Source organism: Thiothrix lacustris DSM 21227 (genome assembly GCF_000621325.1).
Classification (GTDB): domain Bacteria; phylum Pseudomonadota; class Gammaproteobacteria; order Thiotrichales; family Thiotrichaceae; genus Thiothrix; species Thiothrix lacustris.
Genome location: NZ_JHYQ01000032.1, coordinates 1 through 43,309, shown reverse-complemented (window position 1 = coordinate 43,309; position 43,309 = coordinate 1). Strand labels below are relative to the sequence as shown.

At 52.0% G+C, this 43,309-nt stretch carries 41 protein-coding genes; 24 read left to right on the top strand and 17 right to left on the bottom strand.

The features are described 5' to 3' along the window. The first annotated feature begins 7 nt into the window (after window positions 1–7). Window positions 8–145: a transposase gene (locus tag Q394_RS23125; protein WP_084260302.1), complete on the top strand. Its 138-nt coding sequence runs from the start codon at window positions 8–10 to the stop codon at window positions 143–145. A gap of 176 nt (window positions 146–321) precedes the next feature. Here Q394_RS23125 and Q394_RS20610 read toward each other — a convergent pair whose 3' ends face one another. From Q394_RS20610 to Q394_RS0114735, 14 genes are all read right to left on the bottom strand, one after another. Next, window positions 322–1,599: a hypothetical protein gene (locus Q394_RS20610; RefSeq protein ID WP_051543478.1), complete on the bottom strand. Its 1,278-nt coding sequence runs from the start codon at window positions 1,597–1,599 to the stop codon at window positions 322–324. A 13-nt stretch (window positions 1,600–1,612) separates the two neighbouring features. Then, entirely contained in the window at window positions 1,613–1,933 is a 321-nt protein-coding gene (locus tag Q394_RS0114795) for a hypothetical protein (protein WP_028489944.1), read from the bottom strand. Next, window positions 1,930–3,207 carry a replication protein gene (locus Q394_RS0114790; protein ID WP_028489943.1) on the bottom strand — a complete coding sequence of 426 codons (1,278 nt, stop codon included), beginning with the start codon at window positions 3,205–3,207 and terminating at the stop codon, window positions 1,930–1,932. Before Q394_RS0114790 ends, Q394_RS0114795 begins: the two co-directional genes overlap by 4 nt. Continuing rightward, on the bottom strand, window positions 3,204–3,578 hold the full coding sequence (locus Q394_RS22620) for a hypothetical protein (protein WP_028489942.1): 375 nt from the start codon (window positions 3,576–3,578) through the stop codon (window positions 3,204–3,206). The genes Q394_RS0114790 and Q394_RS22620 overlap by 4 nt, the downstream gene beginning before the upstream one ends. A 401-nt stretch (window positions 3,579–3,979) precedes the next feature. After that, on the bottom strand, window positions 3,980–4,441 hold the full coding sequence (locus Q394_RS0114780; RefSeq protein WP_028489941.1) for a hypothetical protein: 462 nt from the start codon (window positions 4,439–4,441) through the stop codon (window positions 3,980–3,982). Window positions 4,442–4,540: 99 nt separating this feature from the next. Further along, the gene (locus Q394_RS0114775) at window positions 4,541–5,233 is read right to left on the bottom strand and encodes an SPOR domain-containing protein (protein ID WP_028489940.1); all 693 of its coding nucleotides are present in this window, start codon (window positions 5,231–5,233) and stop codon (window positions 4,541–4,543) included. A gap of 15 nt (window positions 5,234–5,248) precedes the next feature. Then, window positions 5,249–5,899 carry a hypothetical protein gene (locus Q394_RS0114770; protein ID WP_028489939.1) on the bottom strand — a complete coding sequence of 217 codons (651 nt, stop codon included), beginning with the start codon at window positions 5,897–5,899 and terminating at the stop codon, window positions 5,249–5,251. A 540-nt stretch (window positions 5,900–6,439) separates the two neighbouring features. Continuing rightward, window positions 6,440–11,863 carry a methylation-associated defense system ATP-binding protein MAD8 gene (gene mads8, locus Q394_RS0114765; protein ID WP_028489938.1) on the bottom strand — a complete coding sequence of 1,808 codons (5,424 nt, stop codon included), beginning with the start codon at window positions 11,861–11,863 and terminating at the stop codon, window positions 6,440–6,442. Next, complete coding sequence (mads7, locus tag Q394_RS0114760; RefSeq protein ID WP_028489937.1) at window positions 11,860–13,485, bottom strand: methylation-associated defense system protein MAD7; 1,626 nt, start codon at window positions 13,483–13,485, stop codon at window positions 11,860–11,862. The genes mads8 and mads7 overlap by 4 nt, the downstream gene beginning before the upstream one ends. Beyond that, window positions 13,482–17,591 (bottom strand): methylation-associated defense system protein kinase MAD6, encoded by a 4,110-nt coding sequence (mads6, locus tag Q394_RS0114755; RefSeq protein WP_028489936.1) that lies wholly within the window; start codon window positions 17,589–17,591, stop codon window positions 13,482–13,484. Before mads6 ends, mads7 begins: the two co-directional genes overlap by 4 nt. Window positions 17,592–17,650: 59 nt before the next feature. After that, window positions 17,651–19,054: a methylation-associated defense system restriction endonuclease subunit S MAD5 gene (gene mads5 / locus Q394_RS0114750; protein ID WP_028489935.1), complete on the bottom strand. Its 1,404-nt coding sequence runs from the start codon at window positions 19,052–19,054 to the stop codon at window positions 17,651–17,653. Beyond that, window positions 19,051–21,075, bottom strand: a complete 2,025-nt coding sequence (gene mads2 / locus Q394_RS0114745; RefSeq protein WP_028489934.1) for a methylation-associated defense system DNA methyltransferase MAD2 — start codon at window positions 21,073–21,075, stop codon at window positions 19,051–19,053. The genes mads5 and mads2 overlap by 4 nt, the downstream gene beginning before the upstream one ends. A gap of 212 nt (window positions 21,076–21,287) precedes the next feature. Further along, complete coding sequence (locus Q394_RS21650; RefSeq protein WP_051543477.1) at window positions 21,288–22,067, bottom strand: ImmA/IrrE family metallo-endopeptidase; 780 nt, start codon at window positions 22,065–22,067, stop codon at window positions 21,288–21,290. Further along, window positions 22,064–22,363, bottom strand: a complete 300-nt coding sequence (locus Q394_RS0114735) for a helix-turn-helix domain-containing protein (RefSeq protein ID WP_028489933.1) — start codon at window positions 22,361–22,363, stop codon at window positions 22,064–22,066. Before Q394_RS0114735 ends, Q394_RS21650 begins: the two co-directional genes overlap by 4 nt. Before the next feature lie 436 nt (window positions 22,364–22,799). On the opposite strand from Q394_RS0114735, the gene Q394_RS20600 reads away from it, so the two are divergent. The 5 genes from Q394_RS20600 (at window position 22,800) to Q394_RS0114695 (ending at window position 26,840) form a co-directional block, all read left to right on the top strand. Further along, on the top strand, window positions 22,800–24,032 hold the full coding sequence (locus Q394_RS20600) for a nucleotidyltransferase domain-containing protein (protein ID WP_051543476.1): 1,233 nt from the start codon (window positions 22,800–22,802) through the stop codon (window positions 24,030–24,032). Then, window positions 24,029–24,532, top strand: a complete 504-nt coding sequence (locus tag Q394_RS22615) for a type II CBASS E2 protein (protein WP_169735906.1) — start codon at window positions 24,029–24,031, stop codon at window positions 24,530–24,532. The genes Q394_RS20600 and Q394_RS22615 overlap by 4 nt, the downstream gene beginning before the upstream one ends. Next, window positions 24,513–25,613 carry an SAVED domain-containing protein gene (locus Q394_RS0114715; protein ID WP_169735905.1) on the top strand — a complete coding sequence of 367 codons (1,101 nt, stop codon included), beginning with the start codon at window positions 24,513–24,515 and terminating at the stop codon, window positions 25,611–25,613. The genes Q394_RS22615 and Q394_RS0114715 overlap by 20 nt, the downstream gene beginning before the upstream one ends. A 545-nt stretch (window positions 25,614–26,158) precedes the next feature. Beyond that, window positions 26,159–26,509: a hypothetical protein gene (locus Q394_RS0114700; protein WP_028489930.1), complete on the top strand. Its 351-nt coding sequence runs from the start codon at window positions 26,159–26,161 to the stop codon at window positions 26,507–26,509. A gap of 16 nt (window positions 26,510–26,525) precedes the next feature. Continuing rightward, complete coding sequence (locus Q394_RS0114695; protein ID WP_028489929.1) at window positions 26,526–26,840, top strand: helix-turn-helix domain-containing protein; 315 nt, start codon at window positions 26,526–26,528, stop codon at window positions 26,838–26,840. A 67-nt stretch (window positions 26,841–26,907) separates the two neighbouring features. Here the strand turns inward: Q394_RS0114695 and Q394_RS0114690 are convergent, their stop codons facing one another. Further along, window positions 26,908–27,198 (bottom strand): hypothetical protein, encoded by a 291-nt coding sequence (locus Q394_RS0114690; protein ID WP_028489928.1) that lies wholly within the window; start codon window positions 27,196–27,198, stop codon window positions 26,908–26,910. Window positions 27,199–27,335: 137 nt separating this feature from the next. Here Q394_RS0114690 and Q394_RS0114680 point away from each other — a divergent pair, with 137 nt between their 5' ends. The 6 genes from Q394_RS0114680 to Q394_RS22505 all read left to right on the top strand — a co-directional run bounded on the left by Q394_RS0114680 (window position 27,336) and on the right by Q394_RS22505 (window position 30,424). After that, entirely contained in the window at window positions 27,336–27,917 is a 582-nt protein-coding gene (locus Q394_RS0114680; protein WP_028489927.1) for a 3'-5' exonuclease, read from the top strand. Window positions 27,918–28,006: 89 nt separating this feature from the next. Next, complete coding sequence (locus Q394_RS20595; RefSeq protein WP_038141682.1) at window positions 28,007–28,369, top strand: hypothetical protein; 363 nt, start codon at window positions 28,007–28,009, stop codon at window positions 28,367–28,369. Beyond that, window positions 28,350–28,559 (top strand): type II toxin-antitoxin system RelE/ParE family toxin, encoded by a 210-nt coding sequence (locus Q394_RS22765; protein WP_211248824.1) that lies wholly within the window; start codon window positions 28,350–28,352, stop codon window positions 28,557–28,559. Before Q394_RS20595 ends, Q394_RS22765 begins: the two co-directional genes overlap by 20 nt. A gap of 28 nt (window positions 28,560–28,587) precedes the next feature. Continuing rightward, window positions 28,588–28,911 carry a helix-turn-helix domain-containing protein gene (locus tag Q394_RS0114670; RefSeq protein ID WP_028489926.1) on the top strand — a complete coding sequence of 108 codons (324 nt, stop codon included), beginning with the start codon at window positions 28,588–28,590 and terminating at the stop codon, window positions 28,909–28,911. Further along, window positions 28,912–30,162, top strand: a complete 1,251-nt coding sequence (locus Q394_RS0114665) for a type II toxin-antitoxin system HipA family toxin (protein ID WP_028489925.1) — start codon at window positions 28,912–28,914, stop codon at window positions 30,160–30,162. A 79-nt stretch (window positions 30,163–30,241) separates the two neighbouring features. Next, window positions 30,242–30,424 (top strand): hypothetical protein, encoded by a 183-nt coding sequence (locus tag Q394_RS22505; protein WP_156946888.1) that lies wholly within the window; start codon window positions 30,242–30,244, stop codon window positions 30,422–30,424. Here the strand turns inward: Q394_RS22505 and radC are convergent. Continuing rightward, window positions 30,398–31,066 (bottom strand): RadC family protein, encoded by a 669-nt coding sequence (gene radC, locus Q394_RS0114660; protein ID WP_245606799.1) that lies wholly within the window; start codon window positions 31,064–31,066, stop codon window positions 30,398–30,400. The two genes, Q394_RS22505 and radC, sit on opposite strands and share 27 nt — an antisense overlap. A gap of 462 nt (window positions 31,067–31,528) precedes the next feature. On the opposite strand from radC, the gene Q394_RS0114655 reads away from it, so the two are divergent. From Q394_RS0114655 to Q394_RS21640, 11 genes are all read left to right on the top strand, one after another. After that, the gene (locus Q394_RS0114655; RefSeq protein WP_028489923.1) at window positions 31,529–32,581 is read left to right on the top strand and encodes a Fic family protein; all 1,053 of its coding nucleotides are present in this window, start codon (window positions 31,529–31,531) and stop codon (window positions 32,579–32,581) included. A gap of 366 nt (window positions 32,582–32,947) precedes the next feature. Next, on the top strand, window positions 32,948–33,283 hold the full coding sequence (locus Q394_RS0114650) for a TrbC/VirB2 family type IV secretion system protein (RefSeq protein ID WP_028489922.1): 336 nt from the start codon (window positions 32,948–32,950) through the stop codon (window positions 33,281–33,283). After that, window positions 33,280–33,552, top strand: a complete 273-nt coding sequence (locus tag Q394_RS0114645) for a VirB3 family type IV secretion system protein (protein WP_028489921.1) — start codon at window positions 33,280–33,282, stop codon at window positions 33,550–33,552. Before Q394_RS0114650 ends, Q394_RS0114645 begins: the two co-directional genes overlap by 4 nt. 5 nt (window positions 33,553–33,557) lie before the next feature. Continuing rightward, window positions 33,558–36,083, top strand: coding sequence for a conjugal transfer protein TrbE (gene trbE, locus Q394_RS0114640; protein WP_245606800.1), 2,526 nt, complete (start codon window positions 33,558–33,560; stop codon window positions 36,081–36,083). Then, complete coding sequence (locus Q394_RS0114635) at window positions 36,080–36,814, top strand: hypothetical protein (RefSeq protein WP_028489919.1); 735 nt, start codon at window positions 36,080–36,082, stop codon at window positions 36,812–36,814. The genes trbE and Q394_RS0114635 overlap by 4 nt, the downstream gene beginning before the upstream one ends. 12 nt (window positions 36,815–36,826) lie before the next feature. Further along, window positions 36,827–38,047, top strand: a complete 1,221-nt coding sequence (trbL, locus tag Q394_RS0114630; RefSeq protein WP_028489918.1) for a P-type conjugative transfer protein TrbL — start codon at window positions 36,827–36,829, stop codon at window positions 38,045–38,047. A 62-nt stretch (window positions 38,048–38,109) separates the two neighbouring features. Then, window positions 38,110–38,802 (top strand): conjugal transfer protein TrbF, encoded by a 693-nt coding sequence (trbF, locus tag Q394_RS0114625; RefSeq protein WP_028489917.1) that lies wholly within the window; start codon window positions 38,110–38,112, stop codon window positions 38,800–38,802. A 54-nt stretch (window positions 38,803–38,856) separates the two neighbouring features. Further along, window positions 38,857–39,891 (top strand): P-type conjugative transfer protein TrbG, encoded by a 1,035-nt coding sequence (gene trbG, locus Q394_RS0114620; RefSeq protein WP_051543475.1) that lies wholly within the window; start codon window positions 38,857–38,859, stop codon window positions 39,889–39,891. A 9-nt stretch (window positions 39,892–39,900) separates the two neighbouring features. After that, the gene (locus tag Q394_RS21645) at window positions 39,901–41,199 is read left to right on the top strand and encodes a TraB/TrbI/VirB10 family type IV secretion system protein (protein WP_051543474.1); all 1,299 of its coding nucleotides are present in this window, start codon (window positions 39,901–39,903) and stop codon (window positions 41,197–41,199) included. Window positions 41,200–41,212: 13 nt separating this feature from the next. Next, window positions 41,213–41,587, top strand: a complete 375-nt coding sequence (locus tag Q394_RS0114610) for a hypothetical protein (RefSeq protein WP_028489915.1) — start codon at window positions 41,213–41,215, stop codon at window positions 41,585–41,587. A gap of 2 nt (window positions 41,588–41,589) precedes the next feature. Then, window positions 41,590–42,249 carry a lytic transglycosylase domain-containing protein gene (locus tag Q394_RS21640; protein ID WP_051543473.1) on the top strand — a complete coding sequence of 220 codons (660 nt, stop codon included), beginning with the start codon at window positions 41,590–41,592 and terminating at the stop codon, window positions 42,247–42,249. A 286-nt stretch (window positions 42,250–42,535) separates the two neighbouring features. Here the strand turns inward: Q394_RS21640 and Q394_RS22500 are convergent, their stop codons facing one another. Further along, entirely contained in the window at window positions 42,536–43,042 is a 507-nt protein-coding gene (locus Q394_RS22500; RefSeq protein WP_156946887.1) for a hypothetical protein, read from the bottom strand. A gap of 31 nt (window positions 43,043–43,073) precedes the next feature. Between Q394_RS22500 and Q394_RS0114600 the strand changes: the two genes are divergently transcribed. Next, the coding region (locus Q394_RS0114600) for a transposase (RefSeq protein WP_028489914.1) at window positions 43,074–43,309 on the top strand (236 nt) is incomplete at its 3' end.

Here is a 43,309-nt window from a genome sequence, read left to right as displayed (position 1 = left end):
CGAACCCGTGTTTGGGAACTTGCGCGGCAACAAACGCCTGCACCGCTTCACCTTGCGCAGCAAAGCCAAAGTGGACGGGCAATGGAAACTGTTTTGCCTGATGCACAACCTCGAAAAGCTGGCACATTACGGGTATGTCGCATGAAGGGGGAAATGATGCTGCCAAACACGCAAAAATGCACCGTATTGAGCGTATCAGGTGGCATTCAGGGCGTTATGGGGAAGCAGGAAGTCGGCAACGCTGAAAAAAACGCCCGGTCGTTTGGGATGTTCAAAAAAATGACTGCCCGATCTGGATGGGATGATCAGATTCGGGTTTTTCTACACCCTCGTTATCTGTTTTGCACCTGCCGTACCGGGGTGTGGCGTACCTGTACGCTGACCACCCTGATCCCGGTTCTTCACCTTACCCGTAAGGCTGGACAGGCTGGAAGCACCGGGGGTAAGAGGGTTAACAGGCGGGGCAAAACCGGGCATAGGGAAGGTAGGGCTAGTGGTGGAGTAATCCATGCGCAGCCAGTCCCGTGCAAAATGGTCAGCAGGGATCATGCCGGGTAGGGGACGCACACCTGCACCACTTGCCGTCCCCGCACCCGTGCCAGACACTGCCGTTTGCCCTGTACCACCCGTACCTGCGGCAACAGGTAGGGTAGGTGAGGCCAAGGCAGATGAGGGTAGGGCAGGTAAAGAGGGGGCTGGTTCAAACGGGGAACCATCGGCATTCAGCCCCAGCAATTGCAGTGCCTTGCGATGGTTGCCGACATACGTGCCAATGAAATGGAAGATGTACTCAAACGTACCAATCACCACCACCGAGAACAAGAAAGATGCCACGATGCCTTCCACACTGAACATATGTTTCAGCAAACGGATCATGCCGTAATGCTTGTCCTCGTCATATTCCAACGCCTTGGCTTGGGCAATGGCAGTGGACAGGGCAGAGGCGTTACTGGTCTGGTAAGCCGCCACCTGCTCACGCGCTGCGGCTACCCTCCCTTGGGCTTCTGCCAGACGGCTTCCGATGGTGCGGGTACTGTATTCACTACAGGTATGGCATCGGGCTTTCTTTTGCTGCTCGGCTTCCCAGCGATGCACTTCCCCTTGGGCAGATGCCAATGCCTGTTGGGCAGGGGAGGGTGCTGCCGCTTTGTCGGTCAGTTTGCCGATACTGCCCAGTGCCGTCTGGAACACGGGTGAGTTCTCGGAACGGTGGCGCACGGTGGCATCTTCGCGTTCCATGGATTGCGATACCTCGGAAAACAACCCGAAGAACACCACAATGCAGACAGCCACCAGCGCAGCAGGTCCCTTGTAGCCACTGGCATACAGCAGCCCTTGCCCGAATGTCACCACCAAGGTGATGCCCAAACCCAGCCACGCATTAGCCCATTGCTCACCCGTCCAGACGGATGGGGTCAGGTCGCCGCCGACAAAATACTTCACCACAAACATGGCAGAAGCGAGAAAGGCCGCAACCCCAGCCAGCCATAACAGCCAGTTGGCTTTGGTCAGGTCATCCACCAGTTGGCGGACAGATTTCATGTCTTTCAGTTCTTCCGGCTTACCGCGTAAGGTATCCAGTTTTTCCAATGTAATCATTACAAACTCCTTGTTACATCCATGTACCCAACAGGAACAGCACCGCACTAAACCACAACAGATGCCCGTCAGCCCAGGCACGAATGGCGTAATACACACCACCCAGAATCACCAGACCAATCAGCACGTAGGAGAAGTGCAGGGCAAACCCGGCAAGGTTCAGGCTCTGCCACACACCGGGCAAAGCCACCAACAACAGCCAGACCAAACCATCCCAAAGCCCCAGCACGAAACGCAGCACGGCACGTACCGGGATGGGAGATTGACCGCCCTGATCCATGACAGCCCCATTCACCATGAGGGCAGGGGAGGGCATTGCACTTGTCTCAGTCATGCGCTTACACTCCGTACTCCCCCGTAGCCCGACGGGGGTTCTTTGTGCCTGTCCCGTTTCCACTGCGGGGCTGGCATATCACTCGCGGCTGCCGCACCAACTGCCTCCACTGTTGTCCGGTGTGGTAGCCGCATCTTCACCCCTAGTTGGGAAGCCACCACGTCCACAGGAAGCCCCTGCAAATCGGCAAGCTGCTGTATCCATGCCAATTCCCCGGCACGTTCAAACACCGATGTTGGAACCTGTACGGCACGTTCACGCGAGCGTTTTTCGCGCCATGCCTGTGCCTCTGCAACCACAAGTTCCCCGTTGTGGGCTGAACGCACCAACACCCGCAGGTAAGCCAAGGGCTTACGTACCTTCCCGGCCTCCAGCCCCATCGCCAGCACATCCAGCACGGATTGGGCCGTCTGCACCGCAAGGCCACACAACAACCCCGCCATATCCTGACGCATTCCCGCATCCAGACCCGCAGGCCACTCCAGTTCCCCCGCCAAAGCAGGCAATCCGGCACACCCGGAATCTGTAGCAGATGAACGGCAAGAGGAAATAGACGGGCGGCTCAACCCGGAATCTGTAGCAGATACCCCAACACCTGCCCCAAACAACGCATCTTCATCCACACCCATACCACCCACTGAAGGAGGGCTTGGGTGTGAGGGCAGGGCAGGTTTACTGTTGTTATGGTTGCTTTGTGTATGGTTACTTAGTGATATGTCCTGTTTTGGGACGGTTTCCGGCCTAAATTGGGACGCAGGCACGCCCAAATCAGGCTGAACAGCCACCAACCGGGCGGAGGACGGGGCAGGGCAGGGGGATGAAAGTTTTTCATGTAAAACTTCCCTGCTTCCCCCATCCCCCACGCCGGAATCTGTAGCAGATACGGATACCGTAACAAATCCCTGAGATACCTCCCCGGAATTTGTAGCAGATTGCTGCACTGCATAGCCGGAATCTGTAGCATGAACAGGGGTAGGGGAGGGATAAGCAGAAAAACCACCGACAAGTTTTTCATGTAAAACTGCAAACCCCAGTACCTCCCCAAACTTCCCCGGCGCACTGACCAGCAGCCCCTTATCTACCAGCTCCTGCTTGGCCTGCCAGATATGGTTGCGCTGTATGCCTGTCAACTGTGCCAGCCGCCCGGATGACAGATCATCAGATACCTTGCGGTAGCCCAAAGTCTGGCGCAGTACAGCAGCAAACACTGCCCATTGGCGTTTGCCCAGATCGGCAGCAAGGGCGGCATCCAGAATAGTGACTAATGAATTCATGCACACACCCCCTCCAGCCGTTGACCGGAACGCACAAAGGTATGCAGGCGGATAAACTTCGCCACTTCCCAAACAGGGTAACGCACCGACCTTCCCGTTTTCTGGAATGGCAACACTGGGCAATTGGGACGCAACTCCGCAGACACACAACGCCATTGCTCCAACGTGCCTTCGGACACATCCAGCACAACAGCCGTTTGACGTGGGGTAAGGGTAGGGGGGAGGGTATTGAGGCAAAAGCCCAGTTCACGGGCAATCTGCACATACACGGCAATTTGTTCAGCCGTGAGGCCGGGCCATTCCAACAAGGCGGAATGCGGCAACTGCCCCATGCCTGACGGCAGGGCATAGACAGGCAGCGTTTCTGACATACGCAGCTCTCCTTAAGTTTTTAGGTTTAGGTAACAAGAATACCGGGTGAACCTATCGCTCTTAAGGACGCGACGCGCTTATTTCCGCCATTGGCGGTCTTGTATGCCACGCACACCCGGAAAGCCGGATTGTGGACATAAAAAAACCGCTCAAGAAAGCGGCGGATTGTCCGCCTTAAGATGGGATAGGTGTCCCGTTCAGTTGTTATCAACGAGTGTAGGCGAGGGGAGGGGAGATGGCAAGGGGCTGGGAGTTTTACATGTAAAACCGTGATGGAATTTGGCGATGCTACTTCTTGAATAATACGACGCTCTTAACTTATATCACCAACATATAGAGTCCATTTCAAGATAGAAAGGACTCTCATAAAATTAGCGTTTAAGACTAAGCATTCAAAGACTCAGTATTGAACATTGACATCACCAGATGAATTAATTGCTGGGCTTTTCTCCCCTTGCGTTTGCTGTTGCACATTGGCTGGGGGAGATTCATGTATAGAAGAGGGAGCAACCTGTTTTTGTTGGGATAATGGGCTGTTTCCATAATTAAGGTTAACATCACCAGATGCATTGATTGCCGGGCTTCTACCACCAGAAGTACTTTGAGTCACTTCAGAATGAGGATTCTTGGCGGAAATATCAGCTTGGATTTGTAGGTAGCTATTTACAAAGCCTAGAATTACTACCAATACGCCCAAGATGAGCATAAAATTCAACCCTTTATGAAACAACCCCACCGTTGCCTTACCACTTAACTTCTCGGTCTTGAATCCCTTTATCAGTCCGGCTATCATGAACAAAGTAAAGCCAACCAGTACCAGCGGGTTCCTTAGATGCTCAACCCAAGGTGTCACATTATCCATTCTCAACTCCACATTTTGAACAAAATACGATCAACAAAGAAATAATGATAGGAAGTAGGCTATCTGTAAAAAAATAAGACTTCACAGATGCCGAGTATGCTAATTCACCCATGGAACCACGTAGCTTTTCTTAAACATGTCGTAATTCTTTATGACATTTCTAGCTTTAGTGGCTGCATCTTTTGTCTCATATGGTCCGACAACTACCTTATAGTAAGAGTCAAGCCCCCTGCGATCGCCAGTATAGTAAGCGATTGAATAGCTAGCATTGTAGAATCCTTTTTCAGCCAAAAGACTTTGAATTTGTACTGCCTTATCAATGCTCTCGGTAGCAAAAACCTGCACGAAATGGTTCCGAGTTCCTTGGATCACAAAAATATCCTTGGCCGAGAACTGCGCAGAATAGTTACCCACATTAACCTCTGAGCGGTTGGCAATAAGTTTGATACTGATGACCTCATGTTCAAGATCACTGGGGATGTACATCTCTGCATCTACTGGGGCATAGATAGACCATCCATCACACTCAACCAAAAATCTGATTTTATCTCCCTCTAACAAGCCTTTGTTCGTCAAGTCAATAGTAAAGTCACCATTATTAGCTATATCTTCCTGTCGAATCTCAATATCAGTATTGTGGATGGAAATTTTCCTGATATTTGTTGCAGGAATTTCTTCACCGTTCTCGGTAATTAGAACCGCATTCCCCCTCAACAACTCAGCAGAGCAAATAGGAGAAAAAAGAACAAGCGACAGAAAACCAAGAGCAATTGTTTTTTTAAAAATTTTCATATACTTATGTTACCTTTATTCAAACTCAATTGTTTTGTCTTTGTTCCAAAGCTGGATTACTCCCGTGTCGTACAATGTTCGTTGCCCATCCTCGTATACGGCTTTGTAGTGAACCTTCTCACCAACATATCCTTCTGGAAATCCTTCATCCACACGACGAAACTGGAAATTTCCTTTTCCATTAATCTGGGCTTTCTCAGTTGCCCATCTCTCTAATAATTGAATATTCACCTTTGGCAGACCATTGCCCAATGATTCAAGAGATAATTTACTTTCTCCTAGAACAACAATACGTCCCCCGATGTACTTATCGGGTGGAGGAGTCGGGTCTCTTGGTGGAACTTGCCGATTACCCGTATAAATACCGCAATTAATAACTACACTTCCGGCAGTGTTGACTGTTGGACTGCAATCTCCTGATGTGGCTTGACTCACACCACCCGCTGCTACTGGAGTTGCATTGCTCTCAACCTGCTGATAGCTCTCGATGAATGCAAACACCATGATCAGAAGACTTAGTACAAAGCAAAAAATTATGCCCCAGCTCATAAGACGTTCAGTAGCATTACTACTAAGTTTCGATAGATTGAACAGCTTGATCAAGCCAGCTAACAATAGCAGAGCAACACTAGCTAGCACTAATGGCTTGCTTAGGTGTTCAAACATAGAGACTAAACTTTCCATTAGTTAATTGTAGGCAGCAGGTAGGGTATACGAATACTAACAACCGAAGCATTAGATTTGTAGCTCCACTGATCAGAAAGTTCACAGAATGTCACTGATTGGTCTGTAAGGGACAAGGTAGAACGAAAGAACCTGAAGAACACACGAAAAGTTTCACATGTAAAACTTCTTCTTTTGTAACTACCAGTCCATGATTCTGGGAGGGTTGTCGGGATCGGTAGTGTAGGAGTGCATAGTTGGGGAGCTGACTCGTCAACGGGATGTGTCGACTATAGCAGCAATCGCTGGAGCAGGTGAACATGGCTTAGGGATGTGCAGGGCTTGTCCCCGCTTGCGGGGATGCAGCGCAAGCGAAACCCGGAGCAGCCCGACCCGCAGGGGAAGCCCCTGAGTCCAGCTCTCTTGGGGCGTTGCCCCAAACCCCAAGGTATTTGTACCAGGATGATGGGGCAGGGGAGTTTTTCATGTGAAACCTATGTACTCACAGCGTATTCAGGTGATGTTTCACAAGGAGCTTAGATTTCAACCAATCGCAGTGAGTGTATCCCCGCCATGTTTAGTCACACGTGGCCTACACTGCACTTTCAACGCCTCTTTTGAGAAAGCATTATCCGATGCCTTACTCGACCAGATATAGGCTTCACCCGGTTGCAGGTTTGCCAGCTTTTCCGGCGTCAAGCTATCCAGTGCCGTGTTGGCTTTCTGGATGTGTTTCAACCAAGCAGGGGAGTTAAACTTGTGCAAAATAATTTGTGATGATAACTCGATGAGTTCAACGGGAACCGAAGGAGGATCCTGACTGGCAATCATGACACTGGTGCCTTTGTGGCGCATTTCACGGACTGTCTCAACCAAACCTTTTACCAAATCCGGGCTGTCAATGTACTTGTGGCATTCGTCAAAGACAATCAGCTTGTTGAATGTTTCACCTTGATACTTGGCTTCGGCGAATAATTGCAATAACACCACAAACAGGCCAAGTGCTTCATCCTTTTCCAAAAATTCGTCACGAAGATCAACGATGATCATTCTACCGGGCTGAATCAAGTTACTGATGCTGCTATCGTCATCAATATATTGTTCAGCAAAATCAAGTCGCATATTGGCGAGATCTTTCATTGCGTCAGTCAAGCGGGAGCTTGCAATACCTTGCCGAATGTTTTCCAGCGTCAGATTGTTACGGCTCTGGCGCATGATATTGCCAATTTGTCTGATATAAGCGGCCTGATTGCCAACAGCCCCCATCAAAAACTTCCAGTGGCTGGCTTGTAGTTCCGCTGAACAAAACTGCAATGGATAAACATTAATCCCAGGGTATTCGCTTTGGCGTTCATCCAGTTTGTCGATGGGTGTCAGTAGCACCACATCATTTAAAGCTTGCGGTTCAGCACCGTAAACGGATTTCAATTTGGCAAGCTGTTTGGCATCATCATTGGGCGCGATCATGGAGGTAAACTCAGGCTTATAGTCCTGTGTGGCACTGTAATGAAAAATGACGGAAGCCAGTTCTTTCTGCAAAGCACTAATGCCGGGAATGGACATGGTTGCCATCTCGACCACCGTTCCCAAGGTATAGCTCTTGCCACCACCCTGTACCCCAAACAGGCTGATCGTGTGGGTATGATTCAAATCCAGGGCAACTTTACGTCCTGCGACTTCACCAATCAATCCATATTGGGCGGAATCACCTGTCACACCCAGCACAATGTCGTGTGGCACAGCGTTAACCGTAACCAAAGTCTTATCTTGCGCGGTTTCCCCTCTGATGGTCGGAGTCGGTATGATTTCCTCTTGAACGGCTGTTGGTTCCAGCACCTTTTCAAGCGTTACTGATGGTGTTGGGTCGGAAATATTGGCGACAACGGGTTCAGGTTCAGGCAATGGATCTACCGTATGTTGCTGGGGCGCAACCCAAGCCTGCCGAACAATACTATCCCATGACACGGTACGGTCACGTTGTTTGGCAAGGAAGCTGGCATCACCCAGTTTAGGCAGTGTGAGGTTTGCCATGCTCAGACTGTTTTCTGTCACCTCACTATCTGCTTTTTCCTGTGTTAGTTCCGCATCCAATAATTCATCAATGTATTGTCGTCCAATCCGGTGATATTCAATGCCCGCCTCATTTTCAACATCGCGTCCGTTCTGCCCAAAGTCAAAAATCAAAGCACTGCGGGAGACCGTTAAACGATAGCCACTTTCCAGAGTACGCAACAGGTATTTGGCCTCATCAAACACATCCGGCTCCAGCAGCCCAAAACGGTTGGCGCGTTTGAGATAATGCTCCAGCAAGACACAAAGCTTTTGGGTGCGGATCAAGCGGTCAGGACGATCAGGTGTAGTACGATGTGGGTCAAAATGGTTCTGTAAGACCCTCTCGGATTGTGAAATCTGTGCTGCAATGGATTCTTTCAGTGTCCCGTAAGCAGCAAGGCTTCCTACCTCGGTATAACACTTCACTTCAACCAGATTACAACGTAAGGTTTTATTCGACGCATCAAAATCAAACAAAGCCAGGTCGGTACGCTTAAGACTCATGGCATCCCCCATTTCATCGGCTGTTTGACTCAGCTCCTGATACAGTTCCAGATGCGCATCCAGCGGCACGATAATCTGATTATGGAATACACCTTGATAGTCCAGATAAAGCTTTGCCAAAGCCAAGCCAAGTGCTTCTTTCTGGGATGTCTGACTGGATACCAACTTCAACGCCAACCGGCCTGAAAGTGCCCGTAACGCATTCAGTATGCGGGTAGCGCGTTGAGGCGATGTTGCAATGTGTTGGTGCGCCAGTGTATCACCCAATAACGCCTCAATTTCCGTTGTTGAGCGAGAGGTAATCACGAACTGATGACCGTTATTAGCCGCCATTTCAGGGCTATGGTCAATCAGGTAATCCGGGCGGTTATCCTGATTGTCATGGTCAAAGAATTCAATGCCCAGATTCCGGTCAATGGTAAACACCCAGTCACTGATTTCATGTAACTGGTTTAATAAGGCTCGTTCTTCAGCATCCAGCGCCAGACGCACAACGGGAACCTGCTCATTGGCAAAGTATCCGGTCGCAATGGCGGCACTCATGGATGCCATCATTTGCGGCAATTGTGAAAGCATTTCGGTCAACTCACCACCGTACAATGGCTTGGCATGACCATGACGGGTGTAACGCTCCCACGCCACCAACCCGTTATCATCGCGGTAATCAACACAATAATCCTGATAAAGCCCGTGTACAGGTGCGATACGCTCATCGGCTGCCTGAGTAATGACCGCGATTTCTTCTGCCGGGAATACATCAAACAACAAACTGAGATGAGCCGGAAATTTATCAGAACCCTGTTGAAAGTCATCCACGGCACGTACAGCCAGGCTCAGTTTGGCCCGCAAATGGCTGTCATTGGAGCGATTGAAAGCAACAGAATCGGTGGCCGCCTGTTCATTATCACGATCCAGCAACGCCAATAAATCGGCTCCCACCTCTACCATGTAGGGATCGACCACAAATAAGCGTATTTCATAACGCAAATGCCGCAAATCTGCTTTTTTCTGCAAGGCCAGCAGCATGTCCCTAATCACCGTCGCCCGACCTGCATTGAATACATTCAGGGTAAGTGTCTGAATATAGGGGTGTTTAAGCAAATAACGCTCAACCTTGCTGGCCAGATACTGACCACTTTGCAGCTTCTGTTGAGTGTTCGTAGACAAACCCAATGCAGTTGTTACCGTATCAATGAGTGCTTGCGGCTCTCTCTCTTGCGAGGCTCCATACAATGTCCAATAGGCATGGATATTATCCAGCGCTATCAATAACTGTCCTGCATCGTCAGGGATCACATAGGGGAAGTTGATCAAGCTCAACTCATTGAACAAGCCATTACGTAAACCGGGAATCAGTGTCCGGGAGGCACTTTCCGCCTGTTTCAGCCAAGCATCTCCAACTTGCACCCACCCGGTATTCCATAACACCCGTAATGGATGGGTTGGCCCCAACACGATACCCTGCCGTACCGAACCACCCGCCTCGCGGATGTGCAGGGTCAGACTGTCCAGACGCAGTAGTGCCTTGAGTTTTTGTAAATAAGCCGGTTCATGGGCGTTTTCTGCAAACTGGTAGACCACCGAGAGATAGCGAGTATAAGTGTCGGCGTATACTTTAGCTTCGAGGGTACTACCCAGAAAGTCATGCGCCACCGAAATCAGCGCGGCCTCTCCCTGGCCAACCCGCCCTAAATAAGCCTGACGGGCAGCAGCAAATGCTGCGAACGTGTCATGATCCTGCAAAGGCCATTCGTCATTTTCAGGTAGTGGACTACTCTCTGCTTCACCCAGCCTGATGTCCAGTCGCCAGGTCAGACTAGCCATAGGGTCTGCAATAATGCGCCGTTCAAAATCCCGCAAGATTTCAGAAACACTCACTTGCACGCCGCCCCATTGTTTAAACTGGATGGTTAATGCGGTTTCCTGTCTACCATTGCCCTCACTCCATTCCAGTGACTTGATTTCTGGCTGAACCAGTTGACCGGACTCCAGTAAGTTAGCCAATTGCAGCTTTAGGCGGGCATGACCCAGCGACTCCTCTTTGGGTAAACGGCTTTGAACAGGCTCAACATCGACCTCATTTGCTGGAATAACATAAAACAGCTCACTCTCATTGGGCCGATTGCCCACTTCATCTTCATGTGAGGTTCCCCATGGCAATATATTGCCTTCGGTATCGACCAAGGGAAGCAACTCATCGCCTGCATCAAATGCCTGTACACGTACATAATGCCAGCCTTCCTGCCAGTCCATTCCTGTCAATTTATTGAAATTGATCGTGACGGAGCTACGCTTACTGGCCTTTGCTACCTTGAGTAACCCGATAAAGTCGCCTTGGCGGGTAAATACCTGCGCCTTGAACGTTGCCAACCCCCTCACATCCTGGGGATTGGGATCAAGAGAAAACGAGACACCGAAATTTTTCAAGCCACCCTGACCAACCGTTAACACCTTTTGCCCTATCAATGGTTGATAAAGGGGATTGGTTTCATTTTCTGGAATGGTTGGCAAACCGATGTCGGTGACGGTGATGCATACACTATCCGCAGCATCCTGCTGATCCCGGAAGCACCATTTGTCAAAACTCAAGTCCCAGTTATTGCTATCCAGAACAATGTTTCTCACCCATGGCTCAGTGCGTAGCGTGCCCTGTTCATTCAGGTAGTTGGCCAGACGCTTTTTGAAGTTTTCACCTTCAAGCTGTAAGTCATAAACAGTCGCAACTGCTGAACGTTCAGAGGTGGCAATCAGGTCTACCATGCGGGTATTACTGGCCAAGCGCCGGGCGACATCGGCTTCTTGTTGGTGCAGGCCGAAATCGGGTATCAAGCCCAGTTCATAGAGACCTGCTCCTAAAATACTGGCATCGCAATCATGCTGACTAATCAGTAGCAAATACCGGCACCATTGATAGTCTGACAGAACTTTGCCTGCCTGACCTGTCAGCAAATAGTGTATTTCCTGCAATTGCCCATGAAGTTTTGCGGGCATGGCTGCCTGTAATTGACTCGCTGCTAATTGATAAGTATCGGTTACATCGACCTGCTCAAAGGTAGCAACACCAAAAGAATCCTCGGAAGATGTCTTTAGTTGGTTCGGCACGAACACCAATAAGGGAGGGCGTAAATGCCCCTGTTCATCAGGATTGCGGTATTCAACCAGTTTGGTGCTGGAAACATGGATGCCGTCCGTATGGGGCTGTTGCCCACCCAGTACATATACCTGACTATCAGGCACCTGTTGGCGCAGTTGCAGGCACAAGGCATCCATCAACGCCTCATCCAGATCAGCTACCCGCATACAGTGACCCGCGCCACGTGACTCCAGCAAACTTTTCAGCACAGGCAGCAGCGCATTCAGCAGCACTTTTTGCAAATCGGCTTGGCGTACAGCTTGAATACCTTTAATCATGCGCCCACTGCCTCCTCAATGACATAGCGTGGTGAAACCGTTTGCGTAATGTAGGCATCCGATAAATCATGGTAAAAACCGATTTCCCGCAAGCGCTTTTTAAAGCCCAAAGTATTGTCCCGCAACGCCTTGCGGGTATTGATGGTTTCATCCGCGATGTCATCATCTTCTGGCAAGCGATCAATATGTAAGCCGTAACGTGCTTGCAGCCAATCAAGCAACTCATCAATGCGTAATTGTGTCGTATGAAAACCTTGTACACCGCCGGGCTGCAATACCGCCAATTGCAACAGGACTTCCAACAAACGGCTATCCAGCACGAAGCGGCGGGGTGCTTGAGTGCCTTGTGGTTGAGTTAACAAGGCACCCGGTTTGTTTTTCAGCATCAAGCTATCCAGATTCTTGACGGCTCCCGAACGGATGGTGTTCCCCTGTACATACAACAGAATTTCGTTATAGGTGGAAAACTCGTCCAGACCCAGGCTGGCAAGCGCCTGGATTTCCGGGGGAATACTCTCCTGATCTTTCGCTGCCGAGACAGAACCATCCAGCAAGGCACTATTGCGTTGACCGAAAAACAATTGCCGCTCCTGCTGCAAGGGTGACTCCAGCAGGCGCAGCAATGCTGTCACTGGCATTTTTTTGACTGACAGTGAACCGGAAAGCCTGCCCTTTTTAGATAAGTATTCGGCGAACTCTTCCAGCTTCTTTACCGCAAAATATGACTTGATGAATTCAGGCAAACGACGGAAATGCAGACGTGCGCTGGCTTCAGCTAACTGCCCGGTCATGGCATTTTGCCCCTGAGTGACATCAACAAACAGACCGATTCGGCACTTGGCTTCATCATCTGCCTGATGCCCCTTGCTTTTCACCAAAGCAGGCAGCAATTTGATGATCCGAAGCTGGTAAAGTGCCAGATGAAACGCCAACAGGGTTTTGATGTAATCCACCATCACCGTGCGGGGGATGTAATGCTTGTAAACCAGTAAACGAATAATGTCGTCGGCCAGTATATTGGCAGCAGCCAGACACAACGGCTCAACCCGGTCTTGTAAGTCGCCTGTTTCTGCGGCATCCGAAGACACTTGGTCGGATAAGCGTAATAGTGCTTGCGTCTCAACATCGACCTCAATCTGACCATCATACTTACCGGTATTAGGATCTACCCCAGCAAAAAAGAACTGTTTTAGTTGTTCGATGGCTGAATGGCCTTTGTCAGCGTAATAAAGCAGTTCATAAATCTGTTGGGAGACACCATAGTCACGGCAATGCTTGGGGTTACGGAAAAGGTAGGTATTGCCATGCAAAGGGCGTGGGGAGGCCACCACCTCATTCGCCTTGCCCCGATTGACCATATCGACCAGATGCGTTTCCACCCAACGCTTCACCGTATCCTGATGCTGGGCAAAATGCTGGAATTGTTGCTGATTTTTGGGGTCAGTAAATTCCTCAACATACATCTCAACCGCCATGGGCTTGGCCTTCAGACGGCTGCCCGCACCACTGTGCTTCAGGCGGGCAAACAGATTAGTCAGCACCCGATCCATTTCAATCAGCTTGAAATCCATGTAGCTAACCTTGTTGGTGCGGAAAGCTTTATCTTTGGCGCTTAATTTCATACAGACACCTCTTCCGACGTAGCCAGCGACAAACTGCCAGCCTCACTGCGGCTGATTTTCTGATAGCGTCGCCCATCGGTGGTCAACAGCACTTCCTGATAAGGTGCAGAAGCGAGTACATGTTTGAATACGGTCAAGCTCAGGTAGTAACCCTGTAATTCTTCCACGCCCGGCACATAGCCCTCATACAAACGCTGCAACATCTCGAACAAATCCAGATCGAGCGAGAGGGTCGCCTGCATCCCACCATGCCCTGTATATTCGAGTACTAGGCTGGAGGGTTCATGTTCGACGTAAGTGGCCTGCATCGCTGCATCCAGCACTTTCATACTGAACACATCAGCGGGAAACAGACGGAAACTACGGATGGTTCCCTTGTCAACACGCCTCACCTGCATAGCCAACTGACCCTGAAAACGATCCGGGTCGTATAAACCCTCACCCCGGTTCATGGCATGAATCATGCGCTGTTTGGCCTGATCCAGATCAGTCGTACCACGCAACAGGCTGAGTAAGTCTTTTGCCGAACGATAAACCGACAAATCCTGCCGCTGTTCCTCACCACGCGCTTCAAACCACGCTTTACGGCGCAGCATTCCGACAAAATGCTGATGCTCACGGTAACGTTCCGCACGGTTGCTCAGACGTGTATCGCTGGGCAGGGCGGTGTGCCGCCGATTCAGCAACTCCTCGTCATAGGTTCCACGGTTTTCAAACGACAACCAGTCAACTGCACGGATACCGAGAAAATCCAGACCCCTATCCAGTCTGGCACTACTGCCAAACGCCACATCCACATCCTGTAGCAGGTGCAACAGACGATCCTGATTGTCATCCTTGCCGCGCCAGGCATTGAAGTAATAGCCTTGCAGGATTTTGCCGGTATCACCACGCTGGTAGAGATCACGAATCTCCGCACAACTGTATTCACCCACTAACATGTAGGCGAGTGCAGAGCGCAGGTCACGCAGGGTGATATGTAGTTGGTTACGCAGATGCGCCAGTTCATACAGGTGCTTTAGGCGTTGAACGACCTTGTTACCCACCTGTTGATCCTGAAAAGTGGCGACATTAAAGCGCACGTAACATTTGTCGCGAATCCCGCAATGGTCACAACCTTGCCACACCTTATGGTCGACCATGCGCAGTAACAAACGCTCAAAAATGGATTCGCCTGCCTCACCTGTCAGCACATTGCGCAGATTCAGGTTAACCACCGCTACCTGCAACTGTACCTTTCCCTGCTGTAGCCCTTGTTCAATCACTTGCTGCAAACAAGCGAAGTCAGCCCGATGTGCTGACAGGAAGTCCACCAAACGCCCTTCATTGATGGCAATCAGGCGGGTTTCGTGTTGCGGCCATTGGCTGGCATCCACCCCGGTATAGGGTTGCAGGAAATCCAGTAACACCTGTTCATTGGTTTTGCCGCCTTCATCCTGACTGCCATCGTAATTGCTGACAAACCGCTGCCCATCCAGCTCAAAGTGACAACCGTTACCTTCGGGATTCAGGCGGACTTTGACACCCCGGCTTTGTACTTCCGCCTCCAGTTGTTGCAGGAACGCTGTTTTACCGTCGCCTGCATTGCCGGTAATGATCACCAGCCGCAAGGCTCCCGCCAATACGGTCGGCATCAGTTGGGTATCCAGACGGGTATCGACGTAAATCAGGCGGGCATAATCATCCAGCCCACGAGTACCACTATTGGAATGACGGCTCTGGCTGTACAGGGTCAGCAGATAATCATGGAAAGCTGACTGACCTGGCAAACTGCCATCTGCCAACGGCGGCAGGTGGAATTGCGAGGTGCTTTCATCAGCCTTGGGCAAGGGTTTGCGCAACTGGCTAATCTTGTTGAGTGCCGCCAGCAGCATATCGGCACTTGCAAAGCGGTCTGCCCGTTTCGGTGCAATCAACTTCAGCAAGACTGCGCTCACGCTGTCATGCAAATCCACACAGCAGGCAAATTCATTCGGATTGCGGGCAGTCTGATTAGGCGGCGGCACTTGCGCATTTGCCCATGGGTATTCGCCGGTAATCGCTCGGTAGAGGGTAATACCTAGCGCATACAGATCACGGTCGATCAAATCAGTGGTCTGTGGCGGGTTGATCACATCCAGATCGGGGGGCAGGTATTTTTGTGAACCGCCGCCATGTGACAGGTCTTGCGCCTCCACCGAGACATTGAAGTCGATGATCTTGACCTTGCCGTTTTGCCAGATCAGGTTTTGCGGCTTAATGTCGCAGTGGTAGACATTGTTCTCATGCAGGTGCTCCAAGCCTTCCGCCACCTGCTTACCCATTTGCCAGACTTCATGCAGCGTCAGGGAGTTGGCTTGCATCAGTTCGCTGACATCGTGCCCTTCCAGATACTCGAAAACGATATAAGGCGGGCCATCATTGGGCAGCACGCTGGCATCAAACACCCGCACCACATAGGGGTGTTCGGGCAGTTTCAACAGGGTGCGGTATTCCTGTTTGAGCCGCTCCAGTACCGACTCACGATCCTGCAAGATCAGTTTGATGGCGCGGGGAACATCCCCCAATGTGTCGATGGCCTTATAAACAATGCCAAACCCGCCCGGCTTGCCCAAGGGCTTTTGCACCATGAACTTGCCCGCCAGCAGGAAACCGCTGGGCAGACGCTGGTAATTGATGTCAGGTGGTCGCACGTCAACCTTGGGTGCTTTCACCATGGCTACGGCAGCCTGCTGCGGTTGCCACAAGGCATCAAAGGCGACACGTGCCGCATTGGCACTGAGGCGTTGCAACACATCCGTCAGTTTGAGTTGATCCAGCCAGGTATCGAACCCGGCGGGCAACTGGCTATTGAACTGGCTGACCGGCTTGGCAAACTGACCGGAGCGTTCAATGGCTTGGGTGGCACTGACAAACGCTTCCTGCCCCGTAAACAGCTCATAAATGACCAGTGCAAAACTGTACACATCCGAGGTCGGGCTGGCAGCGTTGTCATCTGCCCATAATTCCGGGGCTTTGTAACGGCTTTCGAGACGTTGCTGGATTTGGTCGGCAATGGTGGTGGTTTGTTCTTTGCCAATTTTGGCGTAATCGAAATCGGTCAGGCGTGGTTGCCCATCCAGCCCCATCAGGATGTTTTGTGGGTTGAGGTTGCGGTGTACCACTTCATGTTGGTGGCAATGGGCGAGTGCACCGAGGATGTCGCGTACTACCCGTTTTTTCTGATCCAGTGTCAGTGCAAGTTTGGGGTCATGGATGTGGTTTGCCAGCGTTTCGCTGGGGATGTCTTCAGTGATCAGGATGAATTGATCCGCCGTTTCGGTGGTGAAGAAATCCTTGGCGTTGACGATGGCGCTGTGGGCAGGCAGTTTGTACAGGGCGCGGTAGGCGTTTTGTAACAGGCGAACCTGTTTTTCGCGTTGTTCTTGTGCTTGATAGGGGTCAGCTTGATAGGCGCGTACCCGCACGGTTCCGGCCTTTAGCCCCAGTGCCGGGTTGAAGCCCCGGTATTCCTTGAAGCTTTCCTTGACTTGCAGGGTTTCCGCCATTTCCCAGTTACCGAGGCGCAAGCCGTGTTGCGGTTTTTTGACCGACTCACCCAGTGCTTCGGAAATGATTTTGTAATAACGCAGTACATTGGTGGTGAAACGCTGCGGGATGCGGCTGGCATCGGTGAAAAAGCGGGTACTGTCTTTGAGATGGATCACTTGCCCGCGTTCGCGGTTATCAGGGTCGTGGAAGTCGCAGTCTTCGACCGAGAGCAGCACAGCAGCATCGACGTAGATATTTTTCAGGTCATGGTTGCGGGGGTTCTGGCGGGTAATCTGACCAGAGAGGGCTTTGGCGTTGCCGCGCAGTTTGGGCAGGGGGGATTTGTAGGGTGCGCGGTTGGCGGGCTGCCAGTCGTTACCGTTGACATCGACGCGCCCATGTACGCCTTTGACATCGACCACATACAGGGCGTGCGGGGTGATGATGCACACGTCCACCTCGAAGGGTTCGCCGAATTGCTCGACCTCGAAGTTATGCACGACGTAATAATCGTCGGGCAGGTGGTTGCGTAGCCAAGCGATGGCTTTGCGTTCTTCCTCGTTGGCGGGTTGCCCGATGGCGATGACCTGAGCCATGCGTTGTCCTCCTATTGCCCCTGAATCCTGTGCGCCAACCCCGACGGCTGGCTCCGCCCTTAATGCTTCACTTGCGCCGCCTGCTCAATCGCCTGCTCCACTAAACCAATAGCTTTCAATTCGTTTCTGCTTGCTAAATCTTTGGCGACATAAGCGTCCCGGACTAAATCTTCAACCTTATCTTTTTGGGTATCAGAAATAATTGGCACAGGAAACTCACTAAGCAGCCCGGTATGAATATCTTGTTGTTTACTCCCTACACTCATTGAGCGTAAACATCTGAACACCATTTCAGATCTCAAAAAGGCAAACAAATAAGCACCAGAGATATTTGGATCACTTGGAGCAACCCGTAGAAAATGCTCAGAGAATCCATATGTCAACCAATCACCTGTTGCTAGAATGGGGCGACAAAATACCTCTTTCTCCCCCAAAGTTCCTTGTGAGGCTATTAGAATAGTTTCATCAGATACTTCGATTTCATCTTTTGCATATTGAGGCGCAATCCATCGTCCTATTGGAAAAGACCAGAATGCTTGTTTTTGTCCAAGCAATAATATTCCATGTTCTGAATCTGCATCGACCCGTTTAAATCGCCCGCCTCTAGACAATAGTCCAGTAGAGCAAATGTCACCTAAAGTTCTATGTCTAGTTAACTTTATTTTATCAACAAACCCCAAATAGCGGCTGTTAAAATTCAATGCACGAAGGCTTCTTTGGCTTGTCAATTTTGTGGTAAAACCCAAATCCGCTCCTTGAGCGTGCCAATTTTCAGCTTGAATGTCTTGTAAACCTGCTGATCTGAAGAGGATGCTGGTAGCTTGATTTAGTTTTACTTGATAATCCCCCCAAAGTTCTGCTGCTTCTTCCACCAAGCGGTGAATTGCTCCTTCAATCGTATCTCCAAGCCGGGGGACAGGGAGGGCAGCGATATGCTGCGGTTCTATCGACTGGATGATGGAACCGTAAGTACCCGAAACCACAATCGGCACGCCAAATTTGCTGTTCAGGTAGGCATAGAGATAACCGGAAGGAATTTCATTGGTATTAGGCACAACCCGCATCACGTGTTCAGAACAAGCCATGCCATCCATATCAGGTCGTGCATAAGCCATCCGTCCGATAGTTCCTGAACGAGTAATCAGCGTCCAGCCTTTATGAATAGTAAAGGCGGGATTATTCGCCACCTGCTGCTTGGAAATAAAAGGTAAATGTGAGAGGTCTGATTTCAGAATATCAGTACTACCCAGAAACGGCACGCCGAATTCTTCTGTCTCAACCCATTTCCGACCTTCACGTCCAGCGTGGTAAATTCCGGTAGTTAAGTCGGCGAGCGGTTGTTTTTGGCAGGCGAGTTTTTCGAGGATTGCGCGTGCTTCGACAGCACCACCCATGTAGGGGTTGCAATCCATGCGATGCCCATTCTTGATCAGCCATTGGCTGGGGATGGCTTTGGTTTTCATGCCCCCGGCTCCGTATGTTTCTCACGAAACACCTTGAATGCTTTGGCAATCTGTGGCAAATCATCATCCAGAATCTTTTTCCGCCTCCGTAGGGTACGCTCCACATTCTCACCACCAATGCGGATACGTTCGACTTCTTCCACTTCCTCAATAATTTCTTCACCGTCGGGGCGACGCTTGTAGAGCGTATTGCCACGTCGGTCAAAGCCAACCTTTTCCGCCACTGCCATGAATACGGAATACTCCGGTTCACCATTCAGGTCAGCGGCATCAATTTCAGTCTGGGTTTTCTTTTTCAGGAACAGCAGGCTGGTGAGGATGTTGACATTGGCTTCGACAATAAAGGATTCAACTGGCAAATCAACCGAAGCCAACACCCAGCAATGACGCATGATCCACCAGCGGATGTATTCATCACCGGGATTACCCAAAATACCATCGGGCAAAACAATGCCCATGCGCCCACCCGGCTTCAGCCATTTGATGGTGCGCTCAATGAACAGAATTTCCGGTGAAACTGCATCCTTGCGTGTGCCTCTGTCACGAAAGCCCGTAGTAGTACGCTCCCAGTGCCTCGCCAATTCATACTGATTGAGGATTTGCGGGTCGGTGATGGGAATATCTGAACCAAACGGCGGGTTGGTGAGGATCACATCCACTGTTCCCAGTTTGATATGTGCATCAGCACCCTTAACACCATCCAGATGCCCGTGTGGAAACTCCAGCGAGTTCATGTGAAAAATATTCGCCGCTGCATTACTTGCCATCACCACATTCATCTGCGAAGCACGGCACAGGAACGGGTCGAAATCAGCACCAAACAAGCGTGTTTGCGCATAATCCGCCAAACGCTCACGGACAGATAGAAATTGCGCAGTGGTCTCATTGCGTAAGGCAATGTTTTCCTTTTCACGCAAATCCTTATTGATATGGCTGAGGGTTTCCACCAGAAAGCCGCCCGTGCCACAGGAAGGATCCAGCACTTTCTCGCCAATTTGTGGGTCAATCATCTCCACCATTAAACGAATCGCACCACGCGGGGTAAAATATTGTCCCCGGTCGCCACGCAGATTATTGCCCACAATCTCCTGATAGGCTGCACCCTTGGCATCCATATCGGTGCGCGAAAAATCATACTTCGCCAATTCCGACACCATGAAGGCCAGCGCACGATCTGACAGGGTGATTTCTTCATTGCCACGAAAAATTGTGCTGTACTGCTGTTTGACCTTTTTGAACAGAGGTTCAATCCGCGTCCGAATCGCCTTACGCCCATTCACCTCAAACTGTTCGGTCGGTGAAGCCCAGAATTCACGCTGTTTGTTGCCGGGGCGTTCGTCGTACATCTTGGCAAAGATCAGATACAGGAACTGCCAGAATGCCGCATCCTTCGGCATCCCCTCATTGCCGTGAATGAAGTTGTGGCAACGGCGGAAGGCAATCTGCAACATTTCCGGGTCAGCACGGCGCATCTGCGCATGGGAAGCCACATCACGGCTACCCAGCGTCTCATCAGCCATGGGCCAATCACCGACCGCCTTGAAATTAACGTCAAAGCGGGTCTCTGCACGCTCCAGAAAGAAGAACTCAATCCCGTTCGTCCACAAACCAAACCGGCACTGGCTTAACGCCTCTTCACGCATAATGTCCTGCATGAGTTCCAGATCTTTCTTGGCCTGAGCGTGGTCACGCATCTTGATGGTCGACTTCCTGCCCTGTTTCGGCTCCTTGTCACACATCACGATCCGGCGAATATTTTCCAACTCATGCTGCTTGCCATGCTCAAAAATGGCAATGTCGATTTTCTTGCGCTTGCCATCGACCTTGATGGCTACATCCAGCGCCATGTCGTTGACATCAATACCGTATTCGTGAAAAAAAGCACGGATTAGGCGCTGGCGAACCTGCTCCTTGGGGGTGTCCTTGAGCGGCTCATTGCTGAGGTAGTCCAGCAACATGCCGTCTTCAACAGCGAGAGCTTCTTCGTCCTGAACATCGGGATTATTTATTTCTTCTGACATGAAACACTCAATATGTACGACAAACTAGAATAAATCCGAGAGTATACAGGTCACATCGTTTAAATAAACAGCCATAGACGGGAAGTTCCTCCCCAAGCGGAGCGCGGCAGAGGCCAGGGATGCGCAAAGGCTTGTCCCGCCTTCGGCGGGATGAGCGTACAGCGAACCTGTAGCAGCCAGTTCACGCAGTACGCTAAGAGATATAGACAACTTTAATAAACTCTTTGGCCACCCAACACGATGAGAGCCTGCCCATATGTTGGCATTAGCATCATCGACTGGGTAAGTTCCCACAGATAAAGTTTCTCGGATGGGAGCCATACTTTTGATAAGACTGGCTCTTGAGAATCTTGATCGGTTAAATATAAACCCTCTGGCTTAACCCCCCTCTCAATGAATATTTCCGCGAAGAGTTGGTTCCTCCATGACCACTTCACCCTGCCATCATAAGAAACGACAATTATCGCAATAGGCTGATTCGCAAGATATGCAACCCGGCAAGCAGTCGCCGTCACACTAGTCTGATACCTACCTGACAACCTTTTCATCAATGCAATATCAATCGCATTATCCTTGATCTGCTGCCGCACATCCTGACCTGGCATCAGTAAATATGACGCAAAGACATTCGCCTCACGTTCAATATTTTTAGAATGGGGTTGTAAGTTACCCATATTCTCCAGGTCATCGAGCGAGCACTTAAGTTCTTTCCGATCACGATGTAAGCTGTAATGACCCAGTTCATGGGCGATAGTAAAATTTATTCGTCCTTCCTCACGGATACACGAGTTATATAGAATTGCTTTAAAGTCCCCCTCAATTGACAACATTCCTTGAAAGTCATCTTCTATATCAAATCCTTCAACCTTGATGCCCAACCCTTCCGCAAGGGCCTTACAGTCAACGGGCAAACAATCATCCATACTCAATCCTGAAGACCACGCTTTGAATAATCCGATTGCATATTTCTTGGCTGGGGGTAGTTCTGTCATCGCTGTTTGAGAGCCTTGAGAATGCTACGTATCTGCTGTTTGGTTTCTGGTTTCAGATCAACATATTCCCTGAAGAACACTTGATCTTCATTATTTGGTTGTTTGTCAACCAAATATTCTACCGTAACATCCAGTGCTTTTGCCAAATCATTGACCAGCTTCATAGAGGGATTGGGGTTATCTTTATTTTCAAGTGCCCAGATGTAGCTCTTTGTTGAACCTACTTCTGACGCAAGTTCTTCCAAGGTCAATCCTTTGGCCTTACGAGCTTCTTGTAGTTTTTTACTGAACATCATTCATCACTCCTCCTGCCATGGAAGTTCATTATAGCAGAACTTTTAGGACTTTCACTGTTGACAAACAAAAAATTCTCAATAAACTACTTCATGTATCGTTATAGTGAACTTGGAGAAATCATGACACAGAAATATCGTCCCGGCGAAAAGGCACCAGCTTCTGGCCAATATGAGATTGTAGGCTCCCGTGGTGGAAGAACCGGAAAGGAGCGCACAGTGACACGCGGAGAACCAATGCCCCCAACCCCTCAGGGTGGACAAGGTTACATCCTCGTAGATCCAACGAAGAATGGTAGCGGGAAGGCTAAATAGCTAAAGACGGGTATTGGGCTTTCCAATACCCGAAAATAACAATATATTGAACTTATTGATGACAATAAACACTACATATTGATTGAGGGCTTTTTTGATTTATCACCAAACAGGGCCAACACCCATGCACAAACCCAAAACGCTCCACGAGCAACAACCCCAATTCAAGATTGAACTTGTCGGCTGGATGGTTCGTATCTGCCATTCACTGGAACTGACCCAGACCCAACGACAACGTATTGAAACCTGTTATCATGCCGTCGGTAACTGGCTGGCAGAAGGAACGCATTACTTACTGAAAGGGGCAGCTATCTACCCACAAGGCAGTATCCGGCTCCGTACCACCGTTAAGCCAATAGGGCAGGATGAATTCGATGTTGACCTGATAATCCACCTGCCAAAGGCATATCAAGGCATCAGCCGGAAAGTCGTATTGCAGGTCATCAAGGATCGACTGAACGAGCATGAAACTTACAAACAACTGCTCAAGGAGCTGAAACGAGGATTTCGTATCAATTATGCAGGTGACTACCATCTGGACATTACCCCTGCAATTGATTACCACACCCACCCACCGTATGGGCATCCGGTTCTGGTTCCTGACCGTGATGAAGAGTGGAAATCTTCCAACCCCAAAGGGATGGCAAACATATTTGAAGAAGCCTCAAAACGGCAGCCTCGTTATACCGCTGTATTTAGGGAGACTTTTGACTCAATAACCATGAGTCAGGTTGAAAGTTTGCCTGACGAAAACAAACTAAAAACGCCACTACAACAGATCACCCAACTGGCAAAACGTAACCGTGATGTATGGGCTATGAGCGACCAAGGAAAAAGGTTAGCTGAGTACAAACCGATCTCAGTGCTTCTTACGACACTCTTGATGCACTCCTACACTTTTTGTACACAGGAAAAGTTCTCCTACAACTCGGAACTGGATTTTCTGCTAAACGTGATTGAGAAGATGCCATCTTTCATAACAAGTGGGGCTGACGGTTATCATGTAGACAATCCTACAGTACAGGGGGAAAATTTTGCCGAGAAGTGGAACAAACCTAGCTCAGGGCAGCGTTACGCGGAAGCATTCTTCACATGGCATCGTGATCTCCTGTCCAACCTTAACAGATTGGCAGAAGTGTATGGGGAGGACGAATTCCAGAAACAGCTCAAGACACTATTCGGAGAACGACCAGTTAACGATGCTGCCAATGCAATCCGCCTAAATGTCAGTCAACAGAGAGTTAACCGTAACATCCGGGTTGGTTCTGGTGGTCTACTGCTCGCTGGAGGTGCTGGGTTATCAACCGCTGCCCATGCGACAGTGCGTCCCAATAACTTTTGGGGCCGCCATCCATGATTTGCCCTTACATTCCACCACCACCGACGATCCAGCAGCAGCTAGGGGCATTACAACAACATTTTCCAACAGGGCAGGGTACTGTCTGCGACCATGATCTTGGCTTGCACTGGCAAGGAGAGTTGCAACCAACCGTGTTTAGCCGAACTTATCTGGTTGGCATCCAATACAAACGTGAACAGTTCCCTCATACGTTCGTTTACGCGCCTGATCTTAATCAGCTTGCGGGAGGTGAACGTATACCACACACCTTCTCACAAAAATCGGATGAGACAGAAATCTGCTTGTTCTGGCCAGGCAAAAATAAGGGGGAAATACCGGAATGGAATAGGGATATGTTGCTTGCAACCAGCATTGTCCCGTGGGCAACCTTATGGCTTTACTACTTTGAACACTGGCTTGCTTCTGGCGAATGGCATGGTGGTGGGTATCACGACAATGAGCTTCGCTTTGATCAACTTGTGGAACGGGGGGGACGCCATGAAAGATACCATCCTTAGTCTGATTGACCGTTACATCAATTACCAGAAAAACCTCTCTGGTGGAAAATTGATAGGAGCCGGAATCAAGCTACTTGCCGGTGGCATGTGTTTGAACCTACTGATCCGGGCAACCATTACCGGCTCACTCCATACTGCCTACGGCGATATTAGTGCCAGTCTGGAGGCAGGTGGCCTTGAATGGTATGTCATAGCTCCCGCTTTGGCTCTAATTGGTTCTGGAATCGTTCTTCACTTCAAGAAAGCGACAACATCCAAACTTACACCGCTAGAAATACAGTCATTACCCAAAGCAGATGCGTCACACCTCCGTAGTCACTTGCTTGAAAACTCAAGAGGCAGTGTTGGAGATGGTCATTTCTCGGATCTTCGGGGTTCGTTCATCGCAGAACCTCTGAATATTGATGATTGGCGTGAGGCCATTACGGAAAAACTGAAAGGTGTCCGTGAATTCCTTGAGCAATCAGGACGCTCCAATCCCGATATGAAGTTGGCAGTTGGGGCAATTGCCCATGTTCCGCTTCTGGCAGCGATTGGCTACTACCTCACCAATCGAACCAATGCCATTTTTTACTGCTGGAACAGGGATAAAAGGGCATGGATTAATACGGAAGACCATACCGATGGCGGTAAGCGTTTTCACATCGAATGTGTCAAAAGTAGCGGGAATGCCCAGCAGGTTGGCATCATCCTGCAATGTTCTATACCAGTAAATACTGAGGAATTCCTAGAACAAACCAACTGCGAAGCTTGTTATCTGGTTTCGCTTGATAGGGTTGGATTGGGTAATTTGTTCAGTGCGTATGAACAGCAGCGGTTGTGCAGGGAATTCCGTGAGTTTTATAACCAGACTATCCGTCCCCAGCACCCACAAATTAACCGGCTGGATGTGACCATATCTGCACAAGCATCATTCGTGATGCGTTTGGGAGCCGAGTTCAACCAGAACCACATGCCAGAAGAAATCCGGGTCTGGCATTTTGAGAACCAAAAGTATCCTTGGTCACTATCCATCTTCCCGCATAAAAGACGGAATCCCATCAGCATTGAATGGAATACCAGTGAGGCAACGGTCGCCTAACCCCAAGCGGAGCGCGGCAGAGGCCAGGGATGCGCAAGGCTTGTCCCGCCTTCGGCGGGATGAGCGTCCAGCGAACCTGTAGCAGCCCGTTCACGCAGTGAGGCCCATCACATCCCACCTTGCCCAAAACCTATACAATACCCCCCTGAACCCGACCCCGCCGATGAACTCAGTGGTGTCCTCCAGCAACGCGGCCTGCAACACGAAGCCCACCAGCTCCAGCAATTCCGGGAACAAGGCTTCACGGTTGCCGACCTGTCAGAACAGGCACTAAGCAGCAACAGTTTCCCCCTGCGCCAGCAAGCCACACTGGAGCATGTGGAGGCATTACCGGATAGCAGTGAAGAACAAAAAAATGCCTATAAGACTTTGCGCGATCAAATTACCATCAATCATGTTGCCGAGATTGAAATATTGTTCAAAAAGTATTTGTAGGAGATCACTTGGTAACAACCCAGTGATTTTTATGGTTGTGCCTCAACCTGAAAAATTGATAAACATACGAAGCTATCGTATAGTTATGCTGTCTAACCAAAGGAATTCCTATGCCCCAACTGCCCAGTTTCGTAGAATTGCCGTCTTTCGAGCGATTCCGCGAGGATTATCTGACAGATGATGAGTACAAGGATTTCCAGCTTATGCTTATCAGCGATCCCAAAGCAGGGGATGTGATTGCCGGTACTGGTGGGTTGCGGAAAATCCGCTTTGAGGACAAGCGGCGCGGCAAGGGCAAACGTGGCGGCCTGCGGGTGATTTACTACTACCAGACCAGTGCGGTGGAGTTTCTGCTGTTTTCGATCTACGACAAGGACGAGGCCAGCGACCTGAGCAGTAAGCAAAAGACCGTCTTCAAGGCTTACTTGGAGTCTGAACTGAAACTGCGGTATCCGAAGTAACCAAGGGTGAATGAGCATGAAAAATCGCAACCTGTTTGATGAACTGATGGAGGGCGTTGATGCACTCAAAGCAGAGCGTGAGGGTAAAATCACTCTGAAACGTATCCAACTGGAACAGCATGAAATACCTGTTATCACGCCTGGTGAAATTCTCCAGTTACGTGAAACCCGCCATCTATCACGGCCTGTCTTCGCCCACGCGATCCGCACCAATCCACGTACTGTGGAGAGCTGGGAACAAGGTCGTAGCAAACCCAATCCCCATGCAGTGTTGTTGATGCGTTTGGTAGAGAAATTCCCGGAGACGCTGGAACACCTGCGGGCAATCTAAACATTCAAGACTGATAAACAAGGGAGGGGGAGTTTTACATGTAAAACTTCGGGGCAATGAAAACGGGTTATGCCGTGTTTGGTGTGATACCCACACGTTCCTGAAAGGTTGCCTCACAACTATCCCCGGATACTGCCAAATCATATTCCCGCAGGATATTCTCAAGCCGTCGCAACTGCTCAACAACATCGCTCATGAATTCGACGGTTTGCGGTTGTAGCTGGTGGCCATAATATTTCTCACCGTCTTTCACGATAGCTGCATCATAGGGTATGGCGTTGTACGCTATATCGCGCTCCAGTTGGTCAGCGATATACCCAAGATAAGCCTGTTTATAATCAAAATGTCCACCACTCATAATACTGCTCCTGATTTTTACTGTTCAGCATAAGCCAATAAATTCCAGTCTGCATCATCCAGACCCGCTTGCCCAGTGCAGTGTTTATCTGTAGCAGCCCGTTCACGCAGTGAGGCCCCCAAACCCAAGGTAAGACCATGACCACCTACGCCATCCTCGACTTTGAAACCACCGGCATGTCTCCCGACTATGGCGCATGTCCAACAGAAATCGCCATCGTGCTAGTACGTGATGGTCAAATCACTGACCGCTACCAAAGCCTGATGAACGGCAATACCTGGATACCGCCCTTCATCGAATCCCTGACCGGCATCACCAATGCCATGATCCGCAAAGCCCCACCCATGGACAAAGTGATGGATGAAGCCATCGAGTTTGCAAGCAACCACCCCTTGGTAGCCCACAACGCCTCTTTTGACCGCAAGTTCTGGGATGAAGCACTCACCCAACAAGGCAAGCAACGCCAGCAGGATTTTCTCTGTTCCATGCTGCTATCCAGACGGGTATTCCCCGAAGCCCCCAACCATCAACTGGGAACACTGGTCAGGTTTCTCCAGCTCCCCATGTCCGGGCAGTTCCATCGTGCCTTGGCAGATGCCCAAGCTACTGCCTACCTGTTCATCAGGATGCAACAAGCCATACAGACCAAACTTAACTTGCAAGAGCTGACGTGCCAGAAACTGCTGGCAGTCCAAAAACAAAAAATCGGCACATTTTGAATTCAGGTGGCATATCCGGGGCTTTGCCCCGTACCCCAAGGTATTGGGAACCAGGATGATATTACCGGGAAATACCCTATAATCCCCACATGAGCGAAACACCTACCCCCTACCATACCGGTAATGAGCTGGAAATTGCCATCAAGAAGCTTGAACGGATGCTCCGGGAAATCACCGAAAACCCGGAGGCCAGTATCTGGTTGCGCAAGGCCATAGCGGAGTTGTGGCAACGCGACAGCAGCGAGGCACTGAAAGATCTGGCGATACTGCAAACACTGCTGCAAGCCAAGAAAAAGTCCGACCTGCTGATGCTAGGCTGCTGGGCAGACGTTCCCTTTTGCCTTCAAGTCCCCAATGCTGAAACCCGTAAGGCAATGGAAGAAGCGCGGGCCATTACCAAAGCACGTTTCGATAACCAGCAAGGTCTGTTAGATGCCCTTGACCACGAATGACAAACGGGCATCCATGCCCCGTGCCTGTGACTACACTAAAACCTTCCATAAAGACTGGCAACGCCTGACCCGTTCCGGGCGTTACAACATGAAACCGTTGAACACTCACGCAGAACTGTTTGAATACCCCAAACCAGCAAATACTTTCTGTCAGTCATCAATACAAAAAGCACACTATACTATCTATTAGTATATAATAGCATTAGTATAGTGACATTATGGATAACCAAACAGAACGGCGTACCGCCATCCTTTTCCCCAAACAACAAAAAGTCCTGCGTACTTTGGGGGAAAACATCAAGCTGGCACGCAAACGTCGCCAACTGACCCAGAAGTTGATCAGTGAACGCACTGGCATCAGCCCTATTACGCTACGCAAAATCGAGGCTGGTGATGCAGGCGTTTCCATCGGTCATTACCTGAGTGTACTGGCAGCCTTGAATTTGGCGGAAGACCTTACCGCCGTTGCCCGTGATGATGAGTTTGGACGCAGGCTACAGGATGCCAAACTACTGGGTACTGGCAACAAGGGCAGCAACTGAATGGAAACCACTATCCTCGTATACGCCGACTGGATATTGCCCGATGGTGATGGATCATCGACCCCACAACGGGTTGGCACACTAACTTCCACCTTGGTCAGGAACAAGGAACTGTTTAACTTCCAGTATGCCCCGGAATGGCTGGACTCCCCTTACGCACGGCCTATCGACCCGGAACTGCACCTGTTTGCAGGCCGTCAGTTCAGTGAAGGCCAGAATTTCAGGGTCTTTCTGGATTCCTGCCCTGACCGTTGGGGTCGCCTGCTGATGAAACGCCGTGAGGCGGCGATAGCCAGAATGGAAGGTCGCCGAGCCAAGGTATTGCTGGAAACTGATTACCTGCTGGGGGTACATGACCAATACCGCATGGGTGGGTTACGTTTCAAACGCGATGCTGCTGGCCCGTTTCTGGATAACAATGACAGGCAGGCTGCCCCACCGATAAGCTCCCTGCGAGAGCTGGAATACGCCGCCAAACAGGTCGAAGAAGACCACCCCACCGACGATCCTGATTACCTGAAATGGTTGTTCATGCTGATTTCACCCGGCTCTTCCCTGGGTGGTGCCAGACCCAAAGCCTGTGTCATTGATACAGACAATGCACTCTGGATTGCAAAATTCCCCAGCCGCTACGATGACTACGACATGGGTGCATGGGAGTTTGTAGCCTACCAATTGGCACTGGAGGCAGGTGTACATATGTCAGAATCACGCCTCCAGCGTTTCAACAGCCCCTACCATACCTTCCTGACCAAACGTTTCGACCGCAAGGGAACCCGTCGCCTGCACTTCACCTCGGCAATGACCCAACTGGGTTATTACGATGGTGACTATGAGGCCAGTTACCTGGAATTGGCAGAGTTCATCACCTTCCACGGCGCACAAGCCCAACAAGACCTAGAACAGCTTTGGCGGCGCATCGTCTTTAATATTGCGGTATCCAATACCGACGACCACCTGCGTAACCACGGTTTCATTCTGAATCGGAAAGGCTGGTGTTTGTCTCCAGCCTACGACATTAATCCCGTCACACCCGCCCACGGTCTGCACCTGAATATCACCGAATCCGACAACCAACTGGATTTTTCCTTGGCAATGGAAGTGGCAGATTATTTCAGGGTCAGGCCAGCCCGTGCCAAATCAATCCAGCAGGAAGTGTGTCACAGTGTCAGCCACTGGGCAGACAAAGCCAAACTGCTGGGCATCAACCGGGCGGAACAAGAGCGGATGGCACAAGCCTTCCGCTTCTGATGCCTGCCAGTCCCTGCAAGGGTCTGGCTTCCCGCCAAGCGTAGCGCGGAAAAACAGTTGTGAGGTACGAACATCTGTTTTGGAGTCCCCCGGCGCAGCACCGTGCTGCCCAACCAGCGGGCAGGGCAGTATCCAGCTCCGCCGCAATACGGCCTCACGCAGTGAGACCTTAGCCTTCCCCGCCAAAAATCCCGCCACTCTCCAGCAGCAGGACAAAGCAGGGCAGGGTAGCGGCCTACAACAAGCCACGTTCAGCAAATGACACAATGCTGTCCCCCACCACAAAATGATCCAACACCCGCACATCAATCAGGTGTAAGGCATCTTTGAGTTTCTGGGTAATGCGCTCATCCGCCTGACTGGGTTCAGGCACACCCGAAGGGTGGTTATGGGCAAAAATCACTGAAGCCGCGTTATGGTGCAGGCAGCGTTTCACCACTTCGCGGGGGTGTACGCTTGCCCCGTCAATCGTGCCATTAAACAGCTCTTCAAACGCAATCATCCGGTGACGGTTATCCATGAACAGCACACAAAACCGCTCTGATGGCAGGTCACGCAGGCGTGAACTGAGGTAAAACCGCACTGCATCCGGGTCACTCATCGGCTCACCCCGCTGCAACTTTTCCCCTAGCCAGCGTTGGCACAGTTCCAGCACTGCCCGCAATTGCACATAGGTCATCTGGCTGACCCCCAATGCCCTGAAATCCTCCTCATCCGCAAGGAACAATTCCCGTAATGACTGGAAGTTAAACAGTAACGTGGTGCGTGCCAGCTCCACGTTCTCCCCCATGAACAGGCTGAGCAATTCAGCATCCGACAGGGCGTGTGAACCCCTGCCCAGTAATTTGTAAGCCGGTGTGTCAAAAACCGGGATTTGTGGTTTTACGTCCATTGCTGTTTTCATGTCTTCCGTCCTCTTTAAAAAAATCAGGTCACTGCCGCCTGGCGGCTATGCCCTTCGGCGAGAACGGGGGTAGCGGCATCCATGATGGACGGTGGGGAGGGGGATCACCCGGTCTGCACAAGCGCAGCGCGGAAGATTGGGGATACCCCAACCGTCCACGTAGCCTGTCATGGAAGCAGCGGGGGGCAGCGCCCCGAAAGCACCAACACCCAGCCAGTCCCGGCCACGGGTCTGGCTACCCAAGCCCAAGCGGAGCGCGGAAAAACCTGCGTGAGGAACGAACGGTGGTTTTGAAGGCATCAGGAATGAGGAGGGCGAAAGTCCCGTAGGGATGCAGCGACAGCGGAACCCGTAACAGCCCGTCCCGCAGGGGATGCTCAGGGCTTTCTAAAGATACGAAATGTTTGCTTATTGGCTAATTACGGCTATTATTGGCTAACGTTTTTCACTTTTCGGCTAGCCATGAAAACCCATTCCCTGACCATCACCCCTGAAATGCTCAAGCTGATTGCCGAGATCGACGAATTCCGGGGCGGCTGGAAAGCCATCCACGGCATGACCCCGGAACGCCTGGAAGCCCTGCGCCGGGTGGCAACTATAGAAAGCATTGGCTCATCAACCCGCATTGAAGGGGCAAAACTGAGTGATGCCGAAGTGGAAAAGCTGCTGGGCAACATCGGCAAGCAATCATTCCAGACCCGTGATGAACAGGAAGTGGCAGGCTACGCGGACGCAATGGAAACCGTTTTCCAAAGCTACAACGACATCCCCCTGACCGAGAACTACCTGAAACAATTCCACGCCATGTTGCTACGCCACAGTGACAAGGACACACGCCACCGGGGGCAATACAAGACCCTGAACAACCATGTGGAAGCCTTCGACGCATCCGGCAATAGCCTTGGGGTGATTTTCAGGACTGCCACCCCGTTTGACACCCCACGGGAAATGCAGGCACTGGTGGACTGGACACGCACCACGCTAGAAGACCGCAGCCAACACCCATTGCTGACCATTGGCATGTTCAACGTGGTGTTCCTGGCTATCCACCCGTTCCAGGACGGTAACGGCAGATTGTCGCGGGTGTTAGCAACCCTGTTGCTGCTGAAAGCCGGGTATAGCTATGTGCCTTACACCTCGCTGGAAAGCATCATCGAACGCAACAAGGACAGCTATTATCTCGCCTTGCGCCGCACCCAAGGTACACTCGACAAGGAAGCCCCCGACTGGTTGCCGTGGCTGTCATTTTTCCTGCGTTCCCTGAAAGCCCAGAAAGACCACTTGGCGGCGAAGATGGTGGATAACCGGGGCTGGGAAAGCCTGCCTGCCGATAGCGTCAAAATCCTGGAACACCTCAAGGACAACGGGCGCATCACCATGAAACAGGCAGAAGAACTGACCCATACCCCACGCGCCACCCTGAAACTGCGTATTACCCAACTGCTGGAAGACGGGCATATCCAGCGGCATGGGCAAGGACGCGGAACCTGGTACACCCGGAAAAGTGAAGCATGATTGGTCGCACCAGTGATGCGACCAGCGGATCTCTGGCGGATAACTTGACTTGTGGCGGATAACTGGCTGATAACCACGAAACAGTCCTTCAACATATCCCAGGTTATAAGCGGTACAACGCAATAACCTGAAAATCGTCCCTTCCTGAACACATCGACAACAACGAAATTGCTGTAACTTTCCGTTCATAAACAACTGTTATCAGTTCATCGGGTTTATACTCACACCATTCAAAAAATAAGGTTAATCTCCAGCCGTCCATCTGTTTTCCCGGATAAAGGGCAGACGGTCACAGGGCATCCATCCCACCACAGGAATCGCCCACACCACACAAACCCTGATTAACCTGCACAAGGAGCCTGAGCAGTGCTGCACTATGCCCGTCATTTATCCCGCCTGAAATCCCCCCTGTTATTTGCCTTGCTGATGCTGGCTGGTGCTGATGCTTCCGCAGCCGGTGGCGGCGGTGCCGGTTTGCCGTGGGAAACCCCGCTCCAGAACCTGTTGGCCTCCCTGACCGGCCCTGTAGCACAGGTACTCGGCACAATCGCCATTGTGTTCGTTGGCCTTGGCCTGGCTTTCTCCGAAGGTGGCGGCATCATGCGTAAAGCCCTCTGGGTCGTATTCGGCCTGTCCATTGCGTTTGCTGCAACCACCTGGGGTCTGACCTTCCTCGGCTTTGGCGGTGGTGCAAGCGTATGAGCCAACGGCAGGCCAACCACCCCGAAGGCTATGAAGCCCCTGTCCACCTGTCACTGGTGGAGCCGGTGCTGGTGGCTGGCCTGCCCCGCACGGTGGGGTTCATTTACTGGACTATCGTGGCTGCCCTGACCATCGGGATGCACCAGTTGTGGATTCTCCCGGTAGCCCTACTGGGGCATTGGGGGCTTGCTCGCCTGACCCGGTTTGACCCACATTTCATGGCGGTTGTCCGTGCTGGCCTGCGTCACACAAAGGACAAGTTGCCGTGACCTTTATGCACAGTGATTACCTGCTGGTTGCCATCCTGCTGACCTTTTTCCTGCTGTTGGGGTTTGGCTTCTTCATTGTCGCCCGCCAAGGCATGGGTGAACGCAAGCCGGGGCGGCGTGAGGCACTGTCCGACCACCTGCAATGGGGTGCGCTGGTAGCCCCCGGCATTATCCTCAACAAAAACCGCACCCTGTTGCGCACCATTGCCTTCCGTGGCCCGGATTTGGCAGCCTCCTCCGATGAGGAAATGATGGTGGTGACAGCCAAGGTCAACAATGCCCTCAAGCGCCTCGGCACGGGTTGGACATACTTCATTGAAGCCCAACGTTTCCAGCAGGACGTTTACCCGCAATCACGCTGGCCTGTGGCGGTCGCCTGGCTGGTTGACCGCGAACGCCAAGGCAATTTTGAAGACAAGGCAGAACATTTCGAGTCGTCCTACTACCTGAGTTTCGTGTGGGAACGTCCGCAACCGCTGGAAAAGAAGCTGGTAGACCTGTTCTACGAGAACCCCAAGAACGCCAAACTGGAAGACGGGTTTGCGCGGGATCTGGACTATTTCATCCGTGCCACCACCGAAATCACCACCATCCTCGACACGGTGTTCCCCAGTGTTGGCGTGCTGGATGACGGGCAACTGCTGTCTTACCTGCATTCCACCCTGTCAGCCCAAGCCCATCCGGTAGCAGCCCCTGACCTGCCGATGTACCTGGATGCCTATATCCCTGACCAGCCATTCATGGCGGGGGAAGTGGCGATGGTTGGCGATTACTACATGCCCACCCTGTCAGTGACAGGTTTCCCGCACACCACTACCCCCGGTGTCCTCGACAAGCTCAATTACCTGAACATCGAATACCGCTGGGTCAACCGCTTCATCTGCCTCGACAAGGGTGAGGCGATGTCCACCATCCTGCGTCAGCGCCGCTACTGGACAGGCAAGGTGAAGAACATCTGGATCATGCTCAAGGAAACCGCTGCGGGTGAACCCAGCCGCCTGTTGAACACCGATGCCCAGAACAAGGCCGATGATGCCGATGCCGCATCCCAGGAACTGGGCATGGATCTGGTGGCTTACGGGCAGTACACCACCACCGTGACGGTGTGGGACAAGAACCTGCAACAGGCCATGAACAAGCTGCATGAGGTGAAGAAAATCCTCAATGCCAGCGGCTTTGTGGTCAAGGACGAACGCATGTATGCGTTTGAGGCATGGAAAGGCAGCCTGCCGGGTGAGATCCGTGCCAATGTGCGCCGTCCACTGATCAATACCATCAACCTTGCCCACATGATGCCGGTGTCCTCGATCTGGGCTGGGGATGTGTCCAACCCACACCTGCTGGCCGCCTGCGGTGAAGGCAACCCGCACATGGTGTGCAGCACCACCGGCTCGACCCCGTTCCGCCTTAACCTCAATGTTGGCGATGTGGGGCATACCATCATCATCGGCCCGACTGGCTCCGGCAAGTCCACCTTGTTGGCGATGCTGGAACTGCAATGGCTGAAGTATCCGAATGCCCAAGTGATCATTTTCGATAAAGACCGTTCGGCACGCGCCGCCACCATGGCAGCCGGTGGACGCTATTATGAACCGGGCAATGAGGACGCTGCCGTGGCCTTCCAGCCGCTGGCACAGATTGACCGCGAAGGGGAACGCAACTGGGCATTGCGTTATGTGTGCGACATGCTGGAACTCCAGAACCTGACCCTGACCCCTGCGATTACCCAGGAAGTGGAAGGTGCATTACGCTCACTGGCAGACGCACCACCCGAACAGCGCACCCTGACCGGCTTGCACGCACTGTGCCAGAACGCCGACATCCGCGATGCCTTGCACTTGTACACGCTGTCAGGTGCTTACGGGCAACTGTTTGATGCCGACCAGGACGAACTCAAAAGCAGCTTCTGGCTGATGTTTGAGATGACCCATGTAATGGAGATGGGGGAACAGGTTGTCATCCCCACCTTGTCTTACCTGTTCCACCGTATCGAAAAACGCTTTGACGGCCGCCCAACCCTGCTGGTGCTGGACGAGTGCTGGCTGTTCCTACGCCACGGCATTTTTGCCAGCCGCCTACAAAGCTGGTTGAAGACCCTGCGTAAACGCAACGTGTACGTAGTGTTTGCCACCCAGGAACCAGCAGATGCAGCCGAATCCAGCATCAGCCCCACCATTATCAGCGCCTGCCCGACCCGGATCTTCCTCCCTGATGCGGAAGCCACCGTGCCAGAGGTGGCGAAGTATTACAAAACCTTCGGCCTGACGGATGCCGAACTGCACATTATTGCCAATGCCCAACAGAAACGGGATTACTACTACCGCAGCATCAAGGGCAGGCGCTTGTTTACCCTCGACATGGGGCCGGTTGCCCTGGCATTTGCCGGGTTCTCCAACCCCAAACAGCAAGTGTTCCTCGATACCATCGAAAAGAAGTTGCCAGCCAGCCGCTGGGCTGCCGCCATCCTTAAGTACAACCATCTGGACTGGGCAGTGGAGCTGCTCGAACCACCACGGAGGAAAGCTGCATGAACAGGACGTTCAACCTGAAGGCGCTGATGCTGGCGGTAGCACTGCTGGTATTAACCAGTACCCAAGGCAGGGCAGCCTTGCCCGTGGTTGATTACGGCAACCTGACCCAAAGCCTGTTGCAAGTGACCCATGCCGTCACCCAAATCCAGAACCAGATCCAGCAGATCAACCAGATGGCACAGACCCTGCAAACCATCGGAGGCAGCCAGTACGCCAGTGTGGCAGGCGGCCTCAACGGGCAATTGCAGGAGATGCAAAATACCCTGGGGACACTGACACAGGTTTCCCAATCGGTAGGCAATATCCAGAACGAGTTCAACACTCTGTTCCCTGACCAAGCCAGTTGGGATAACTACGACTTCAGCAACTTTGGCGGCAAGTTGGATGAGTGGAGTACCGAAATCGACAATGCCACGATTGAGGCCATGACCGCCCAGAGCATCGTGCAACGGGCTGCCCTCAATGTCACCAACGTCAATTCCTTGTTAGCCCAAAGCCAGACGGCTGACGGGGAAGTGCGCCAGCTCCAGCTCCTGAACCAGAGCATGGGGATACTGGCACAACAGATGAATGACTCGCTGCAATTGCTGGCAGCCAATGGGCGTCTGGAAGCTGCGCAAGCCGCACAACAGGAGAAATCCCGTGAAGCAGCCCGCGCACGCAAGACCAAAATGCTGCAAAACCTCGGTAAGGCAGAGTATGACACTGCCCCGTTATCCCACCTGCCGTAACCGGGGTACTGCATGGACACCGCCATTCTCACCAACTCGCTGAACCAGTTCCTGACCGTATTCAATGCGGCCTATGGGCTGATTTGGGCAAACGGCGGGCAAGCCTTGCTGTGGGTGCTGGCAGGCATTGAACTGGTGCTGGTGGCCTTGTGGTGGGCATTGGGTGGCAATGCCCAAACCATGGATGTCATCAAGAAGCTGCTGTTCATGATGTTCTGGTTGTGGCTGGTGACAAACTTTGCAGCCCTCGCCCCGGTCTTCGTCTACTCAATGGTGGATGCGGGGATCAGTGGGGCAGGGGGTGCGGCGGGTGGCCATGCCATCATCCTTGACCCCAGCCGGATATTCACTGCCGGGGTCAATGCCATCACCCCGATCATGACCATGATTGAAACCATGGACGACTGGGATCAGGTGGGGCAGGTCATCATCCTGTGGATCTCGGCTTTCATCATTCTGATTGCTTTTGCCATCGTCGCAATCCAGGTTTTCCTGACCGTACTGGAGTTCTACCTGTTCATGGGGCTGTCCGCCATCCTGCTGCCGTTTGGCATCAACAAGCACACCAAGTTCATCGCCGAGAAGACCCTGGGCGGGGTGGTGAACTACGGGGTGCGCCTGATGGTGCTGGCTTTCATCCTCTCCGTGACGGAACCGACCCTGACGGGTTCACTGACCTTCACGGTGGTGGACGGGAATGTGGAGTGGAATGAAATCTTCTCGGTGATGGTGATTGCTTGGGCCATCGCCCTACTGTCATGGAATGCCCCCGGTGTCGCCGCAGGGCTGGTGTCAGGCTCGCCATCACTGTCCGCAGGCACGGCCACCCAGAACAGCATGGTCGGCATGGCAGCCGGGAGTGCTGCCGTCGGCACGGCCTTGGGTGCTACCCGTGCGGCTGCCGGGGCAACGGCTCGCCTTGCCGGGAATGCCACCGCAGGCTACCAGCGGGGCAGTGCTTTTACCCACGGCAATGCCGGACAAAAAGTGCTGGGGGGTGTGGCTGGCGCGGGGGAGAGCTTGGTCAGGAGCAGTACCCAACGCATGACTCAAGGGACACGGGGTGCTTGGCAACAGGGCAAGGCGGAAAGTTATAGCGCCATGACGGACGCACCAATGACAGCGGGTAATGCCCCGGCAACCCGTCCGGGCTGGGCGGGTAAATTGCTGACAGCCGGACACCGTGTCCCGCATGAGGCACACCCCAGCGGCGGGATGCAGGCCAGCCTGTAGGGCTGGCAGGAAAAGAAGGTATTTAAAGCCAGGATGATGGACATAACCAGACAAGGGAAACCATGACCACACACAACGTACAGCACGACCTTGGGCGGGAAAAGCAGGAGCTTGACCGTTACCTGAAAGCCCGGATGGAATGGGATGACCGCTATGGCAGTGCGCGGATGCAGGCGCTGAACTGGCGCTACCTGTCATTCTTCCTGCTGGGTTTGCTGATGCTGTCCATGCTGGGGATGGTGTACCTCGGCACCTTACCCAAGAAAGCCATCCATGTGATTGAGGTGGACAAGCTGGGACACGCAGCCTACCAGGGGGAGGCTGGAACCTCCGGGGTGCAATACAAGGTCAATGAAGCCTCGCGCAAATACCACCTGACCCGCTTCATCGAAGATGTGCGCTCCCTCCCGGCTGACCCCATCGTGGTCAAGCGCCAGTGGGAAGATGCCTATGCACTGGTGACACCGGCTGCCGCCAATATGCTGAGTGATTACGCCCGCAAGTACGTGCCGACCGACCGCATGAAGGAAGAGCGCATTACCCTGAACAACCTGACCCTGATCCCGATTTCCGAGAACTCCTGGAGTGCGGAATGGGAAGAGACCTACTGGAACACCCGTGGCGGCAATAACGGCACACACAAATGGAAGGGCATTTTCAACCTGACCTTCCAGGAACCCACCACCGATGCACAACTCAAGGTGAACCCCATCGGGATGTACATTGATTCGTTTAGCTGGACACAGGCGGAGTAGGTTGCCTTATCGCCAGTTACCCCTTTGATTTTCCGGTTTGGAAGCAGACACCTTATGGATACAACAAAGCTGACCCTGATCGTTACCGCCTCCGCCCTGATGCACGGATGTGCCATGCTGGATACCCAGCCGTCATCCAGCAACAGGGAGTTTTCCCGTTCGGGGAGTTTCCGCTATGGCAACGGCCTACCTTTGCCGGAAGTGCAGGCGGCAATGGCAGCAGCAGCCGAACCGGAGCAAACCACGTATACCCACGAGCCTGCCACCACCGGCTGGACACCAGAACCACCACTGGAACCCGTCACCAAACCCAAGGCAAAGCGCAAAGCCAAACACGGCAGCAGCCCCCTGCAAGCCATTGAGTATGCCAACCAGAGTGCGCGTCAATCCCCGGATGAGGCCAGCTATACCAATGCCATCATGAACTATGGCTACACCAGCGGGGCTTTGTACCAGATCCATACTGCCCCCTTGCGCCTGACCGACATCCAGCTTGAACCGGGGGAAGAAATCATTGGCAAACCCGCAGCAGGTGACACCGTGCGCTGGGTATTGGGGGTCAACAAATCGGTGCAGGATGGCCTGCCCCAACAACATGTGCTGATCAAGCCGGTAGCATCTGGCCTTGCCACCACCTTGGTCATCAACACCAACCGCCGTACTTACCTGCTGGAACTGACCAGCCACAAGGAAACCTACATGGCGGCAGTCAGTTGGCAGTACCCGCAACGGGTTCAGCGGGCATCCCTGGACAGGCTCAGGGCGCAAGCCTTGCGCCAGCCAGCCCCTCCCAGTGTTGACCTCGACAACCTCAACTTTGCCTATCGGGTGGAAGCACGCCAGGGCAACCCGCACTGGACACCCACACGGGTGTTTGATGACGGGCGACGGGTCTTTATCCGCTTCCCGTCTGGATTCCAGCAAGGTGAAGCCCCGGCACTGTTTGTGACGGCACGGAATGGGCAGAGCCAGATGGTCAATTACCGAGTAAAGAATGGGCATTACATCGTCGATCGGCTGTTCTCTACCGCCGAATTGCGGGTAGGCAGTGATGCTGCCGATGTGGTCAGGATTGCAAGGGTGGGGTAGGGGTAAATAATGACAGAATCGCAATACCAAGGCGGGCAAGCCTCTGACAGCAAGCTCAACCCGGATGACCCACGTCTGTCGCTGGAAAGGTCACGCGCACGCCAGTTGAAGAAAGGCCCCATTATCCTGTTGGTGACAGGTGTTGGCTTGCTGCTGGTTGCCACCATCTATCTGGCACTGAAACCTAGGGCGATGACCGCAGCAGACACCCAACAAGCCCGCATTGACCCCGAGTCAGTCAAACGCTCCATGCCGGATGCCTTACGCGGCGCTGCCAATGATTATGGGCAACTGGACTACCCGGAACCACCCAAACCCGACATACCCGTGCTGGGAAAACCTTTGCCGGGGGATGCTGGGGGGCTGATGCTGCAAAAGCCAGTCACACCGGCTTTTACCCCAGCACCTGCACCCAAACAGCCTTCACCGGAAGAACTGGAACGGCTACGGCGTGAACAACTGGCAAGGGAAGCACACAACAAGGCACTCACCGCCAACCTGTTTTTTGAGGGCAGCCAGGCAGGCGGGCAAAGTGCCGCACTGCCAGCCAGCGGCGGCGCGGCGGGCAATCATGGCTTACCGGATGCTGAGGTGGCGGATGGGCAAGCAGGTACAGCCTACACCATGCAAGGGGATGGTACATCCCTACAGCAGACTGCATTCGGGCAGGACAAAGCCTACCTGCAAGGTAGGCTACAAGCCCCGCGCAGCCCGTATGAAGTCAAGGCCGGGACACTGATCCCGGCAGTCCTGATCACCGGCATTAACTCACAATTGCCGGGGATGATCATCGCCCAGGTCAGTGAACAGGTGTTTGATACGGTCAGCGGACGTTACTTGCTGATCCCGCAGGGGACAAGGATCCTCGGCCAATACGAAAACAGCGTCAATTACGGGCAGGAACGGGTACGGGTGGTATGGAACCGGATGATTTTCCCGGATGGCTCCTCCATTTCCTTGGAAGGGATGCCCGGCGTGGATACTGGCGGGCAATCCGGCTTCACTGACCAGGTTGATAACCATTGGGGCAAGCTGGCGGGTGGTGTGCTGCTGTCGTCACTGCTCGCAGGCACTGCCCAGTCCCAGTATGACGATGGCGATTTTGAGGGGCGTTTCTATAGCAACGTGGGTTCCGAAATCAACCGCACTGGGCAACGCATCACCCGCAAGAACCTCGACATCCAGCCAACCCTCGAAATCCGTCAAGGCTTCCCCGTCAATATCCTGGTGCATAAGGACATGGTACTGAAGCCCTACACCCAGACAGCAGACCCGGCACTGGATGCCGTTTACTCATTTACCCAATGACAAGGAGACACGCATGGTCAGCATGAAATTCACCCCAACCCCGGAAAAGAAAAAGCTGCGGGTGGACATCAACGAAAATGTTTTTCAGGAGCTGGAGCTTTACCTGACTTGCGCCAAGGAAACTTATCCCTGGCTACAACTGGATATGGTGGTGGAACAACTGCTGGATGATGCACTGAAAAAAGACCGGGATTTCCGTAGCTGGCTGAAGAAGCACCGCAAACACCAGCCCCAGGACGGGCAGGGCGATAACCACCCCAGCACACCTGACAATGGCAACCAGTCAACACCCGCAGAGGCAGGAAACCAGCCGGTGATGCTGGCAGAAGCAAGGCACGAACATGACCAGGAAGCGCAGCACTGGCAAACAGGACACCACGGCGTGTGAGGGTGCAGCGGTTGATCCGGCAAATTGGCCTGTTATGGCTGGTACTGGCCTGCTGCCTGCCCGTGCAGGCCGAACAGCATCTGGACGGTATCGTACAGGCAGCAGCCCAACAGACGGGTGTACCCGTATCCGTCATCCGTGCCGTCATCCAGCAAGAATCTGCCCATAACCCCGGTGCTGTCTCACACAAAGGTGCGCAAGGGCTGATGCAGCTCATGCCCGGCACGGCAGCCCGTTTCGGGGTATACAATGCATTTGACCCGGCAGAAAACATCCGGGGTGGGACAACTTATCTGGCATGGCTGTACAACCGTTACCAGAGCTGGCCTCTGGCACTGGCAGGCTACAATGCAGGGGAAGGGGCAGTGGACAAATATGCCGGAATACCGCCTTACCGGGAAACGCAGAATTACGTCAGTAAAATCATGGCTCGGTTGGGAGGAACAGCCGGGGATGTCGGTATGGCAGGGATCACGGGTATGACGGGTGAACCAGCAGCCTCTCCGTACTCTGCGGCACTGTACTATCAGCCTGAACCAGTGCCTGTTTCACAACCATCCAGACAGAACAGGGCAAGCCAGCAATATAAAGAACCCTCATCATCAATGGACGTGGAGGCAAACGCCTATACGGCATCTGTGTTTTTTGATGAAGGAGGGTAAGCAATATTGTCAGCGATGAATAGTAAACTGCCCAATGCTGACAACAAAAGAAAAATTAGAGTCTATACCCTGCTGGAAATCCTTCTAAAAAGATAGGAAACAACCCCATTTGCAGAGCTGGAGGTGATATTTTTCACTTCCATTTAGGGTGAACCCCAAATATCAACGTAAAGTGTGCCGCAGGTGCAACGATTAGTGAGCGTTCGACACCACATCAAACTGACTGCTAAGATGAACCACTCACATGAAGTATTTTTAAAATTAATCAGTTTTCACTTAATTTGTTCTACCTCCGTCCACTAAGGATTTCATTAAATGAACCAAATATAGCATCAACAACATTTGATGTTTTGTATAAACTCCAGAAAAAAGAGTAATGAGAATAAAAGGTTTTATGGAGATTTTGCAATAATTGCTCTGTCATAATACTTTCCCGGATCGGGAATGCAATAGGGAATACGGGAACACTACTCTTGTATTCCCATACTGAGCCTCCATCTAGCGTTAGACCCTCCTTGCGATAGAATCTGTTAACCATTTCATTTTTAAAGAATGCATTGTGTCCAAATGCAAGATTACAAATAACAACAAAATCTAAATTGGCTAAATCTCTTATTGATGGAGCGATGCTGTCACTTTCTTTTCTGTGTAATATTCCATTGGGATGGGTAATTAGACATTCGACCACATCAGCATATTCATCTAAGTCTGTACAACATAGTAAAACACCACTCAAACCATCAATTGAGGCTGTAGAAAAACCCTCCGAACCGCCATTTTGTGGGATAATCAAGCATCACAAGCACCAGAATGAGTAGGCAGGCATGGCACGCTACAAACCGATTCATCAAGGCGTAAAACTGTTGGCTGTGGACTTTGACCGGCAAATCCTGCCGGGTACATTTGAATACGCGCTACGTCATTTGGTGGATAAGGAACTTGACCTTGAAGACTTCCACCAGCGTTATAAGAATGATGTGCAGGGCGCAGCCGCTTTTGACCCAGCGGTGTTACTCAAAATCATCCTGTTAGCTTACAGCCGTGGCATTATCAGTAGCCG

Bases quoted from the DNA above. Each gene is read 5' to 3' on its own strand.
- Q394_RS20610 (WP_051543478.1), bottom strand. From the start codon at position 1,599: ATGATTACATTGGAAAAACTGGATACCTTACGCGGTAAGCCGGAAGAA.
- Q394_RS0114795 (WP_028489944.1), bottom strand. From the start codon at position 1,933: ATGACTGAGACAAGTGCAATGCCCTCCCCTGCCCTCATGGTGAATGGG.
- Q394_RS0114790 (WP_028489943.1), bottom strand. From the start codon at position 3,207: ATGAATTCATTAGTCACTATTCTGGATGCCGCCCTTGCTGCCGATCTG.
- Q394_RS22620 (WP_028489942.1), bottom strand. From the start codon at position 3,578: ATGTCAGAAACGCTGCCTGTCTATGCCCTGCCGTCAGGCATGGGGCAG.
- Q394_RS0114780 (WP_028489941.1), bottom strand. From the start codon at position 4,441: ATGGATAATGTGACACCTTGGGTTGAGCATCTAAGGAACCCGCTGGTA.
- Q394_RS0114775 (WP_028489940.1), bottom strand. From the start codon at position 5,233: ATGAAAATTTTTAAAAAAACAATTGCTCTTGGTTTTCTGTCGCTTGTT.
- Q394_RS0114770 (WP_028489939.1), bottom strand. From the start codon at position 5,899: ATGTTTGAACACCTAAGCAAGCCATTAGTGCTAGCTAGTGTTGCTCTG.
- mads8 (WP_028489938.1), bottom strand. From the start codon at position 11,863: ATGATTAAAGGTATTCAAGCTGTACGCCAAGCCGATTTGCAAAAAGTG.
- mads7 (WP_028489937.1), bottom strand. From the start codon at position 13,485: ATGAAATTAAGCGCCAAAGATAAAGCTTTCCGCACCAACAAGGTTAGC.
- mads6 (WP_028489936.1), bottom strand. From the start codon at position 17,591: ATGGCTCAGGTCATCGCCATCGGGCAACCCGCCAACGAGGAAGAACGC.
- mads5 (WP_028489935.1), bottom strand. From the start codon at position 19,054: ATGAAAACCAAAGCCATCCCCAGCCAATGGCTGATCAAGAATGGGCAT.
- mads2 (WP_028489934.1), bottom strand. From the start codon at position 21,075: ATGTCAGAAGAAATAAATAATCCCGATGTTCAGGACGAAGAAGCTCTC.
- Q394_RS21650 (WP_051543477.1), bottom strand. From the start codon at position 22,067: ATGACAGAACTACCCCCAGCCAAGAAATATGCAATCGGATTATTCAAA.
- Q394_RS0114735 (WP_028489933.1), bottom strand. From the start codon at position 22,363: ATGATGTTCAGTAAAAAACTACAAGAAGCTCGTAAGGCCAAAGGATTG.
- Q394_RS20600 (WP_051543476.1), top strand. From the start codon at position 22,800: ATGCACAAACCCAAAACGCTCCACGAGCAACAACCCCAATTCAAGATT.
- Q394_RS22615 (WP_169735906.1), top strand. From the start codon at position 24,029: ATGATTTGCCCTTACATTCCACCACCACCGACGATCCAGCAGCAGCTA.
- Q394_RS0114715 (WP_169735905.1), top strand. From the start codon at position 24,513: ATGAAAGATACCATCCTTAGTCTGATTGACCGTTACATCAATTACCAG.
- Q394_RS0114700 (WP_028489930.1), top strand. From the start codon at position 26,159: ATGCCCCAACTGCCCAGTTTCGTAGAATTGCCGTCTTTCGAGCGATTC.
- Q394_RS0114695 (WP_028489929.1), top strand. From the start codon at position 26,526: ATGAAAAATCGCAACCTGTTTGATGAACTGATGGAGGGCGTTGATGCA.
- Q394_RS0114690 (WP_028489928.1), bottom strand. From the start codon at position 27,198: ATGAGTGGTGGACATTTTGATTATAAACAGGCTTATCTTGGGTATATC.
- Q394_RS0114680 (WP_028489927.1), top strand. From the start codon at position 27,336: ATGACCACCTACGCCATCCTCGACTTTGAAACCACCGGCATGTCTCCC.
- Q394_RS20595 (WP_038141682.1), top strand. From the start codon at position 28,007: ATGAGCGAAACACCTACCCCCTACCATACCGGTAATGAGCTGGAAATT.
- Q394_RS22765 (WP_211248824.1), top strand. From the start codon at position 28,350: ATGCCCTTGACCACGAATGACAAACGGGCATCCATGCCCCGTGCCTGT.
- Q394_RS0114670 (WP_028489926.1), top strand. From the start codon at position 28,588: ATGGATAACCAAACAGAACGGCGTACCGCCATCCTTTTCCCCAAACAA.
- Q394_RS0114665 (WP_028489925.1), top strand. From the start codon at position 28,912: ATGGAAACCACTATCCTCGTATACGCCGACTGGATATTGCCCGATGGT.
- radC (WP_245606799.1), bottom strand. From the start codon at position 31,066: ATGAAAACAGCAATGGACGTAAAACCACAAATCCCGGTTTTTGACACA.
- Q394_RS0114655 (WP_028489923.1), top strand. From the start codon at position 31,529: ATGAAAACCCATTCCCTGACCATCACCCCTGAAATGCTCAAGCTGATT.
- Q394_RS0114645 (WP_028489921.1), top strand. From the start codon at position 33,280: ATGAGCCAACGGCAGGCCAACCACCCCGAAGGCTATGAAGCCCCTGTC.
- trbE (WP_245606800.1), top strand. From the start codon at position 33,558: ATGCACAGTGATTACCTGCTGGTTGCCATCCTGCTGACCTTTTTCCTG.
- Q394_RS0114635 (WP_028489919.1), top strand. From the start codon at position 36,080: ATGAACAGGACGTTCAACCTGAAGGCGCTGATGCTGGCGGTAGCACTG.
- trbL (WP_028489918.1), top strand. From the start codon at position 36,827: ATGGACACCGCCATTCTCACCAACTCGCTGAACCAGTTCCTGACCGTA.
- trbF (WP_028489917.1), top strand. From the start codon at position 38,110: ATGACCACACACAACGTACAGCACGACCTTGGGCGGGAAAAGCAGGAG.
- trbG (WP_051543475.1), top strand. From the start codon at position 38,857: ATGGATACAACAAAGCTGACCCTGATCGTTACCGCCTCCGCCCTGATG.
- Q394_RS21645 (WP_051543474.1), top strand. From the start codon at position 39,901: ATGACAGAATCGCAATACCAAGGCGGGCAAGCCTCTGACAGCAAGCTC.
- Q394_RS0114610 (WP_028489915.1), top strand. From the start codon at position 41,213: ATGGTCAGCATGAAATTCACCCCAACCCCGGAAAAGAAAAAGCTGCGG.